Genomic DNA, 56608 nt, shown 5'->3' with positions numbered 1-56608 from the left:
TGCGGGCCCTGTCGGCGGCCGACGGGCTGAGCGACGAGCGGCTCGCCCGGCACGGCCAGTCGCTCGCGGTGCGCGCGCTGTACCCCTCGCTCCATCTCAACCTTGCCGCGGACTACGTCAAGCTGAGCCGCCCCGGGGAGGCGCGCGCCCATCTGGACCGGGCGCGCGCGTCCACGGACGCCCTGGGCGACGACGGGTACGGCGCCGGGGTGCGTGCCGCCATCGACCGGCTGGAGCACACCCTGCGGGCGGGGTGAGAGGGCGCCGCCGGACTCACTCGCCGGTGGCGCCGTCGAGGTGCTCGCGCAGCAGGTCCGCGTGGCCGTTGTGCCGCGCGTACTCCTCGATCATGTGGGTGAGGATCCAGCGCAGGCTGAAGCCCTCGGGGTGGCGGCCCCGGGACGCGCTGACGTCGTCGAGACCGTGCGCGGCCGAGACCTTGCGGGCCAGGGCGACCTCGGCGAGCCAGGTCTCGTGCGCCTGGGCCCAGGTGTCCCGGTCGGTGACACGGAAGTCCCCGTCCCGGTCCTGCTCGGAGGCGTAGAGGTCCGGCAGCTCCTGGCCCGCCATGATCTGGCGGAACCAGTAGCGTTCGACGCCGGTGAGATGGCGCACCAGGCCGAGGAGCGTGAGCTTCGAGGGTGCCAGCACCGCCCGTCGCAGCTGCTCGTCGTCCAGCCCCGCGCACTTCATGAGCAGCGTCTCGCGGTGGAAGTCCAGGAAGCCTTCCAGCATGTCCCGCTCGGCGGCCGTGGTGGACGGCTCGGTGCGTTCGTCGGTTGTCATGGCGGTCATCCTGCGGCACGGGGGAGCGGCGCTGCCACGGGTTATGCGAGGTCCACGGCCCGCGGGCCCAGCATCCCGCGCAGCAGCTCCGCGAAGCCGGTACGCAGCTCCTCCCGGCTGGGCACGGCCGCGTGGTACGAGCCGGCCGCACAGGAGAACATCAGCCCCTCGCACCAGGCGATCAGGGTCAGCGCGTGCCGCTCCGGCTCCGGCGATCCCGCCTCCGCCATCATCGCGACCAGCGGGCCGCGGAACCGGCCGCCGGTCCGGTCGTAGAACTCGCGCAGCTCCGGCCGCCGGGTGGCCTCCAGGGCCAGTTCGTAGCGGGCGACGAGGAGTCCGGAGTGCTCCGTCAGATAGCGGTGCAGGGCCAGCGCCAGGCCGTCGAGGAGCGTGCTCCCGCCCTGGTCCTCGCCTCCGAGGGCGGCCGGCGTCTCCGTCACGGTCAGGACGGCCGCCTCCCGCTCCGCCAGCCTGCGCACCGCCGCCTCCAGCAGGGCCTGGCGGGTGCGGGCGTGGTTGGAGGTCGAGCCCTGCGGCAGTCCCGCCGCCTCGTCGACGGCACGGTGGGTGAGCCCGCGCATCCCGCGCTCGGCGAGGAGCGCGAGCGCGGTGTCGGCGATCAGTTCTGCCCGAGGGGCGCCGGAAGGGGCGGTGCGTGCGGCCATCGGGCCAATCTACCGCCGTCACTACAGCTGTAGTAGCGTAGAGAGCGTAACTACAGGTGTAGTAACCGAGGAGGAGCAGCCATGCCTGCACCCCGTACCACCGCTCACGCAGTCGTCGTCGGCAGCGGGATCGGCGGCCTCACCGCGGCCGTCGCCCTGCGGCAGAGCGGCTGGCAGGTCACCGTCCTCGAGCGGGCAGGCTCGCTGGACCCGGTCGGCGCGGGCATCGGACTCGCCCCCAACTCCCAGCGCGCGCTCGACGTCATCGGCCTCGGCGACGAGATCCGCGCCCTGGCCGCATGGCAGGGCCCCGGCGGGATGCGCAACCCGTCCGGCCGCTGGCTGTCGCGCACCGACAGCACCGCCGCCGCCGAACGCTTCGGCGGGCCCCTGGTCCTCGTCCACCGCGCCACCCTGATCGAGCGCATCGCCCGCCGGCTGCCCGAGGGCGCCGTCCGGACCGGCTGCCCCGGCGAACTGGCGGACGCCGGAACCGCCGGCGGCCGCCCGGCCCGGGTCACCACACCAGACGGCGACATCGAGGCCGACCTCGTCATCGGCGCCGACGGCATCCACTCCGCCGTCCGCCGCGCCCTCTTCCCCCGCCACCCAGGACCGGCCTACGCGGGCTTCACCACCTGGCGCACGGTCGTCCCCGCGCCCGAGCGGCCCTTCGAACCCCACGAGACCTGGGGCGCCGGAGCGCTCTGGGGCACCCAGCCCCTCAAGGACGGCCGGATCTACGCCTACGCGGCGGCCGTGACGCCCGCGGGCGCGCACGGCGCCGGCGGTGAACAGGCCGAACTGCTGCGCCGGTTCGGCGACTGGCACGACCCGGTGCCCGGCGTCATCGCCGCCGCCGAGCCCGGCGGCGTACTGCGCAACGACGTCCACCACATGACCACGCCCCTCCCCGCCTTCCACCGCGGCCGCACCGCGCTGCTCGGCGACGCGGCGCACGCCATGGCCCCGACCCTCGGGCAGGGGGGCAACCAGGCCATCGAGGACGCGATCGTCCTCGCCCACCACGCGGCCGCAGGCCAGGACCTGGGCGCCGGGCTCGCCGCCTACAGCGCCGAACGGCTGCCGCGCACCATGGGGATCGTCCGCAAGTCCGCGCAGGTCGCCCGGCTGATGTCGCTGACCGGCAGGCCCGCCGTCGCCGTCCGCGACACCCTGATGTCGGCGGTCTCCCGGCTCGGCCCCGGCGTCGTGCTCCGGACCTTCGACGGCATCGCCGACTGGCGCCCGCCGCAGCGGACGTATGCTGCCGGAGCACAGGACGCGCACGCCGAGAACGGCGGGCACGAAGGACGACCGGCACGGCACTGACCCGGCCGGACATGTGAGGGGGCGCCGTGAAGATCGGCTGCATCGGTCTCGGCGACATCGCGCGCAAGGCCTACCTGCCGGTGCTCACCACCCTGCCCGGGGCCGAACTGCACCTGCAGACCCGGACGCCGGCCACCCTGGACCGTACGGCACAGACCCACCACATCCCCGCCGACCGGTGCCACGCCGACCTCGACTCCCTCCTCGCCCAGGGCCTCGACGCCGCGTTCGTCCACGCGCCGACCTCCGCCCACGCCGAGATCGTCACCCGGCTGCTCGACGCCGGCGTCGCCACCTACGTCGACAAGCCGCTCGCCTACGAACTGGCCGACTCCGAAAGGCTGGTGGCCCTCGCCGAGGAACGCGGCACCAGCCTCGCCGTCGGCTTCAACCGCAGGCTCGCCCCCGGCTACGCGCAGTGCGTCGAGCACCCGCGCGACCTGATCCTCATGCAGAAGAACCGCGTCGGCCTCCCCGAGGACCCCCGCACCCTGGTCCTCGACGACTTCATCCACGTCGTGGACACGCTGCGCTTCCTCGTCCCCGGGCCCGTCGAACACACCGACGTGCGGGCGCGGATGGTCGACGGGCTGATGCACCACGTCGTCCTCCAGCTGTCCGGCGACGGATTCACCGCCATCGGCACCATGAACCGGATGAGCGGCTCGGCCGAGGAGATCCTCGAGGTCTCCGGGCAGGACTCCAAGCGCGAGGTCCGCAACCTCGCGGAGATCGTCGACCACAAGGGCCAGCCGAGCGTCCGGCGGCGCGGCGACTGGGTGCCGGTGGCCCGCCAGCGTGGCATCGAGCAGGCGGTGCACAGCTTCCTCGACGCCGTGCGCGCCGGGAAACTCCTCAGCGCACAGGACGCGCTGAGGACTCACGAGCTGTGCGAGCGGGTGGTCCGGCTGGCCCTGGAGCAGCAGGCCGCCTGAGCGCCCGTACGCCGCCGGCGGCGCCCAGCGCCGCCAGCAGCGCCAGCGACGCGTACACCGGCCAGTCCCCGTAGCGGACGTACAGCGTCGTGCCGCTCGTCAGGGGCACGTCGTACACCGCCGCGGTGCTCGCGTCGGTGGGGAGCGTGGGGCCGATCTGCGCGCCGCCCGCCGCGTACACGGCGCTCACGCCGGTGAGCGTGGCGTGCACCATCGGCCGGCCGCTCTCCGCCGCCCGCAGCGCCGCCAGCGACGCGTGCTGCTCGGGGGCCCAGCTGCCCTGGAACGACGAGGTCGCCGACTGGACGACCAGCACCTGCGCGCCGTCCCGTGTCAGCCGCCTGCTCATGTCGGGGAACGCGGACTCGAAGCAGACCAGCGGCCCCAGCCGCACACCGCTGTCCGGCAGCCCCATCACCACGGGGGACTCCCCGCGCAGCCGGTCCTCGCCCGCCGCCCTGCCGACCGACGTGACCCAGCCCAGTACGGACCTGGCCGGGATGTACTCCCCGAAGGGGACGAGCCGCATCTTGTCGTACCGGTCCCCGGTCGGGCCGTCCGGACCGACGAGCACCGAACTCTTGTAGATCCCCGGCGGCCCCGACGCGTCCTCGCTGCGGGCGTCCACATTGACCAGGACCGGGGCCCCGACCTCACGGGACAGGGCGGCGAGCCGGTCGGCCAGGTCCGGCCGCCGGGGCAGGTCCGCCCCGACACTGCTCTCGCCCCAGACCACCAGGTCCGGATCGCTGCCCGCCAGCTCCTGGGTCAGCTCCTCGCCCCGGTCGAAGCGCCGCTCGGCACTCAGCATGCCGCCGATCACCCCCGGCTGGACCACGGCGATCCGCACCCGGTCCGACTCGCGCGGCACCGGCGCCCACACCCACGCCGACGTGACGGCCGTCGCACACACGACGGCCCCCGCCACCGCGGGCCTGCGGGCCGACCGGACCGCCACCAGCAGCACGACCACCGTGTTGACGGCCACCACCAGCAGGCTCACCAGCCAGACGCCGCCGACCGAGGCCAGTCGCAGCGCCGGCGGCACGTCCCACTGGCTCGCGCCCAGCAGCCCCCACGGACCGCCCAGACCCTCCCAGGAGCGGACCAGCTCGATCATCAGCCAGCCCGCGGGGACGGCGGCGACGGCCGCCGCCGCGCGGGCCGTCGACGGACCGCTGCCGAGCATCCGGTGCACCAGAGCGCCCCACGGCGCCCACAGCAGCCCGAACAGGGCCGCCAGCACCAGCAGGAAGACATGAAGACTCGGCAGCAGCCAGTGGTGCACCGCGATCACGAAACCGGCGCCGCCGAGCCAGCCCTCGACCGCCGCCCGGCGGGCCGTGGGCGCGCTGCGCAGCAGCAGCATCCACGGCACCAGCGCCAGATGGGCGAACCACCACAGCGACGGCTCCGGGAAGGCCAGTGCGGGCAGGGCTCCGGCGAGGAGCGCGGCGGCGCCGCGCGCCCCGGGCGAAGCGAGGACGGGGTCGTGCCGCCCGTCCCGCCGCTTCCTGCGCACCCGACCGCCGACCGGAATCCGCATACCGCGCCTCCTCGTCCGGCCTCGAGGGGCCCCGAGCCGTTCACCCAAGTGTGCGCGAAGATCGGCCCCGGCGGACAGTGCGCCTCCCGCGCCTCAGCCGCCTTCCGGGGCGCCTCCCGTCCCGGTACGCCGCCACTTCTCCTCGGTCACCACGGAGCGCAGCAGCCAGCCGTCCGCGGCCCGCGCCATGCCGAAGTGGTAGCGGCCGCCGGAGACGAAGTCCTCGCCCGACCCGGTCCGCATGGGATTGAGGTAGTCCGCCCGCACCTCGGCCCGCTCGCCCGGATACCCGTCCCGGTCGTCGATGGCCACCCGCCGGTTGACGATCAGGTGCTGGCGTACGGGGAAGTGCCGCATCGTCCGGGCGAGCCACTGGGCGACCTCGTCGGCCGGCCCCTCGATGCCCCCGGACGCGCGGTAGTCGGCCCGGCCGTCCGCCGTGAACAGTGCCCGGTAGGCGTCCCAGTCGCCGTCGTCGACGGCTGCGGCGTAGCCGGTGACCACGTCGTCGAGGGCGAGTCTGTCCATCACGGTCGCGAGATCCACGCGCTGTGTCATCGGGTCAGTGTCGGTGAGGCGGCCCGCCGGGCCAAGAGCCGTGCGGGACTGTGTCGGCCGGCCGGCGGCAACCCGCCGGAAAACCGCACCCGCCCGCGCCGGTGGCGCGGCGCTCCGGGGCGTACACCGGGCCTCAGCGCCGTACGGCCTTCAGGACCACGAACTTCGGGTCGCTCGCGACCACTTCGCAGTTGCCGAACAGCCGCTTCAGCCGCACGTGGTAACCGAGGTGGCGGTTGCCGACGACCCACAGCTCGCCGCCGGGAGACAGCGCACGGCGCGCGTCGGCGAACATCCGCCGGGCCGCCGTGTCCGTCGTCGCCCGGTGCGAGTGGAACGGCGGATTGTTCAGTACGAGGTCCACCGTTCCGTCGGGCAGAGCCGTGAGGCCGTCCCCGACTGGGAACTCGGCCGTGCCCGACGGCACGTTCTCCGCGAAGGTCGCCTCCGCCGAGGCCACCGCCGAGAAGGACTCGTCGGTGAACGTCACGGCCGCGGCCGGGTTCGCCAGCGCCACCGCCGTACCGACCACGCCGTTGCCGCAGCCCAGGTCCACGACGCGCTCGGCGCCCCGGCTCGGCGGCAGGTGGCGCAGGAAGAAGCGGGTGCCGATGTCGAGGCGCTCCGCGCAGAAGATGCCGGCGTGATTGGTCACCGTGCGGCCCGCGAGGACGCCGGTGTCGGACGGCAGGGCGTACCGCCGCGGCCAGGGGCTCGGGGTGCGGGGGAGGGCCGGGTCCGGCGTGCAGAAGATCAGCCGGGCCTTCTTCACCGCGAGGGACGTGCGGGTCGGCCCGATGATGCGCTCGAACAGCTTGAGCGTGGACGTGTGGATCTCCGTGACCATGCCCGCGCCGATGACGACGGTGTCCGCGTGCACGGCGGGCGCCAGGCGGTGCAGCTGGTCCTCCAGCAGCGCGAGGCTCTTCGGCACCCGGACCAGCAGCACGTCCACGCGCTCCGGCGGCTCCTGCCGGGCGGTGAGCAGCCGCACGGCGCCGGCGTCCACGTCGTTGCGGGCCAGATTGGCGCGGGTCGCCTGCTGTCCGAGGAACGAGTCGGAGATCTGGGTGACCGGCCCGCCCGTGTGCGCCGCGAGCGAGGTGACCAGCGCCCCCCACCGGTCGCCCACGACGGCCACCGTGCCCGACAGGTCGGTGGGCGGGGCGTCGTCGATGCCGTGCAGCTGCCGCAGCAGATACTCGTCGGCGGCGTCCCAGGCGCGAAGCGTGTCGCGCGGGTCCTCGGGGAAACGGGCGAGCTCGTGGGCGCCCCATGACGTGGTCAGACGGTTCATCGTGCGCCCAGGCTAACCGCTGCTAGGCGGCGGGCCGTACGTCCTCGTGCGCCGCGGCAGCCCACTCCACCACCAGTGCCTCGTACTCCGGGCGCCGGTCCTCGGGCAGTGCGCCGTCGGCCCACAGCTCTCGGATCCGGGTGTTCAGCTCGGACGCGGACATCAAGGTTTCGGGTTTGGACTCGCGGGGAAAGGGGGACATGCTTCCAAGGTTACGGCCTGGCATCGGCCCACGTCTGCACCGGCGACCGGCCGCCCAGCCGCCCGACGCGCCGGAGCGCGGACCGACGACCCCCACTCCCACCAGCGCGAACAGCGGGATTTCGGGCAGGATCCGGGCGGTTGACGACGGCCTGAAGCTCCTCCTGGGGCTTTTCGTAGTGATGCATTTCATGAACCACTCCACAGGTCGAAGAGGGCCCGGGCGGCCCGGACATCGGGGCGGACATTCTGGCGGCTTCAGGGGCTTCAGAGGCTTCGGCTTCAGAGGCTGAGGACCAGCTTTCCGCGCACCCGGCCCGCCCGGCTCAGCTGCTGTGCCTCGGCGGCCCTCGCCAGCGGGAGGACCGACTGGACCTCGACGTGCACGGCGCCGGAGTCGATGAGCCTGCCGATCCTGCGCAGCGCCGCACCGTCGGGAGCGACGACGATGCGGTGGGCCGTGACGCCGGGGACGCGGTGCGCCTCGTCCACCGGCTCCGGCAGCGTGATGAGCGTGCCGCCGGGCCGCAGGAGCCGCCACGAGGCGTGCTGCACCGGGCCGCCGACGGTGTCCAGGACGACGTCGAACGGTTCCCCGGCCGCCAGGTCCGCCGTCGCGCGGTCCACCGGCTCGTCGACACCCAGCCTGCGCAGGAACTCCAGATTGCGCGCCGAGGCGGTGGCCGTGACGTGTGCCCCGAGGTGCCGGGCGAGCTGCACGGCGAAGTGCCCCACCCCGCCCGCACCGGCGTGCACCAGAACGCGCATGCCGACCGTCACTTTCGCCGTCTCCAGCGCCTGCCAGGCGGTCAGGGCGGCCAGGGGCACGGCGGCGGCCGCCGCGTAGGAGAGGCTGGCCGGCTTGGGCGCCACAGCGGAGGCCGGCAGGACGCACAGCTCCTGGTAGGCGCCCCCGTACGGCAGCGGGAGCATGCCGTAGACGGCCTCACCGACCGCCGGGCCGCCCGGCACGGTGCCCCGCACCACGCCCGCGACGTCCCAGCCCATCCCCAGCGGAAAGGGCCGGTCGTTGCGTACCTCTCCTTCGCGGTGCTTCCAGTCGACCGGATTCACTCCCGCCGCCTTGACCTCCACCAGCACGTCTCCGTCCGCCGGAGCCGGTCCGGGCCGTTCCGTGAGTTCCAGCACGTTCTCGTCGCCGTACTGGGAGAAGACCACCGCGCGCATTTTCCCGCCGCCCTTGTCGTGTCACACGTCCGTGCACCGCCCGGCTCCTTCCGGACGCCGGGCGGCGGGGTGCGGATCCGCACCCGGGTCCACAGTCGCGGCGCGGTGGGCGCGGAGCCATTACTCCGCGAGTACCAGGCCGGCAGGGATGCGGGGACCGCACAGGCCGCAGGGGGGTACTGACAGGGACAGGCTGCCGGGCGCCGCCGCGGCCCATACTGGCGCTCATGAACCAAGCCAGCGAGCTCGGCGCCTTCCTCAAGGCACGTCGTTCCCGGGTGGCCCCCGGAGCGGCCGGTCTCCCCGTCGTCGGCCGGCGCCGGGTCGCGGGGCTGCGCCGGGAAGAGGTGGCCGACCTCGCGGGCGTCAGCGTCGTCTACTACACGCGGCTGGAGCAGGGCCGGGCCCGCAACCCGTCCGACGCCGTGCTGGATGCCCTGGCACGCGTGCTGCGGCTCGATCCGACCGAACGGACACACCTGTACGACCTCGCGCGCCGGGCGGTCCGCAGGGCGGCTCCGTTCCAGGCCGGTCCCGTCCAAGGCACCGCCGAGGACGGGGACTCCGGGGACGCCGGGGCCGTGCCGGGCATGGTCGTACGGGAGGACCTGCACCGTCTTCTCGCCGCCGTGGGGGCCGTCCCCGCGTACCTTCTGGGGCCTGCGATGGACGTCCTCGCCACCAACGCCCTGGCCCGTGCCCTCCTCGGTGGCCTCGGTGGCCCCGGCGGGGCATCGCCCGCGCCCTCGAACCTCGCGCATCACGTCTTCCTCGACGCCTCCGCCCGCGACCTGTATCCGCGGTGGGACGACGTGGCGCGGCAGACCGTGGGCTTTCTGCGCTTCTCGGCCGGCCGTCGCCCCGGTGACCCGCGACTGGGCCGGGTCGTCACGGAACTGAGCCGCAGCAGTCCGCAGTTCCGGGCACTGTGGGCGGCGCAGGAGGTGGGGGAGAAGTCGTACGGCACCAAGAGCTTCCGGCATCCGCTGGTCGGCGGTTTCGACCTGGCGTACGAGACCCTGTCGCTGCCCGGGGACGAGGGCCGGTCCCTGGTCGTCTTCACCGCGCCGGACCCGCGTGCGGACAGCGCGTTGCGGCTGCTCGGGAGTTGGACGGCGCCGCCCGCCGTCCCTCCGTCGGCCACCGGCCCGGCGTCCCCCGCGTCCCGGCCCGGTCACGTGCCGGGTTCCTGAAGGCGTCGTCAGCGGTTTCGGTGTCGCCGGCGGTCTCCCTGAGGGTCCTGGCCCTTACGCGGCGGGGGACCTGCCCTCTAGTCTCACTCCTACTTTCGAGTTACTCGTCAGTTAACAAGTCGTCGATGGGCGCACCAGGGCCCGGAGGTCAATGTGAGTTCCGCGCAGTCCCTTCTTGAAAGTCGTCCGGTTTCCGTGGCGCACCTGTTTCTCTCCAGAGTCGGGGCCACACCCGGCGGCGAGGCCTACCGCTACCCCGTGCCGGCCGGTGACGGTGCGTCCGGCGCCGAAGAGTGGCGCTCACTGACCTGGGCGCAGACCGCCGAGCGTGTCAGGGCGATCGCGGCCGGGCTGCTCGCCCTCGGGATGCGGCGCGAGGAGCGCGTGGCGATCTCCTCCTCCACCCGGGTCGAGTGGATCCTGGCCGACCTGGGCGTGATGTGCGCAGGGGCCGCCGCGACCGCCGTCTACCCCAGCACCAACGCCGACGAGACGGTGCACATCCTCTCCGACTCCGGCAGCCGGGCGATCTTCGTCGAGGACGCCGCACAGCTCGCCAAGGTGGTCGCCCACACGGACCGGCTGCCCGAACTCGGCCACGCGGTCGTCTTCGACCCCGGAGCGGACATCCCGCCGGTCGAGGGGCTCGAGGTACTGTCCCTCGCCGAGCTGGAGAAGCGCGGGACCGCGTACCTGGAAGAGCACCCGGACGCGATCGAGCAGGCGGTGCGGGCCATCGAGCCGGAGCACCTCGCCACCCTCATCTACACGTCCGGCACGACCGGCCCGCCCAAGGGCGTGCGCCTCGTGCACGACTGCTGGTCGTACCAGGGCGTCGCACAGGAGGTCAGCGGACTGCTGCGCCCCGACGATGTGCAGTTCCTGTGGCTGCCCCTGTCCCACGTCTTCGGCAAGGCCCTGATCTCCGGCCAGATCAGGACCGGCCATGTGATGGCCGTGGACGGGCGCGTCGACCGCATCGTCACCAACCTGCCCGCGGTCCGGCCCACCGTGATGGCGTCCGCGCCGCGGATCTTCGAGAAGGTCTACAACGGCATCGCCGGCAGAGCGAGAGCCGAGGGCGGCGCCAAGTACAAGATCTTCCTCTGGGCGGCGAAGGTCGCCCGCGACTACGCCAGGATCGGCCAGGAGAGCACCGTGGCGACCGGGAAACGCCGGGTGCCCCTGCCGCTCGCCGTTCAGCACGCCGTCGCCGACCGGCTGGTGTACGGCAAGATCCGTGCGGCCTTCGGCGGCAATCTGCGCGGCAGCGTCTCCGGCAGCGCCGCCCTCGCTCCGGACATCGGCTACTTCTTCTCCGGCGCCGGTGTGCACGTCTTCGAGGGCTACGGCCTGACGGAGACCAGCGCGGCCTGCACCGTCAATCCCGCCGAAGGCCACCGGATCGGCACGGTGGGCACGCCACTGCCCGGCACCGAGATCCGCATCGCCCAGGACGGCGAGGTCCTCTTGAGAGGCCCCGGCGTCATGCGCGGCTACCACAACCTTCCGGAGAAGACCGCCGAGGTCCTGGAGAGCGACGGCTGGTTCCGCACCGGCGACATCGGCGAGGTCGACAAGGACGGCTTCCTCCGGATCACCGACCGCAAGAAGGACGTGTTCAAGACCTCGGGCGGCAAGTACGTGGCGCCCACCGAGATCGAGGGCCGCTTCAAGGCGGTCTGCCCGTTCGTCAGCAACATCCTGGTCATCGGCGACGGCCGCAACTTCTGCACCGCCCTGATCGCCCTCGACGAGACCGTGATCATGCCCTGGGCGGCATCCCACGACCTCGGCGGCCGCAGCTACGCCGACGTCGTCTCCTCACCCCAGGTCCACGAGCTGATCGACGGCTTCGTCCAGCGCGTCAACGGCGACCTGCAGCGCTGGCAGACCATCAAGAAGTTCTCGGTGCTCCCGCGCGACCTCGACGTCGAACACGGCGAACTCACCCCGAGCCTCAAGGTCAAACGCCCCGTCGTGGAGCGCACGAACGCACAGGCCATCGAGGCGATGTACGAGGGATCCCGCGAAGCCTGACCTCCGGGTGCCCGGTGCGTACGACGGCCGGACCGGGCACTGGGCTCTCGTGGTGACGTCGACATCAGGACGCGGCTCGGCAGCGCTCCATGGACGGGGAGTGTCTTCGAAGCGGCACGGGCGTGGACGGCGGCTGTCGACCGACCTGGCAGGCGTTGGGGGCCGGGCATAGCCTGAAGATGTCTCGAGCTCTCCAAACGCTGGGAGAAGTCATGACATTCATGCAGGTCATCGACTGCAGGACGAGCAGGGCCGATGAGTTGAACAGGTTGATGGACACCTGGATCGAGTCGACGCAGGGCAAGCGGACAGCCACCCACTCGATCGTGGGGCGTGACCGTGCGGACTCGACTCATGTGGTCGAAATCGTGGAGTTCCCTTCCTACGAGGAGGCGATGAAGAACTCGCAGCTGCCGGAGACCGACCGGATCTTCCGGGAGATGGTGGCTCTGTGTGAGGGCGAGCCGTCCTTCACGGACCTCGACGTCATGCGGGACGAGCAGCTGAACAAGATTGTGGTCCGCAGCTTCTTCGAGAACGTGATCAACGCGAGGAACGTCGACGCCGCGGACGAAATGTGCACGGATGACTACCGGGAGCACGACCCGGCCCTGTCCTCGTACGATCTGGGGCTCGCGCAGGCCAAGGCCGAGAACAAGGAAACCATCGAGGCGTTCGAACCGGTGATCACCATCGAGAGCCTGGTGGCCGAGGGCGACACGGTGTGCGTACGGGCGACCTACACGGGACGTCACGTGGGTACGTACCAGGGCATGGAGGCCACCGGCCGGGAGATCTCGGGAACCGGCCACGCAACCTTCCGGTGCGAAGGCGGCAAGATCGCCGAGAGCTGGTGGAACCTCGACGACCTCGGCCTGCTGCAGCAGCTCGGTGCGATCGACGTCTGATCCACACCGGGATCCGCCTGGGTCCGCAGCACCGCCGGCCCTCTTCGCACCGAGAGCATCATGGCGCGAGAAGGGCGGCGGCGCGTCCGGCGGTCCGCGCTCGGCAGAGGTGCACCGAGACGGCATGCGCCGGCGGATCAGCCGGCCGACTCGCCCGCGTGCGGGCTCAGGACGCCCATGCCGATCAGGATGAAGAGCACGATGCCGAGGATGATCCGGTAGATCACGAACGGCATGAAGCTTCTCGTGGTGATGAACTTCATGAACCAGGCGATCACCGCGTAGCCCACGCCGAAGGCGACGAAGGTCGCGAAGATCGTCGGGCCCCACGACACGTGGCCCTCGCCGGCCTCCTTCAGTTCGAACAGGCCGGAGGCGAGCACGGCAGGGATCGCCAGGAGGAACGAGTAACGGGCCGCCGCCTCGCGGGTGTAGCCCATCAGCAGACCGCCGCTGATGGTCGCGCCGGAGCGGGACACTCCGGGGATCAGGGCCATCGCCTGGCAGACGCCGTAGATGAGGCCGTCCCGCACGCTCAGGTCCTTCAGCGTCTTGCGCTCCTTGACCACCCGGTGGCGGCCGCCCACCTCGTCCCGGGCGGCGAGCCGGTCCGCGATGCCCAGGACGATGCCCATGCCGATCAGGGTCGTGGCGATGAGCCGCAGATCACGGAACGGGCCCTCGATCTGGTCCTTGAGCGTGAGGCCCAGGACACCGATCGGCACCGAACCGATGATCACCAGCCAGCCCATCCTGGCGTCGGGGTCGCCGCGCATCGCCTTGTCGGTGAGCGAGCGGAACCAGGCCGACAGAATCCTGCCGATGTCCTTGCGGAAGTAGATGAGGACGGCCGTCTCCGTGCCGATCTGGGTGATCGCGGTGAACGCGGCGCCTGGGTCGTGCCAGCCGGCGAACGCGGCGGTGAGCCGCAGATGCGCGCTCGAGGAGATGGGGAGGAACTCCGTCAGCCCCTGGACGAGCCCGAGGATCAATGATTCGAACCAAGACATGAAAGCTATGCCACCCAAGGCTGGTCACGGTCTGTCAGGAGCACAAAGGCACGTGACCCACGAGTGACGACTCGCGTACGTCAGCGGGCCCGCGCCGGGTGGCAGCGTAGCGCCCTTGAGTGAAGCGCTTGCGTCAGGCCCTGCGCGGCGGGCCCGCCGGGCGGTGGTGGGCGGGCCCGGTCAGACGGCGGGGCCGTGGGCCGCGACCGGCTCGAGGGGGCCCCGGTCCGGGGCCGGGGCGGGGGACTCCCGCACGGGGTGGTGCCCGGCGCCGCGCATCCGGTGGCGCTTGGCCCAGGCGACCGTCGCGGCCGCCAGCCCCGTCACCACGATGAACCCCATCGCGATCAGGAACGCCGGCGACGTCGGCGACCCGGCCCGGCTGCCCGCGACCACGTACGCCGCCGTGTTCGGGATCGAGCCGAGGCCGGTGGCCAGGAGAAACGGCAGGCAGCCCATGCGGGAGACGGCCGCGCAGTAGTTGGCGGCGGCGAACGGTATGCCCGGGAACAGCCGTATCGCCAGCATGGAACGGAAACCGTGCCGGCTGAGCTGACCGTCGGCGGCCTCCAGCCACCGTCCCCGCAGCAGCGGGCGCAGCGCGTCCTGCCCGAGCACCCGGCCCAGGGTGAAGGCGATCCCGGCCCCCAGCACCGTGCCGGCGAGCGCCGCCACCAGCCCGGCCTGCGAGCCGAACAGCGCGCCCGCCGCCAGATTGAGGATCGGCCGCGGCACGAACGCGGCCGTGCACACCCCGTACCCCACGCCGTACAGCACCACGGCCGCCGGACCGCTCAACTGCGGCCAGCCCGCGGAGAGCAGTCTCTGCGGCTCGAAGAGCACGACCGTCACCGCGGCGGAGGCGAGCAGCACCGCGAGAAGGGACAGCCGGGACCAGGGCGAGAACAGGACCCTGGAGCAGCGGACGGCGAGGGCGGACGCCGGCCGGGGGACGAGGTCGAGCATCCGGGGAGACTAGCCGACACCGGTATGTGATCGCCGTAATGTGTGCCGTATGACGCACGCCGTACCGGACGCCGTACCGCGCAGCGATCTCGCCGACACCGTCATTGAACGGCTCGTCGCCGCGTATCCGGCCGCGGCGGACGAGGCCAGGGCCGCGCGGGCCGCCGCGTACATGAAGGGCGTCGCCCCGTTCCTCGGCATCCCCACGCCGGCACGCCGGGCCCTGTCCCGCACCGTCCTTGCCGGCACGCTCCGGCCCGACGAGGCGGACTGCACGGCCGTCGCGCTGCGCTGCTGGGCGCTGCCCGAGCGCGAGTACCACTACTTCGCCGCCGACTATCTGCGGCGCCACGTCGGCCGCTGCTCCTCCGGCTTTCTGCCCGTGGCGCATCGGCTGATCACCACCGTGCCGTGGTGGGACACCGTCGACATGCTCGCCGTGCACGTCGTCGGACCACTGGTGGCCGCCGATCCGGCGCTCGGACGCGTCATGGACGCATGGATCGACGACGGCGACACATGGGTCACCCGCACGGCGCTCCTGCACCAACTGCGCTACCGGGAGGCGACGGACAGCGCACGACTGTTCCGCTACTGCCTCCGCCGGGCAGACCACCCGGACTTCTTCATCCGCAAGGCCATCGGCTGGGCGCTGCGGGAGTACGCCAGGACGGACCCGGACGCGGTACGGGACTTCGTCGACGGCGCGCGGGAGCGGCTGTCGCCGCTCTCCGTGCGGGAGGCGCTCAAACATCTGTGACGGGGTATGCCCCGGACAACTGCCCGTCGCCCGAAAACCGTTCGACGCCGTACGGGGGCAGGGGCGATCATCGACGCATGTTCCGGTACGCCTTCTTCGCAGCGCCGTCCGCAGTCGCGGACGCGCCGAAGGCTGCCGCGTTTCCCGCGACCGAGGTTGTCGCAGTCGCCGTCGCCAAGGCCGTCGTCGCCAAGGCCGCCGTCAGTGCGGCCGGCGCCGCCGCGGCGCCCTTCGACGGCGCCCGAAGCTGACCCTTCCCGGATTGTCCGCGGACCCCGCAGGGGGAGGGTCGGCGGGCCCAGGGGTCCCGACACACTTCGAGTTCCGGGAAGGAACGACCTCGTCATGCCCAAGACGGCATACGTGCGGACCAAGCCGCACCTCAACATCGGCACCATGGGTCACGTCGACCACGGCAAGACCACCCTGACCGCCGCCATCACCAAGGTCCTCAGCGAGCGCGGGACCGGCGTCTTCGTGCCGTTCGACCGCATCGACCGGGCGCCGGAGGAGGCCAGTCGCGGCATCACCATCAACATCGCGCACGTCGAGTACGAGACCGACACCCGCCACTACGCCCACGTGGACATGCCGGGTCACGCCGACTACGTCAAGAACATGGTCACCGGCGCCGCGCAGCTCGACGGGGCGATCCTCGTCGTGTCCGCGCTCGACGGCGTCATGCCGCAGACCGCGGAGCACGTACTGCTCGCCCGCCAGGTCGGCGTCGACCACGTCGTCGTCGCCCTCAACAAGGCCGACGCGGGCGACGAAGAGCTGACCGACCTCGTGGAGCTCGAGGTCCGCGACCTCCTGACGGCGCACGGTTACGGCGGCGACGCCGTGCCCGTGGTGCGCGTCTCCGGGCTGCGGGCGCTCGAGGGCGACCCGCGCTGGACCGCCGCGATCGAGGCGCTGCTCGACGCCGTCGACACGTACGTGCCGATGCCGGTCAGGTACACCGACGCGCCGTTCCTGCTCCCGGTGGAGAACGTCCTCACCATCACCGGGCGCGGCACCGTCGTCACCGGAGCCGTCGAGCGGGGCACCGTGCGCGTCGGTGACCGGGTCCAGGTGCTCGGGGCGGACACCGAGACGGTGGTGACCGGTCTGGAGACCTTCGGCAGGCCGATGGAGTCCGCGGAGGCGGGGGACAACGTGGCGATGCTGCTGCGCGGCGTCCACCGCGACCAGGTCCGGCGCGGCCATGTGGTCGCCGCGCCCGGCAGCGTCGTGCCGAGCCGGCGCTTCACGGCGCGGGTCCATGTGCTCTCCGCCCGCGAGGGCGGCCGGGCCACACCGGTGTCCACCGGCTACCGGCCGCAGTTCCACATCCGCACCGCGGACGTCGTCGGCGACATCGACCTCGGGGAGGCGGGGGTGGCGCGGCCCGGCGACACGGTCTCCCTGACCGTCGAGCTCGGCCGGGACGTGCCCCTGGAGCCGGGGCTCGGCTTCGCGATCCGCGAGGGCGGCCGGACGGTGGGCGCGGGGACGGTGACGGCCGTGCTGTGACATCTGTGGACTGAGGGCTGCGGGGCTGAGGGGGCGCGGGGGGCGGGACAATGGGGCGGTGAACGAGCCCCTCCCCGTCCTGCGCGCCGTCGACGGCGGCACCGCCAAGCTCATGCCCGACGTGGACCGTGAGCGCGCCTGGCTGCTGACCGTCGACGGCGCTCCGCAGTCGTACGTCGACCTCGACGATCCGACGCACCTCGAATTCGAGTACGTGCGGCGGCTCGGCCATGTCGTCGACTGCGCCGCCGAGGAGGGAGCGCCGCTGTCCGTGCTCCACCTCGGGGGCGGCGCGCTCACCCTGCCCCGCTATGTCGCCGCGACGCGGCCCGGGTCGCGGCAGGACGTCGTCGAGGCCGACGCCGGGCTGGCCGCGCTCGTTGCGGAGCACCTGCCGCTGCCGGACGGCTCCGGCGTCACCGTGCACCGTGCCGACGCCCGGACGATGGTCGAGGCCGCGGCCCCGGACTCCGCGGACCTGATCGTCGCCGACGTCTTCGGCGGCTCACGCGTGCCCGCCCACCTCACCACGGTCGCGTACGCGCGGGCCGCCGAGCGGGTGCTGCGGCCGGACGGCCTCTACGCGGCGAACCTCGCGGACGGCGCGCCGTTCGCCTTCCTCCGCTCGCAACTGGCGACGTTCGCGGAGGTGTTCGCGGAACTGGCGCTGATCGCGGAACCGTCGGTGCTGCGGGGCCGCCGCTTCGGCAACGCGGTCCTGCTCGCGTCGCAGGCCCCGCTCGACACGACAGCGCTCGCGCGGCGGGCGGCGTCGGACGCGTTTCCGGCGCGGGTGGAGCGGGGGCGGGCGGTGGCGCGGCTCCGGGGCGACGCGGCGCCGGTCGACGACGCGGGGGCGACGGCGTCGCCGGAGCCGCCGGAGGGGGCGTTTACGGTGGGGTGACGGGGGCCTTGTCCCCTACCCGCCCCTTCCCGCTGTACCGATTTGCGGCTCCGCCGCGGGGGGCAAGCCCCGGACCCCGGACCGCCCTCCGGGCGGTGGGCCGGGCTTCGCCGGGCCCCGTACCGCGCTTCGCGCGGTGGCCTCAATCGCCGGCCGGGCTGGAGTTGCCCGGCCGGCGATTGAGGCGCGGGGTTCGGGGCAGCGCCCCGACGTGATCGGCACCGCCCCGTCGGGTCAGCCCGCGGAGCCCGCCAGGCGGACCGTGCTGAGGATCTTCTGGATCGTCTCGTCCGGCACCTCGTCCGGCACGCCCGTGTTGGAGTACAGCACCCAGCTTGCGAAGTCCCCCTTCGCGTTCTTGAAGCTGAACGCGACCGACTTACCGTCGGTCTCGCACTTGTTCTCCTTCTTGACGCCCTTCGCCGTGGCCGTGGCCAGGCTGCCCTTGAGGCCGGACTTCGTCGTGTAGTCCTTCGCCTCGGTGACCTTGACCGTGCCCTTCGGCTCGGTCTGGGCGTAGGCGGCCCAGGCCCAGTTGCCGGCCTCGTTGTAGGCGGCCTCCGCCGTGTTCTTGGCGCCCTTGCCGCCCTTGGTGCCGGTGCTGGCGAGGCCGTAGTCCTCTTCGCTGCCGTCCTTGTCGGCGTCGATGACGCACCACTTGCTCTTCAGGTGTGCCGGGGCGGACATGATGACGGCGGGAGACCCGTCGCCCTTCTTCTCGTCCTCGAAACCGGTGGCTGTTCCCGAGCTCAGGACCTCCCACTCCGCGGGGACGTCGAACTGCGTCCCGTGCTTGGGGTTGGTCACGACCTTCCAGCCGGCGACGGTCGGCTTGGACTCGCCGCCGCGCGGATTGTCCGTCGGCGCCGGAGCCGGGTCCTCCGCGGGCTCCGACTTCTCCGGCTCGGCCGGCTTCGAGGCCGCGGCGTCGCCGCCCTTGCCGGACGGCTTGTCGTCCTCGGGGAGCACGATGAAGCCGGTCACGGCCGCGGTCACGACCACGGCGGTGGCGGCGACGATCGCGACGATCGTCGTCTTCTTCTTCTCGTCCCCGGGCGGCTGCGGCGCCCCGGGCATTTGGCCGGGCACGGCGTACTGCGGCGCGGTCGGCTGCTGGTACGGGTTGGGCTGCTGGTACCCCTGCTGCTGGTATCCCGGCTGCTGATACGGATTCGGCTGCTGGTACCCCGGCTGCTGGTACGGGTTCTGGTCCTGCGGGTTCTGCTCGCCCCCGGGCGGCTGCTGTCCTGGCCACATGGCGAGTAACGATAGAGGTGCGGGTCCGGCACTGCTACGCCCGGCCCCCACCGGGCCGCTCGAAGGCCGCGGCGAAGGCCGTCGCCGAAGGGGTGGCCAAGGGATGGCCAAGCACTCCTACTCGTGGGTAACATCGCGCCATGAGCGCAGAGCAGATGTCCATCGGCGAGTTGCTTACCGCCACCGTTCCCATGGTCAGGACCCTCAAGCTGGAGTACCTGGAGACCACGCCCGAGCGGGCGGTGCTCCGGCTGCCCGACGACCCCGAGTACCACAACCACGTCGGCGGGCCCCACGCCGGAGCGATGTTCACGCTGGCCGAGTCCGCGAGCGGGGCCGTCGTCCTCGCCGCCTTCGGTGACCAGCTCGGCCGCGCCGTACCGCTGCCGGTCAAGGCGGAGACGAGCTACAAGAAGCTCGCCAAGGGAGTTCTCACCGCGACCGCGACGCTCGGCCGCCCCGTCGCGGACGTCGTGAAGGAACTGGACGCGGGCGAGCGCCCCGAGTTCCCCGTGACGGTCGCCATCCAGCGCGCCGACGGCGCCGTGACCGGCGAGATGCACATCGTCTGGACCCTGCGCCCCAACAGCTGAGCGGCGGCCGCAGAACCGAGCTGCCCCGGCACCTTCGAGGCGCCGGGGCGGCCGTTCGCGCACCGTGGCGTAGCCGGGCTCAGCCCTTGTGCGCGTCGCGGTGCTGCGCCGCCAGGTCCAGATAGACCGCCGCGTTGAGCTTGATGCCCTCCTGCTCCTCCTGCGTCAGCGCGCGCCGCACCTTTGCCGGCACGCCCGCGACCAGGGAGCCCGGCGGCACCTGCATGCCCTGCGGCACGAGCGCCTGCGCCGCGATCAGCGAGCCCGCGCCGATGTGCGCGCCGTTGAGGACGGTGGCGCCCATGCCGACGAGGACGTCGTCGTCGACGGTGCAGCCGTGGAGGATCGCGTTGTGGCCGACCGAGACGCGTTCGCCGACGGTCACGGGGAACCCCGGGTCGCTGTGGACCGTGCAGTTGTCCTGGATGTTGCTGCCGGCGCCGATCGCGATCGGCCCGCAGTCGGCGCGCAGCACCGTGTGGTACCAGACGCTCACGCCCGCGCCGAGCGTGACCTCGCCCATCACCACCGACGTCGGCGCGGTGAACGCCTCAGGGTCGACCTCGGGTTCCCTGCCGCCGACACCCGCAACCAAAGCCCGCTCCGTCATGCCCGCTCCCTGTCGAATTCACCGGTCCGTCGCGCCTGCCTGCACCGTATGCCCCCGCGCGGGGCGGTGACCGCCGGGGTGGCCCGGTGCGCGCCGCGGACGCGCCGCCCTGCGCCCCCTCGGCGTCTCTTCCTCCCCGGCGGTCCGTCAATAGCCTTGTGCACACCGCCCGTTGCTGAACGAGGGAGCTCCATGGCCATCGCACAGCACATCCCGGACATCCTGTCGCCCGAGTTCGCCGCCGACCCGTACCCCGCCTACCGGCTGATGCGTGAGCACGCCCCGCTGATGCGGCACGAGCCCACCGGCAGTTATCTGCTCTCCCGTTACGAGGACGTGGAGCGCGCCTTCAAGGGGGAGGAGGGGCTGTTCACCCGGGGGCCGACGTACCTGCCCGTGCGCTTCACCCCGGTCGGCGGCTGAGCGGTCCGGCTCCCGTACGGCCGCGGCTGGGGTGAAGGTCACAGCACGTCAGCGCCGTTGTGCTGGGCGCGGCCGACTACCGTGGGCGGGTGCCGAAGAGCAGGAACACCCCGTCGTCCGCGGCCGCGTGGCGCCGCCGGTTCCTCACGCGTGCCGTGCACCGCGGGTGGCAGTGGGTGCAGGACACGGGGGCCGTCACCGCCGAGCGCCCCGGGCGGCTGCGGTTCCGGCGGATCGGCAGCGGCACGCGACTGGCCTTCCCGCAGGGCACCGTCTTCGGCGAACCGTGGATCGAGCTCGGCGCCCACTGCATCATCGCCGAGCAGGTGACCCTCACCGCCGGCATGATGCCGGGCCTGGACCTCGGCTCCGACACCGTGCTGAGCCTCGGCGACGGTGTGGTCCTTGGGCGCGGCAGCCACGTCATCGCCGACACCCGCGTGTCCATCGGCTCCGACACGTACTGCGGCCCGTACGTCTACATCACCTCCACGAACCACAGTTACGACGATCCGCACGAACCCGTCGGCAAGCAGTGGCCGCGCACGGACCCGGTGGAGATCGGGCCCGGCTGCTGGCTGGGGACCGGCGCGGTGATCCTCCCGGGCGCCCGGCTGGGCCGCAACGTCGTGGTGGCGGCGGGCGCGGTCGTACGGGGAGAGGTGCCCGACCACGCGGTGGTGGCCGGCGCGCCCGCCCGGGTCGTACGGCGGTGGGACGAGAAGGACGGCTGGCAGCCGCCGCTGCGTACGCCCGCGCCGGTGCCGATCCCCGAAGGCGTCACTCCCGGACAGCTGCGCGCGCTCAAGGAGCTGGACGCGGAGCTGTCCGGGTCGGCCGACGACGCCAGGGCCGGCGTCGAGGAGCGCTGATCAGCCGGTCGCCAGCAGGGCCGTGCCCACCAGGGCCAGTCCGGCGCCCGCCGCCTGCACGCTGCGCAGTCGCTCCTTGAGGACGACGAGCGCCGCGAGGACGGTCACGACCGGGTAGAGGTTCGCCAGTACCGCGGCCACCGTGATCGGCCCGAGCTGCGCGGCGACCGAGTACGTGCCGTTCGCGGCGACGTCGGCGAGGCCGACGAAGGCGAGCGCCGGCAGCGAACACAGCACGGCGCGCGCGCCGCCGTCCTCGGGCAGCGCGCGGCCGCCGCGCCTCACCGACACGTACAGGGCGGCCCCGCCGACGGTCACGTTGGTGACGCGCTGGACGAACAGGGCGAGGAACAGCCCGGTGAGCGTGGTCGACGCCTCGGCGATCAGGGCCAGTACGGCGCCGAACCCGAACGCCGCGACCAGCGTCATCAGCACCGCCTGCCGCTGCACCGGCGCGCCCCGCAGCTCTGGGCCGCCCGCCAGGACGATGCCCGCCACGGCCACCGCGATGCCCGCGAACTGGACCATGCCGGGCCGCTCGCCCAGCAGTAGCCCGACGCCGACGGGCACGGCGACGCCCAGCGACGCGAGCGGCGACACGACGCCCATGGGGCCGAGGGCGAGCGCCTTGTAGAAGCAGAGCATCGCCACCGGTCCGACCGCTCCGGCCGCCACCGCGTACCAGAGCCGCGGTCCGGTCTCGGAGAAGCCGCCGGTCGCCACGACGATCACGCCGAGCACCACTACGGCGACGGTCTGGGAGGCGACGACCACAGTGAGCGCGGGCGTACGTCGCGTGAGCAGCCCGCCGCCGAAGTCGGCCAGGCCCCAGAGCAGGCTGGTGGCCAGGGCGAGGAGTGCGGTCATGCGGGGGCCTCGCAGTACAGTGTGGTGGACGATTCGGTGCACCACACCATAGTGCAGTTTATTGGACTCCGTCATCCAGAATATTGGACGGCGCCGGAATCTTGGACGGAATGTGTCGGACCTCGACCAGCTCACCCGGTCGCTCGCCCGGAACCTCAAGCACTGGCGCGGCGAACGCGGCTTCACCCTGGACGCCCTCGCCGCCCGCTCCGGCGTCAGCCGCGGCATGATCATCCAGATCGAGCAGGCGCGCACCAATCCGAGCGTGGGCACCACGGTGAAGCTCGCCGACGCCCTCGGCGTGAGCATCACCACGCTCCTCGACTACGAACAGGGCCCGCAGGTCCGGCTCGTCCCGCCGGAGCAGGCCGTCCGGATGTGGTCCACCTCCACCGGCAGCTCCACCACCCTCCTCGTCGGCAACGAGCGCGGCGGCCCGCTGGAGCTGTGGTCCTGGCGGCTGATGCCGGGCGACGAAAGTGCCTCCGACCCCCACCCGGACGGCACGACGGAGCTGCTGCACGTCACCGCCGGGGAGCTGACCCTCGTCGTCGACGGCCAGGCCCACCCCGTACCGGCCGGCACCTCCGCCACCTTCGAGGCGAACGCCCCGCACGCCTACCGCAACGACGGCGACGAGATCGTGGAAGTGATGATGGCGGTCTCCGTCCCGCCCGTCCGCTGAGACGCACCACCACTGAGGCGCCCGTCCGCAGAGACACATGACCGCCGAGACGCCCCTCCGCGGAGACACATGGCCGCTGAGACGCCCGACCGCCGCCGTGCGCTGCGGTGTTAGCGTGCGGCACATGCGCGCACCCATCGGGAACTTCGACGACGCCACCCCCGCACCCGACTGCCTCGAGCAGCTCGTCGCGCCCGTCGCCGCGGCCGTCCGCGCCTGGCACGGCGACGTCCCCGCCGATCAGCTCCTGCACGTCGACACCGACCCGGAGATCGCCGACACCGCCGTCTTCGTGGAGCACTACGGCCGCGAACTGCTCGAACAGTCCGCGAACTGCGTCATCGTGGCCGGCCGGCGCGGCGGGGAGACCACGCTCGCCGCATGTCTCGTCCTGTCCCACACCCGCGTCGACGTCAACGGCGCCGTGCGCAGGCAACTCGGCGCACGCAAGGCGTCGTTCGCCTCGATGGAGACCGCGACGGGTGAGAGCGGCATGGAGTACGGCGGCATCACGCCCATCGGCCTGCCCGCCGACTGGCCGCTGCTGGTCGACCCGGCCGTCGTCGACACCGAATGGGTGCTCGTCGGCAGCGGCCGGCGACGCGGCAAGCTGATCGTGCCGGGCAAGGCGTTCGCCGCCCTGCCCGGCGCGGTGGTGGTCGAGGGCCTCGGCGTCTGAGGCCGCCCGACCGCCCAGGGCGCGGCACCGCCGTGGAGCCGCCGCCCGTCGCGAAGGGCCTGCCCCAGCGTCAGCCCAGCCGCGGGATCTCGATCGCCGGGCACCGGTCCATCACCATGTCCAGACCCGCCGCCCGGGTGCGTTCGTACGCCGCCTCGTCGACCACGCCGAGCTGGAACCACACCGCCTTCGCGCCGACGGCCACGGCCTCGTCGGCCACCTGCCCGGCCAGCTCCGAGTTCACGAAGACGTCCACGACGTCCACCTCGAAGGGAATGTCGGCGAGGCTCGCGTACCCCTGCTCGCCGTGGACCGTCTCGGCCTTCGGATGGACCGGCACGACGCGCTTGCCGTAGCGCTGGAGCACCTCGGCGACGCCGTACGCCGCCCGCGCCCGGTTGTGGGACAGGCCGACGACCGCCCAGGTGTCACCGGTGGTCGTCAGAATCCTGCGGATCGTCTCTGCGTCTGCGTACATGCCAGGACAACGGGCCGAGGACCCGGAGGATTCCCCCGTGGAGTGTCCCGCTCCGGGCGGCGCATAGGGTGGCCGGATGCAGGAGCAGTACCGGACGGTCGCCGGCGAGGGCGTCCACGAGACCGAGATCAACCGATCGCGCTTCATCTGCGCGCTCGCCCCCGCCGCCACCGAGGAGGAGGCGCAGGCGTTCGTCGCCCGCATCCGCAAGGAGCACCCGGCCGCCACTCACAACTGCTTCGCGTACGTCGTCGGCGCCGACGCCGCCGTCCAGAAGGCGAGTGACGACGGGGAACCCGGCGGCACCGCCGGAGTGCCCATGCTGCAGATGCTGATGCGGCGCGAGATCCGGTACACCGTCGCCGTCGTCACCCGGTACTACGGCGGCGTCAAGCTCGGCGCCGGCGGGCTGATCAGGGCGTACGGGGGAGCGGTCGGCGAGGCGCTGGACGCGGTCGGCACCCTCACCCGCAGACGGTTCCGGCTCGCCACCGTCACCGTCGACCACCAGCGGGCCGGCAAGCTGGAGAACGATCTGCGGGCGACGGGCCGTCAGGTGCGCGAGGTCGCGTACGCGGACGCCGTACGGATCGGGATCGGGCTGCCGGACGCCGACGTCGACGCCTTCCGGGCCTGGCTGGCCGACGCCACCGCGGGCACGGCGGGGCTGGAACTGGGCGGCGAGGCGTACGGGGATGCGTGAAGCCGCCCGCATTGTCCGACCCCACCGATACGCTCACCGATCATGAGACTCCTGCACACGTCGGACTGGCACCTGGGGCGGTCGTTCCACCGGGTGAGCATGCTCGACGCCCAAGCCGCGTTCCTCGACCACCTGGTGGCGACGGTGCGCGAACGGGACGTGGACGCGGTGCTCGTCGCGGGAGACGTGTACGACCGGGCCGTGCCGCCGCTCGCCGCCGTCGCGCTGTTCGACGAGGCCCTGCACCGGCTCGCCGACGCAGGCGTGCCGACGGTGATGATCTCCGGCAACCACGACTCTGCGCGCCGGCTCGGCGTCGGCGCGGGCCTCATCGACCGGGCCGGCATCCACCTGCGCACCGACCCGGCCGGCTGCGGCACCCCCGTACTGCTCGCCGACGAACACGGCCCGGTCGCCTGCTACGGGCTGCCGTATCTCGAACCGGCCCTGGTCAGAGCGGAGTTCCAGGCGGAGCAGACGGCCCACGAGACGGTCCTCGCCGCGGCGATGGAGCGCGTACGGGCCGACCTCGCCGCACGTGAGCCCGGCACCCGGTCCGTCGTGCTCGCCCACGCCTTCGTCGTCGGCGGCGAGCCGAGCGACAGCGAAAGGGACATCACCGTCGGCGGTGTCGCCGCCGTGCCGTCCGGCGTCTTCCACGGCGTGGACTACGCGGCCCTCGGGCACCTGCACGGCTGCCAGACCATCACTGACCGGGTCAGATACTCGGGCTCCCCGCTGGCCTACTCGTTCTCCGAGACCGACCACCGCAAGACCATGTGGATCGTCGACCTCGACGCGGCCGGAGCCGTCACCGCCGAGCGGATCGACTGCCCGGTGCCACGCCCCCTCGCCCGGCTGCGCGGCACGCTGGAGGACCTGCTCGAGGACCCGGCGCTCGACCGTCACGAGCAGTCGTTCGTGGAGGCCACCCTCACCGACGCCGTGCGGCCGGCCGACCCGATGGCCCGGCTGTCCGCGCGCTTCCCGCACACCCTGCACCTCGTCTTCGACCCGGAACGGGCGGAGCAGGACACCACCGCCTCGTACGCACAGCGGCTGCGCGGGCGCACCGACCAGCAGATCGCCGAGGACTTCGTCGCCCACGTCCGCGGCGGCAACGGCCCCGACGACGGCGAGCGCGCCGTGCTGCGCGCCGCCTTCGAGGACGTACGCGTCGACGCCGGTGTGCGCGAGGTGGCCCGGTGAGACTGCACACGTTGACCGTCACCGCGTTCGGCCCGTTCGGCACCACCCAGGAAGTGGACTTCGACGCCCTCGCCAGCTCCGGCATCTTCCTGCTCCACGGGCCGACCGGCGCCGGTAAGACGTCCGTGCTCGACGCCGTCTGCTTCGCGCTGTACGGGGCGGTGCCCGGCGCGCGCCAGAGCCCCGGAGCGTCGCTGCGCAGCGACCACGCGCAGACCGGCACCCCCACCGAGGTCCGGCTCGAACTGGCCGTGGCGGGACGGCGGTTGGAGGTCACCCGCCGCCCGGAACAGCCCCGCCCCAAGAAGCGCGGCAAGGGCTTCGTCACCGAACGGGCACAGAGCACCCTGCGCGAGTACGACGCGGCGGCCGGCGACTGGCAGGCGCTCAGCAAGTCCCACCAGGAGATCGGCGAGGAGATCACCCAGCTCCTCGGGATGAGCCGCGAGCAGTTCTGCCAGGTCGTGCTGCTGCCCCAGGGCGACTTCGCGCGCTTCCTGCGGGCCGACGCGGAGGCCCGCGGCAGACTCCTTGGACGGCTCTTCGACACCCGCCGCTTCGCCGCAGTCGAGGACCGCCTCGCCGACCTGCGGCGCGCCGCCGAGCAGCAGGTGAAGACCGGGGACGAACGGCTGCTCGCCGTCGCCCACCGGATCGAGCAGGCCGCCGGCCCGGCGGCGGAGTGGCCGCGCCCCGAACAGCAGCCGGGAGACCCCGGACTCGCGGCCGCCGTCCTTGAATGGGCTGCGGTCGCCCGCACCGGAGCGCGCGAACGGCTCGGCATCGCCGAGCACCGGGCGGCCGCCGCGGAGAGCCGCCGCGCCACGGCACGGCGGGAGTTGGAGGAGGCACGGGAGCGGGACCGGCTCCAGCGGCGTCACGCGGACGCCCTCGTCCGCTCGGAGGCCCTGGAGGCGCGGCGGGCCGAGCAGGAGGCGCTGCGGACCCGGCTGGAACGGGCCCGTAAGGCCGCCCTCGTCGAACCGGCGCTGCGCGTGCGCGACGCCGCGGAGCGCGAGCACCGGGACGCGGCCGGGGAACGGGAACGGACCAGGGCGGGGCTCCCTCCGGAGCTCACCGATGCCGGAGCGGAGCAACTCACCGCGGCGGAACGGGCGCTGCGCGAGGAGTCCGGCGGCCTGGACGCCGCCCGCCGGGCCGAGACCCGCGCCGTCGGCATCACCCGCGAGCTCGCCGACCTGGACCGGCAGGCGCGGGCGGACGACGACATCCTCGAAGAGGCGACGGCCTGGCTGGCCCAGTGGGACGGCGTCCGGCGCGACCACCAGGAACGGATCACGGCCGCGCAGGAGGCCGCGACCCGCGCCGAACACCTCGCCGGCCGGCTCGAACCCGCCAGGGAGCGGCTGCGCGCCGCCCGCGAGCGCGACGAACTGGCCGCCCGCGCCGAGCGGGCGGCGCAGCGGCTGCGCACCCTGCACGAGCGGACCAACGAGGCCAAGGCGGCCTGGCTCGGCCTCAAGGAGCGCCGACTCCAGGGCATCGCCGCCGAGTTGGCCGCCGCGCTGGTCCCCGGCCGGGCCTGCGCGGTCTGCGGCTCCGAGGAACACCCGGCGCCCGCCCGCGCCGGCGCCGGTCATGTGGACCGCGCCGCGGAGGACGCCGCGTACGAGGAACACGCCCGCGCCGAACAGGCCAGGGCGGAGGCCGAGCGGGAGCTCGCCGTGCTCGACGAGTCCCGCGCGGCGGCGGCCGCGCGGGCCCGCGGAGCGGACCCGGCCACCGGGATCGCCGGCCCCGTCACCACCGCACACGCCGCCTCCGACGGGACCGTGCTTCGCGCGCAGAGCGCCGGCACCGCCACGGAACAGGCTGCCGGCGCCTTCCCCGGCCCCCGGACCGGGGCGGACCCCACCGTCGCCGGACTGCTCCAGGGCGTCGAGGACCTGGAGCGCGAGCACGCCGGCACCCGCGCCCTCGCGGCCGGCATCCACGGCGCCCGCGAGGCCCTGGCCCGCGCCGAGCGTGAGTACGAGGAGCGGATCGAGGCCCGGCAGGGGGCCGAGCGCCGCGGCGCCGCGCGCACCTCCCGGCGGGAGACGCTCGACCAGGAACTCGCCGCCCTCGAAGGCGACGTGAGCCGGGCCAGGGGCGGCGCCCGCAGCGTCGCCGAGCGCGCCGCGCTGCTCGAACGGCAGGTCGGCCTGCTGGCGGCCGCGGCGGACGCCGTACGCGCCGTCGACAGCACCGCCCTGCGGCTGAAGGAGGCCGACGACCGGCTCGCCGACGCCGCGTTCCGCGCCGGGTTCCCCACGCCCGAGGAGGCGGCCGCCGCGCTCCTGCCCGACACCGAACAGCGCGACCTCCAGCACCGCATCGACGCCTGGCAGGCGGAGGCGGCCGCCGTCGCCGACCGGCTCGCGGAGGACGACACCCGCGCCGCGGCCGGCCTTCCGCCCGCCGAACCGGAGACGGCCCGCGCCGTCCACGACGCAGCAGAGCGCGCCCTGCGCGACGCCGCGTCCGCGCTCGACGCGGCCCGCGCCCGCTGCGCCGAACTCGACCGGCTGTCCGGCCAGGCCGCACAGGAGACCCTCCGGCTCGGTCCGCTGCGTGAGGAGTACGAACGGTTCGCCGGACTCGCCGCCCTCACCGCCGGCACCTCCGCCGACAACGAACGAAAGATGCGGCTGGAGTCGTATGTGCTCGCGGCCCGGCTGGAACAGGTCGCGGCGGCCGCCACCGTACGGCTGCAGCGGATGTCCTCCGGCCGGTACACGCTCGTCCACTCCGACGCCCGCACCGGCGGCAAACGCGCCGGACTCGGGCTGCACGTCGTGGACGCCTGGACCGGCAGGGAACGCGACACGGCGACGCTGTCGGGCGGCGAGACGTTCTTCGCCTCGCTGGCCCTCGCGCTCGGACTCGCCGACGTGGTGACCGACGAGGCCGGCGGCGTACGGCTCGACACCCTCTTCATCGACGAGGGCTTCGGCAGCCTCGACGACCAGACCCTGGACGAGGTGCTCGACGTCCTCGACTCGCTGCGCGAACGGGACCGCAGCGTCGGCATCGTCAGCCACGTCGGCGATCTGCGCCGCCGCATCCCCGCGCAGTTGGAGGTCGTCAAGGACCGGGGCGGCTCCGCGGTGCGGCTGCGGGCGGGGGCGGGACTCAGCGACTGATCGGACGCTGCGGCAGGGGAGAGGAGTACACGACGCTCGTCGTCACGGAGCCGAGGGCGCCGATCCTGCCCGACACCTGCTCGAGGTGGCTCATCGAGCGGGTCGCCACCTTCAGTACGAAGCAGTCGTCGCCGGTGACATGGTGGGCCTCGAGTATCTCGGGCGTCGCGTCCAGCAGATCGTGGAACGGCTTGTAGTTGCCGTTCGGATAGCGCAGCCGTACGAACGCGAGGACCGGCAGCCCGAGCCGCTCCTGGTCCACGACGGCCGAGTACCCCTTGATGACGCCCGCCTCCTCCAGCCGCCGCACGCGCTCCGTGACGGCGCTCGCCGACATGGAGACGGCCTTGGCCAGCTCGGTGAAGCCGGCCCTGCCCCGGGTCTGCAGGACCTGGAGAATGCGCCAGTCGGTGGCGTCCGGTGAATAAGCGGTCATGCCCGACAGACAACAGGGGATTCCCCGGCAGATCAACCCATGTGCCGGGGACTCTCACTTCCGGGAGACGGTAACCGACCGTAGATTTCTGGACATGACCACGACGCAGAGTGACATCCCCGTGGCGCGGACCGCCAACCCCGTCCTGCGGGTTCCGCCCGCCACACCGGCCGCCGCGGCCGCCCACTTCGCCGCGAGCCTGGCCTTCCACGCCGACGTCTCCGACGTCGCCGCCGCGCTCGCCGCCGACGACGACCCCGGGTTCGTCGTCCTCGACTCCCGCTCCACCGAGTCCTGGGACCAGGGCCACGTCCCGGGCGCCGTGCACCTGCCGACCGCCCGCATCGCCGAACAGGCCGGGCAGCTCCTCGACCCGTCCGTACCGGTCGTCACCTACTGCTGGGGCCCCGGCTGCAACGGAGCGACCCGCGCCGCCCTCGCCCTCGCCCAACTGGGCTTCCAGGTCAAGGAGATGCTCGGCGGCTTCGAGTACTGGGCCCGGGAGGGCTTCGCGTACGACACCAGCCAGGGCCGCACCACCCGCGCCGCCGACCCGCTCACCGCACCGGCCGGCGCGGCGGCTTGCGGCTGCTGAGCGGGGCTGCGGGTCTCGCACTCGCGCCCACTCCCAGTATCGGCCGGGCGCTGGTTCTCAGGCCCTGGCAGGCTGTGCCCCTCCGTGAGAGGCACAGCCGCTCAGCGCGGCGACAGTCCACAGTTCAAGGCCGTCCTGGACGGCATCCGGGTCCCTCGCGTCGGGTCCGGTCGTCCTCCCGTCCGTCCGCTGCGGGTGCGTGGCGACTGGGCCTACTCGTCCCGCATGATCCGCTCGCCTCTGCGCCGGCGCGGGATCGGTGCGGTGTCCCGCAGCCCGCCGACCGCCGCCAATCGCAAACGCCCCGGCAGCCGCTGCGGCAGGCCACCTGCCTTCGACCGTGACGCCTACAACGGCCAGACAGCGCAACACGGACGAGCGCTGCGTCAAGAAGGTCAAGCAGTGGCGCGGCCTGGCCACCCGCTACGACAAGACCGCCACCATCCACCTCGCCGGACTCCACCTTGCCGCCATCTTCATCTGGTCAGCGAGATGATCCGAAAGAGGCGCCCAGCAGCGATGCGCCGTCGCGGCGATGCTCAGTCGTCGAACCACACGACGAGGCGCACGTTGTCGTCACCGCACTGTGCTGCGAGTGCCTCCATGGCTTTCCAGACGGGTTGCCACTCGCCGGTCTCGGTGACGGCGTCTCTCCGGCGGATGGTGACTGATCTGTAGAGCGTGTCCCCGACGAGCCACTCACTTCCTTCGGGCCACTCCCGGTCTTCGCCTCTTTTGAGACCGACAGCCTCGGCGAACGCAGGACTCCAGGCAGACTTGCCCGTCATCCTGAGCCCGTTCGGGGTCTGGCGGTACTGGTGAAGTCGGCTGTCAGGCTTCTCTGCAGGCTCGTCCCAGTCGACCGCCTTCACCTCGGCCCACGTGATCCATGTGGTGCTGCGAAAGCCATCCTCGCCGTACCACTCGGTCAGTTGCGCGAACCGCGCACTCACGCCAGCCGAGGCGTCGGCGGGCAGACCACGGCATGCAGCGAGGGGACGGAAGTTGGCGTAGTTGCGGACCCCGAAGAGGCAGCCGAACGCATCGTAGTTACGGATGTCATTGAGGGATCCGAGGCCGTGCGCGGTGTACCAGGCTGCCTCCCGACCGTCCCGCGACGCTCGATACTCGAGAAAGCCGCTCATGTCCGTACCCATGCCGGATATTCTGCCGATTCCGTCAACTGGTCTCGCCTGCCACGGATCGATGACCTGTGCATGAACCACACCCTGACCCCAGCTTGGTGCACACGGTCACGACCGGAGCCGACGGCATGTGATCCGAAGGAAACGGCCCGGTCATCACCACTGTTCACGGTCGAGCGGTCACGTGTCCTGGCCGCCCCTGTTGTTGACGGCTGCTTGCAGTTGCAGCCAGGTCGGATCTGTTGCGGTAGCGGTGGTCACCGTTGCCAGATCACCTGATTCCCAGATGCGGGCTCCGTCGGTTACGACGAGGTGCGTCTCCAGATCGCCGTCGACAGGAACCTCGGAGGTGGCATCCAAGAAGGCTGTGACAGCGGCCCTCGACGTATCGCCGTTCGTGGTACGGGTCTTTGCGGAGCCGGCGCGCACGGACAAGAGCACAAGGTCGCCTGTACCGCTCGCGATGACGATCTCGCCTGTCGCCGTGGCGTCCAGCCCGGACACCGGCGAGCCGGCCAGCACATCGTGCTCGACCGCGTGTTGAGTTTCGAAATCGACTTCGACGAGAGTCCCGGTTGGCGTTCCGACCCAGAGCACGCCAGGCTGGGCTCCGAACGCGATGTTGTGTCGCGACCAGGAGCGCATCTGGTCGAGCCACTCCTGCGGGTACGGGTATCCAGGGCTGGGCTCGCCGAGAGTTGTCGCCAGAACGCGGTGCAGCGAGGGAAACTCGAATACGTCCAGTGAGTTCTCGTAGGCGTTGCCTCGAATTGCAAGATGACGTCCGTCTGCGCTGAAGATCGGTGTCTCGTAGCCGTCGGCATCCATGATCAGCGCCCTGCGAAGCACTCGCATCGCAGCAGGCGCGGTTTCGTGCTCGACTCGCGCGAAGAGTCCGAGCGTCGCGCCTTGATCGCTGGCCAGCGTCGCCACCAACCCGCCGCCGGGATGCTCTGCGACCCCGGTGTCCCACCATGGGCCGGTACTGACGGTTCCCGAAGCGAGGCCGAGGATGTCAGAACTGCCCCACGCGCTGTCCTCATCGCCTGACGATGGCGATGCCCACAACGTCTGACCGTCCGGGCTGAATGCCAGACTGCGGTAGTCGGCAGCAGGTGGGAGACCCTCCACTTCAAAGAGCCCGGCAGGAGTCCACTGCACCACTCTTCCCTCGCCCGCCACTACGAGCAGCGGCTGGACCGGATGCCATGCCACAGCAGGTGTCCGCCTGGTCCGGTCCCAGCCGGTGGCATCGCCGTACCCATTCGACTCGGCGCCGACAGTGCCGAGTTCGTGCAGCCCTCCCGCCTTGCAGTCCCAGACGTGGACCACCGGACGTTCCGAGTCCAAGCCGGCGACCAGGGGAAGCCTCGGATGGCATCTCAACTGCTCAACTGCACGCCCACCACTGACTCGCACACGTGCCACGACCTCAACATTCACCCGAGCAGCGTAGTTCTCAGTGGCTCGTGCGGCGAGGTACTGACCAGTTTGTGGTCGCTCGCTCCGGCCGCCTCGCTCGACAGTTTCGGCTGCGGTCGCCCAACGCGTCGACGACTACGATCCAGCCGCGCGCCGTTACGAGAAGAGGGCCGGAAACCGGATGACAGTGGCCGGCGTGGCGATCATGATGGGCCGCCATGCCGAAGATTCCCTCACCGCCCGCCGAGTCGCTGCGACGCGACGTCCTCCCGCTGCGCGGCCGCACCGCCCTCGTCACCGGCGCCAGCCGCACCGGCGGCATCGGCTACGCGGTCGGCCGGCGCCTCGCCGCGTACGGCGCGAGCGTCTACCTCCACCACCATGTCCCGCACGACGACGCCCAGCCGTGGGGCGCCGGCCCCGGCGGGGCCGAAGCGGTCGCCGCGGTGTCCGTGAAGCCCTCGGCGACCCCGAGGCGGTCGTCTGCCACGGGCCCGCCGACCTGTCCGGCGCCGACGCCCCGGCCGAGCTGCTCGCCACGGCCGCCGACGCGCTCGGCGGGCGCGTCGACATCCTCGTCGCCAACCACGCCCTCAGCGGCTCCGACGGGCCGCTCGACGCGATCGACGCCGCGATGCTCGACGCGCACTGGGCGGTCGACGCGCGCTCGGTGATCCTGCTCGTCCAGGCGTACGCCCGGCTGCGCGCCACGCTGCCGGCGCGGACGCCGGGCGGCCGGGTCCTGATGATGACCTCCGGCCAGGACCTCGCGGGCGGGATGCCCGACGAGATCGCCTACGCCCTGGCCAAGGGCGCCCTGGCCTCCGCGACCCGTTCCCTTGCGACGTCCCTCGCCGACCTCGCCGTGACCGTCAACTGCGTCAACCCGGGCCCGGTCGACACGGGTTACCTCGACGGCGAGCCGTACGCCGAGATCGCGGCGATGTTCCCGGCCGGCCGATGGGGCATGCCGGACGACCCGGCCCGCCTGATCGCCTGGCTCGCGACGGACGAGGCGGAGTGGGTCACCGCCCAGGTCATCGACTCGGAGGGCGGCCTCCGCCGCTGACGCACGCGCTGCGGGCCGGGGGCGCTGCTCCCAGGCGCGTGCGCCTCTAACGCCGGCGGGTTGGATGTGCCCGGCGAGGCTGAAGTCGCCCGAGCCTGGCGGGGCCCGTGAGCGTAGCGGTGTTGTCGGGGCGCTGCCCCGAGCCCCGCGCCTCAAACGCCGGCGGGGCTGAAGTTGCCCAAGCCGGAGGGACCGGGAGTGCGACGGCCTCCTCGAGGCTCCGCCCGAGCCCGGTCCGCCCGCCCGCAGCGTGGTCACCGTCACCGGGGTCCGGGGCCTGCCCCGGTTGCGGGAAGGGGCGGGTAGGGGAACAAGCCCGCCGCAGGCGCCCCCCACGCCCGCAACGCGCCCCCACCCCCCGACGCCCCCGCAGGAACGCGTCAAAGACGCGACAGTTCCTCCACCAGGTCGTCCAGCCCCAGCGACCCCTGTGACAGCGCCGCCATGTGCCACGCCTTCGCGTCGAACGCGTCCCCGTGCGCCCGCCGCGCGTTCTCGCGGCCCAGGAGCCACGCCCGTTCGCCGAGCTTGTAGCCGATCGCCTGCGCTGGCATCGACAGGTAGCGGGTCAGTTCGCTCTCGACGAAGTCCGCCGGCCGGCCGCTGTGCATGCCGAAGAACTCCTGCGCCAGCGCCGGCGTCCACCGCTCGCCCGGGTGGAACGGCGACGACTCGGGGATCGACAGCTCCAGGTGCATGCCGATGTCGACGATCACCCGGCAGGCGCGCATCATCTGCGCGTCGAGGTAGCCGAGGCGCCGCTCCGCGTCGTGCAGGAAGCCCAGTTCGTCCATCAGGCGCTCCGCGTACAGCGCCCAGCCCTCCGCGTTGGCGCTGACCTGGCCGACCGACGCCTGGTAGCGGGAGAGCTGGTCGGCGACGTGGGTCCACTGCGCGATCTGCAGATGGTGGCCGGGCACCCCCTCGTGGTACCAGGTGGACACCAGGTCGTACACGGGGAAGCGCGTCTCGCCCATGGTCGGCAGCCAGGTGCGGCCGGGCCGCGAGAAGTCCTCCGACGGACCGGTGTAGTACGGCGCGGCGGCCCCGCCGGGCGGAGCGATGCGGGACTCCACCTTCCGTACCCGCTCGGCGAGTTCGAAATGCGTGCCGTCGAGCGCGTCGATCGCCTCGTCCATCAGCCGCTGGAGCCAGACCCGTACCTCGTCCACGCCCTCGATGTGCTCACCGTGCACGTCGAGGTGGGCCAGCGCCTCCCACGGGCCCGCACCCGGAAGGATCTTCTCCGCCTCCTTCTTCATCTCGGCGAGCAGCCGGTGGTACTCGGACCAGCCGTACGCGTACGCCTCGTCCAGGTCGAGGTCGGTGCCGTTGAAGTAGCGGGACCAGCGGGCGTAGCGCTCGCGGCCCACGGTGTCCGGCGCGTCCGCGACGGCGGGCGCGTACACGTCCCGCATCCAGTCGCGCAGCTCGGCCACGGAACGGGTCGCCTCGGCGGCCGCGACGTCCAGTTCGACCCGCAGCGACGCGGGCCCGTCGGCCGCGAAGTCGTCGAAGAAGCCGCGCCCGGTGCCGCCGCCGCTCCACTCCGTCAGCTGCTCGACGCAGGTGGCGGTGGGCCGCGGGCCGCCGAGGAGCTTCTTCTCGAGCCCGAGGGCCAGCGACTCCCGGTAGCCCTTCAGCGCCCGCGGCACGGCGCGCAGCCGCTCGGCGATCGCCGCCCAGTCCTCCTCGGTCTCCGCCGGGGTGACGGTGAAGACCTCGCGCACCGTGTGTGCGGGGGAGTGGATGTTGCTGACCGCGCGCAGGTTCTCCTCGGCGTCGTGGACGGCGAGTTCGGCGGTGAGCCGCTCCCGCAGCAGCCGCCCGCAGCGGCGCTCGGCGTCACTGTCGGCGCCCGGCAGCTTCTCCGCGTCGTCGAGCCTGGCCAGCGTCTCACGGGCGAGGCGGGCGACCGCGTTCCGTCCGGCGGGCGAGTAGTCGGGGAGGAGCCCGGAACTCTCCTTGATTCCCAGGTACGTACCGAGGACCGGATCGAGCTCGATGAGTGCGTCGACGTAGGTGTCGGCGACCTGGCGGGGCAGCGCGGTGCTGGAAGTCTCTGACATGCGCTCCATCCTCGTACGAACGGGCGTCCCGCGTCACCACCATTGGCCCCCGGTCGCCTGGCGACCGGGCGGCGTTGGCCGGTTCCTCAACTGTCGGCGGCCGCCGGTGGCAGCAGCGGCCCGCACTCCCACTGCTGGAAGATCAATCGGGTCTCCACACGGGCCACTTCGCGCTGTGACGTGAACTCGTCGATCACCAGCCGCTGCAGATCCGCCATGTCCGTGACCGCGACGTGCACCAGATAGTCGTCAGGCCCGGTGAGATGGAACAGCGCCAGCGATTCCGGCAGGGCGCGGATGCGTTCGACGAACGGTCCGATCAGTTCCCGCCGGTGCGGCCGTACCTGCACCGACAGCAGCGCCTGCAGCCCGCGGCCGAGCCGGGCGGGGTCGAGGGCGAGCCGGTGGCCGAGGATGACGCCGGAGCGGCGCAGCCTCGTGACCCGGTCCAGGCAGGTGGACGGGGCCACGCCGACCTCCGCCGCGAGGTCGCGGTAGGTGGTCCGGGCGTCGTTCTGGAGCAGGCGGAGAATCTGGAGATCTGTCGGGTCGAGTGCGACGGAATCGGCCATTTGCCGAACGTAGCACGGAGGCGAACCGCTACTTCCCGGTAGCTGTTCACAGTGCGGCCATGGAGAACGCAGCTTCGGCCACGCCCGCGACCCGGGCCCTGGCCACCGATGCCGTGCACGCCGGACGCGAGGACCTTGTCGAGCTCGGCGTGCACGCCCCGCCGCTCGACCTGTCGACCACCTACCCGTCGCACGACGCCGCTGGTGAGGCGGCGCGGATCGACGCGTTCGCCACCACCGGAGCGCGGCCGGACGGGCCGCCCGTCTACGCGCGGCTGGACAACCCGACCACCGCCCGCTTCGAGACGGCGCTCGCCCAGCTCGAGGGGACCGAGAGCGCCGTCGCCTTCGCCAGCGGCATGGCGGCCCTGACCGCCGTGCTGCTGGCGCGCGCCAGCATGGGTCTGCGGCACGTCGTCGCCGTCCGGCCGTTGTACGGCTGCAGCGACCATCTGCTGAACGCCGGACTGCTCGGCACCGAGGTCACCTGGACCGACCCGGCCGGCATCGCGGACGCCCTGCGGCCCGACACGGGTCTGGTCATGGTGGAGACCCCGGCCAACCCGACGCTCGCCGAGGTCGACCTGAAGGCCGTACGGCACGCCTGCGGCTCGGTGCCGCTGCTCGTCGACAACACCTTCGCCACCCCGGTGCTCCAGCGCCCCGCCGAGGAGGGCGCGCGGCTGGTCATGCACAGCGCGACCAAGTACCTCGGCGGCCACGGCGACGTCATGGGCGGCGTCGTCGCCTGCGACGAGGAGTTCGCCCGCACGCTGCGCCAGGTGCGCTTCGCGACCGGCGGCGTGCTCCACCCGATGGCCGGATACATGCTGCTGCGCGGGCTGTCCACGCTGCCGGTACGGGTCAGGGCCGCCTCCACCACCGCCGCCGACCTCGCCCGCAGGCTCGCCACCGACCCCCGCGTCTCCCGGGTCCACTACCCGAGCATCGGCGGCGCGATGATCTCCTTCGAGGTGTACGGGAACCCGCACGACGTGATCGCCGGCGTACGGCTCATCACGCCGGCGGTCAGCCTCGGCAGCGTCGACTCCCTGATCCAGCACCCGGCGTCCATCAGCCACCGCATCGTGGACGCGGACGACCGGCGCTCCGCCGGGGTCAGCGACCGTCTGCTGCGGATGTCGGTCGGGCTGGAGGACGTCGAGGACCTGTGGCGGGACCTGACGGAGGCCCTCAGCGCTCGGTCCGACCGGTCCGCGGCGTCCGACCGGTCCGCCCTGCCTGCTCAGCACGCTCGTGAAGAGAGCGCGGAGGGACGGCAGCCGCGTCCAGTCGGGCTGTGATCACCAGGGTCCCCTCCTCGATCTGGTAGTCCAGCGGCAGACCGAGGCCGCGCATGGCGGCGACCATCGCGGTGTTCGACGCCTGGGTGACGGCGTAGACGTGCTCGCAGCCGGCCTCGGCCGCCATCCCCACCAGGCGTTCGAGCATCATCGAGCCGATGCCCCGGCGCTGCCAGGCGTCCTCGACGAGCAGCGCGACCTCGGTCTCGTCCCCGTCCCACAGCAGATGGCCCAGGGCGACCAGCCGCCCCGAGGCCGTCTCCACCGCGAGGGTGCGGCCGAAGCGCGGGCTCAGCAGGTGGTTCAGATAGCGGTCCGCGTCCTGGACGGGGCCGTGGTAGCGCAGAGAGAGCGTCCGGCCGGAGCACCGCTCGTGCATGGCGAGCGCCGCGTCGACATCACCCTGGTCCGCGCGGCGCACGGTGATCTCGTTGCCCTCGGGGAGGGTGAGGACGTCCTGACTGCGCGGGACGCGCGGCCCGAGGCGCGCGTCCAGCTCGACCAGGGCACGCGCACGGGCGAACTCGGTGGGGGTGAACGGCAGATAGGCACGCTCGACGGTGATCGCGCCGCCGTTCGGGTCGCGCAGCCGCATCACGGTCTCCTCCAGGACCCCCTCGACCGGCGGCGTCTCGCCGGTGGGGCGGCCCGTCGGCGAGACGGCCGGACGGGAGCGGATGGTGCACCGGCCGAGCAACTGCCGCAGCGCCAGCGGCAGTTCCGCCGCGTCGAGCGCGGTACGGGTGGCCAGGCCCAGCACTCGCGTGGGGGTGTCCACGAGGTCGTGCGCGTCGGCCCGCTCGGTCCAGGTGCCGCTGCCGCCGGCCGCGGCGACCGCGCGCGCCAGCTCCTGCGCCTGGAGCGAGGCGGGTGCGCGCAGCAGGAACTCGTCCACCGTGCCGTCGGCCAGCGGGTGGGTCTGCAGCGTGAGGATGTCGACGTCGAGCCCGGCCAGCGCGCCGCACAGCGCGGCGAGGCTGCCGGGGGTGTCCTGGACGGTGGTGCGCATCCGCCACAGCGTGGTCTCACGGGGCTTGCCGGGTTCGGCGGCGCTGTCTGCCGTCGTCCCGGTGTCCGCCGTCGCCTCGGCCGGCGGTGCGTTGCTGTGGCGCCGTGCCCACCATGTGTGGAACGCGGCCGTCGCGGCGAGCGTCACGGCGGACGCCACGAGCAGGAACGGCCCGTCGGGCGTGTGCCCGATGAGTTTCGCGACGGTGTCGGCGACGGCTACGGCGGTGAACATGGCGGCCAGTTCGACGAGGTCCCGCCGCCAGTGGTGCGGACGGCGGGCGTTCTTCGCGGAAGTCACATCTGTCATGGCTTCACTGTGACCGACTGGTGTTGCGTGATCACGAACGCTTTGTGACTGATGGGTTAAGTGCCGATTTGGAGCGCTATCGGCCGGTGTTGACCGTTTCTGGCGCGGAGTGTTCGCTTCCATGGTGCAAGGCTGTCAGAGCACTCCGCGCGACACGGGCCCCGGCCGCCCCTACGGCCGGGACCGTTCCGTCACTGGCCGACGCGCCCCGGCTGAAGCGTCCGGCTGAACAGAACCGTTCCGCCCTCCGCGCGCAGCCGGACCGTCAACTCGCCGCTGCCGCCGTCGATGTCGACCTCGCCGAAGTACTGCGGCGACTCCATCGGCGACACGTTCGCCCGCTCCGGCGCCCGGACGAACACCCGGTCGGGTCCGAAGGTCGAATCGAGCGCGTTCGCCGGGAAACCGCCCGCCGCCAGCGGCCCGGACACGAACTCCCAGAACGGCGCGAAATCCTTGAACGCGGCCCGCTCCGGCGCGTAGTGCTGCGCCGCGGTGTAGTGCACATCCGCCGTCAGCCACACCGTGCCGGTGATCCGGCGGTGCTTGATGTACCGCAGCAGGTCCGCGATCTGCAGCTCACGCCCGAGCGGCGCCCCCGGGTCGCCCTGCGCCACGGCCTCGAAGTTCGCGGAGCCGTCCGGCACCACGAGACCGATCGGCATGTCGGAGGCAATCACCTTCCACACCGCCCGCGACCGGGCCAGCTCCCGCTTGAGCCACGCGAGCTGCTCGGCGCCGAGGATGCCCTGGGCGTCGTCGGCCTGCCGGTTCGGCGAGTTGGCGTTGCGGAACGTCCGCATGTCCAGGACGAACACGTCCAGCAGCGGCCCCTGGTGCACCACCCGGTGGATGCGGCCCTCGGCGCCGCGCCGCCCGGGGAGCGAGCCGATGGGGAAGTACTCGGAGAAGGCCTGCATCGAACGGCGCGCGAGCACGTCCACGTCCTTCTCCGCGTACCGCGCGTCCTCCAGGATCTGCCCCGGGTACCAGTTGTTGCGCACCTCGTGGTCGTCCCACTGCACGACGGTCGGCACCTGGGCGTTGAACCGGCGGACGTTCTCGTCCAACAGGTTGTAGCGGAAGGTGCCCCGGTACTCGTCCAGCGTCTCGGCGACCTTCGACTTCTCCTCCGTGACCAGGTTCCGCCACACCCGGCCGTCCGGCAGCGTCACGCTCGGTACGAGCGGGCCGTCCGCGTACACCGTGTCGCCGCTGCACAGGAAGAAGTCCGGGTCCAGCCGCCGCATCTCCTCGTACGCGCGGTAGCCGCCGATGTCCGGGTTGATGCCCCAGCCCTGTCCGGCGATGTCGCCCGACCACAGGAAGCGCACCCCCTGGCGCCGGTTGGCGGGCGCGGTACGGAACGTCCCGTACACCGGTTCCCCGGTACGCCGGTCGTCGTCCGGGTCCACGAGCGTGACCCGGTAGTGCACCTGCTCGCCGGCGGGCAGCCCGCGCAGCGCCGTCGTACCCGTGAAGTCCGAACCCGGCCCGAGCAGCGGACCGCGCCACCGGCGGGCCCGCCGGAACGACTCCGTCGCCGACGTCTCCACGACCATCCGGGCGGGCCGGTCGGAACGGACCCACACCAGCCCCGAATTGGCGGTGACGTCCCCGCTCTGCACGCCCCAGCCGGCCCGCGGCCGCCCCGACAGCGCGAACGCGGGCGCCGCCGCCAGGCCGACGCCGGGCAGCGCGAGCGCGGCGGACGCGGCGACCGTGCCGCGCAGGACGGAACGGCGGGCGGGGGAAGAACTCTGCGGTGTCTGTGACATCTGCGCCTCCAGGTGGCTCTGGCCGGTGTGCCGAGCCATGCCTAGCGGCAGGCCGAGTCCGACGGGCGAACGCCGGGTGAACTGTGTGGCGGGGCCGGCTGTGGAGTCGCCGCGAGTCGCAGCGGCCGCGCGGGGGAAGGTACCCGCCATGGACACTCCGAAGCCGGCGCCGAAGCCCATGCCGCCGTCCGCCGGCGCGACCCGGGTCGCCCTCGGGACGCTCGTCATCCTCCTGGTCCTCACCGTTCCTATTCAGTGAACAGGAGTGAGTCCTGGACCCACTCCTGGTTACTGCGGACGTCCCGAACGGTTTTGGGTGTCCTGGTCGCCCGCGTTCGCTCCGTGTCCGGTGGCACGCATCTGGTGCGTGGTCCGGGAATACGGGGGCGGGGTTCCTCACGCCCTGGGGTGTCCGGTGGGGCCTGGACGGTCCGATGCCCGCATCCATCGCTCTGGTGGGTGCGGGGCGGTGCCGTCCGACGCCGGACCGGGTGCCCTTGGGCGCGTCTGCCGATCGCGATGCTCGCGGCATCGTGACGGCTGGTCTTACGGGTGGTACTGGTGAGGGGTTTCTGCCAGTGCTGGGCGCCCCACTTGGAGGTGTAGGCGGGGTCGACGGCGATGATCGTGATGCCGGTGGCGTCGGCCATGGAGGTCAGTCGGGCGCGGAGTTTGCCGGTGGGCATGCCGGAGATGATCTGCCGGAACCTTCGCCTGCGGCCGTGCTTCTCCCTGGTTTTCTCGGCCTGGAAGTCGAGGTCTTCGACCGCGACGGCTTTGACGCCGCAGGATCGGGCCCAGTGCAGGAGGCGGGTGAGGGCGTGCCGTACTTGGGCGTCGCGGTGCTCGGCGGTGCCGGTCAGGGTGTAGAAGAAACGGCGGGGTTCACCGCATGGGTTGCCGTGGGTGTCCAGGCGCCAGGCGGCGAGGTGGTCGGCGTTCATGTCGACCCCGATCACACCCTGCGCAAGGGCGGCTTCCAGGGGCACGGCTGGGGCGGCCGGGATCTGCCAGGACGCGGTCAGGTACCAGCGGTCGCGTTCGGTGTCGTGGTGGATGCGGTAGGCCACGGCCCGATGCGCTGCCACCCGGTCCGCCCACTCGGCACCCCGGTGCGCGAACCGCACCCGCCCGGCGAGGACGTACCGGCCATGCGGAGCGTTGGCCAGATGGGCGAGCGGGGCGGGGAGTCTGATGCTGACCTCACCGTCGGGGCTGATCCGGATAGTCTCGTTCCCGAACCGCTTCCCGCTTTCCCCGTCCGCCTGCAGGAACCAGCGTGCCGCCTCCCAGTGCTCGCGCCACCGGCTCTCGGTGAGCTGGGCGGCGGGCAGGTGATGTCGCACGCGGGCCAGGCGCTTGCCGCCCCGCACCACCCGCACGGTCCCGGCTTCCCAGGCGGCCCGCTCCCGCGCCAGCCGGTCCTCCAGCACATGCAGGCGGCGTGATTTGGCGTGCCACTCCCGCCGACTGCGGTAACCCGCCGGAGCCTTCCTCGTGCCCTTCTGCCCGACCGGCAGTGACAGCCGGTGCCGCACCGTCCGCACCCCCGCCTCCAACGAATGTATGTGGGCGAGGGCGTTGCGGCGGGCCAGTGCCCACTGATCGTGGGTGGCTTTGGTGACCGCGCCCGCCCACCGGGCCGACGACACCGGCGTCAGCTCCCGCTTACGCACCGCCCACGCCTGCGAGTCGTGGGCCAGCCCGTCACGACAACGCGCCTTCAGATCACGACCGGCGAGCGCGCCGAGATGCGCGCCCACCTGGCGCAGCACTTCCACATCGCCGGCGGTGAGCTGCTTGAACCGGGTACGAATTGCCACCCCCGACGGGCCCAGCGCGACGAACGGCGCCGCCAACTCCCGCAGACCACCCATCCCTCGCACCCCCTGATCTACCGTGCCGACCTGCCCGCTCCGCCCAACGACGACCACCCGCCACAGGTCACGCATTCCACAGACAGACTTCTGTTCCCACCCTGGACAGGGCCACCGACCCCACCCCAGTAGCCGCCCTGTTCACCCCAGAGCACACACGTACGTAGTCGTGGGCCAGCAGTTCCCACCCCCGGGGCGGCATCCCGCTGTGGTGGCTGTACCTGTTGATCGCCGCGGCTACAAGGGCGGTCGCCTACGCCGGGCTGCGCACGGCACTCGCCCGCCGCGGGCGGCCGTGACACGCGGCCTCACCGCTGTGCCGCCCGGTCGCGGGCCCGCTGTCAGCCCTCGGGCGTACCCGCCGCGGACGGCTCGGGCTCGAAGTCCCAGGAACCGCGCTTGAACAGGGGCCGGAAGTCGGGGTGGTCCTCCCAGTGCCGCGCGAGACCCACCAACTGGTCCCAGTGGTGCGCCAGCGTCTGATCGATGACACGCCCCAACTCCGCGTCGGCCGTGGCACGCTGCTCGCAGATCCCCTTCACGGCCGCCGCACTCGACACGGCGCCGCGCAACGCCCGCAGGGCACGCGAGGTGTCGTCCATCCCGAAGCCGTGATCACTGCCGGTCTCCGGGTCGAAGAGCGGCCGCAGCCGGTCCTCGAGGAACGAGGCGATCTCCGAGAAGTGCTGCTGATCCATCACGGCTCCCTTTCCGCCCCGCCGCCGTCGGACCGGCGAGCGGGGTCCTTCACTCTTCTTCCGCGCAGGCCGCCGCTGTCTGACGCCGCGGCGTAAGGTCATTCTCCATGCCGCGGGGCGCGGGTCGGCTGCGGCTGCCCCGGCGCAGATTCGCGAAGGGCGGCCTGCTGTGGACGAGGACGAACTCGTCGATCAGTTCGGCCTCGACGTGCGCCGGATCCAAGCCAGGAGTGGGGCGCCAGGCGACCAGTAGCGATGAGGAGTCCTCGAGCTGCCAGATGAAGCGACCTCCCCAGTGACCGGAGGAGCCGGTTCCTGACCTGGCGTACTGCCGCAACCTGCCTCTCAGACCATGTCTCGCCTTGGCTCCAGTGGCGGACTTGCCGATATAGACGGTGGGAGCTCCTTCGACCCACTCGAGAGCCAGCCGCTCGGGCGGGACGGACGGGTCGCGCTGCTTGCGCCGTCCCGCAGGACTGGTCGCCAGGAAGCGGGGCGGGCTGACGGATGGCCGCAGCACCACGTAGACGCCACCCTCGTCAGGCACATCGGTACCAGGCAGCACCCCGAACGGGATGAAGCCCCGGAACCCCCGGGCTTCGAGGCCGCGCGGCGTCAGCCCTGTGTCATCACGCATCGTTGCACCTCCACAGATGACGGGCTCTCGGCAGAGAGAGTCTCTACCGAGAGCCCGACTGGGAGTTCGGATACGACCCTCAGCTGTCCGTCCTGCCGCCCGTGGACCACTCGTTGGCGAAGTGCTCCATCTGCTTGAGCACCAGGGCGATGGCCTCCGGTGCCTGGTCCGGCGGGTAGTTGCGGCGGGCCAGGAGGCGCTTGATTGCGCTGCGGAGACGGGCGCGGACCGCCTCGCGGGCGATCCAGTCCGGCTTGAGCTTGCTGCGGACTTCCGCGACCAGCTCGCGGGCGATGCCGGCCAGCACCTCGTCGCCCATCACCGAGCGCGCCGTGCCGTGGTCGGCCACCGCGTCGTAGAAGGCGAGTTCGCGCCAGTCCAGCGGCGGCTCGAACTTCTCGCCGCGGCGGGCGTCGTCCATGACCTCCTTCGCCATCTCGACGAGCTTGGCGATGAGCTCCGCGCTCGTGTACTGCTGCCGCATGTACCGGACCATCAGGTCCTGCAGCCGCTCCGAGAACGTGGTGCGCCGGACGATGTTGTGCCGTGTCACCTCGCGCATCTTCCGCTCGATCAGCCGCCGCAAGGCCTCCGCCGCCAGGTGCGGGGTCTCGCTGTTCTGCAACTGCGCGACGAGCGCGTCGTTGAGGTGCGTCAGGTCGGCGGTCTCCAGGCCGGCCTCGGCGAACAGGTCCGTCACGCCGCCGGTCTCGACGACCGAGGAGGTGAGCTGCGAGAGGTACAGCTCGACGTCGCGGGCGACGGGCAGACCGCGCGCCTCGCGGTCCATCGCGTCGTACTTCGCCATGTAGGCGCGGACCTCGACGAAGAACTGGATGTCCCGCCGCCAGGAGGGATGGTCCGGGAAGCGTTCGCCGATGTTCGCGGCGCTTCCGGAGAGCGCGTAGAACCGCTCCAGGCGGTGGGCGTGCTCGCGGAAGCGCCGGCCGAGCGTCTGGCGGGGGTCGTCGAGCTTGTCCGGGGCGTTGCCCGCGGTGCGCGGGTCGCGCAGGTAGTTGGCCGCCTTGATCGCGGCGTCGATGAACGCCGTCTTGGACGGCATGTCCAGGCGGGCCCGCCAGTTGAAGCCGCGCAGGATATCGGCGAGGACGTCGTACTCGTTCCGCAGTTCGTCCAGCGCCCGGTCGAGGTCCTGGCCGAGGGTGCGGTCCTCCTGGTCGGCCTCGGTGTACTCGGCGATCGCCCGCTGGAGGTTCTCGGTCAGCGGCGCGTAGCCAACGAGGAGACCATCCTCCTTGGCGCGGAAGCGGCGGTTGACGCGGGCCAGGGCCTGCATCAGGTTGGCGCCCTTCAGCGGCCGGTCCAGGTACATGGTGTGCACCGGCGGGGCGTCGAAGCCGGTCAGCAGCATGTTGTTGACGATGAGCAGCTCCAGCTCGTCGTCGGGATCCTTCGCCCGGTTGATGACCGCCTTGCGGCGGCTGTCGCTCAGCGCGTGGGCGAGCAGGTGGTCCGGGTCTTTGCGCGAGTTCGACGAGAAGACGATCTTCATCGCGCCCTTGTCGATCTCGTCGCTGTGCAACTCGGGCCGCAGCTCGCGCAGGGCGTCGTAGACACGGACGCAGATCTCGCGGGTCGCGCAGACGACCATCGCCTTGCCGGCCGCGCCGCCCTTCTCGGAGACGCCGACGAACGGCTGCATCCGCTCGCGACGCCCCTCCCAGTGCGCGACCAGGTCCGCGGCGAGATCCCGTATGCGGGCGGGCGCGCCGTACATCGCGTTCATCGTGGCGACGGCCTGCTCGACGCGGCGGCGCTCGGTGTCGTCGAGGCCGTCGGTGATGCGGTCGGCCTCCTCGTCGATCTTCGTCGGGTCGACGTCCTTGTCCAGTACGAGCTGGATGACGCGGCTCTCGTGGTAGACCTTCACGGTCGCGCCGTCGTCGGCGGCGCGCTTGAGGTCGTAGACGTCGATGTAGTCGCCGAACACCTCGCGGGTGTTGCGGTCGGCCTCGGAGATCGGCGTGCCGGTGAAGGCGAGGAGCGTGGCGTGCGGGAGCGCGTCGCGCAGGTGGCGGGCGTAGCCGTCGAGGGAGTCGTAGTGGCTGCGGTGCGCCTCGTCGACGACGACCACGATGTTGCGCCGGTCGGAGAGCAGCGGGTGGTCCGCGCCGGATTCCTTCTCCTCCTTGGTACGGCCGAACTTCTGCAGCGTGGTGAAGAGGATGCCGCCGACCCGCTTGGCGGCGAGCTCCTCGCGCAGTTCCGCCCGGGTGAGGACCTGCTTCGGCGCCTCGGGGAGGATCTCGCTCTCGAGGAACGTCGAGTACAGCTGGTCGTCGAGGTCCGTGCGGTCGGTGATGACGACGACCGTCGGGTTCAGCAGGGCAGGGTCCTTCATCACCATGGTGGTGGTGAGGACCATCTCCTCGGACTTGCCCGAGCCCTGGGTGTGCCAGACGACGCCGGCCTTCCCGTCGCTCGCCGACGCCTCGCGTACGGCCTCGGCGGCGCGGCCTACCGCGTGGAACTGGTGGGGCTTGGCGATGCGCTTCATCCGCTTCGAGGGGACGAAGTTGATGAAGGACTTGATGAAAGAGAGGAAGCGCCGCTGGGTGAAGAGGCCGTGCACGGCCAGGTTCTGGCCCGAGTCCCATATCCCCTCGGCGTCGAGCGGGTCGACGCGGTTGCCGAACTCGTCCGTGTTCCATGGAGCGAAGTGCTCGTACGGGGTGAAGGGCGTGCCGTACTTCGCCGTGATGCCGTCGGAGAGTAAAACGACCGAGTTGTAGCGGAAGGCGGTCGGGAACTCGTTGATGTAGCGCGCGATCTGCGAGTGCGCCGTCTGGAGCGTGGCGTCCTCGTCGCCCGCGCGCTTCAGCTCCAGGACGGCGAGCGGGAGGCCGTTGACGTAGAGGACGACGTCGAAGCGGCGGTTCCTCTCGCCGTCGATGACGGTGACCTGGTTGACGGCGCGGTAGACGTTCGCGTCGGGGTCGTCCAGGTCGACGAGGCGGACGGTCGGGTTGTGCTCGGCGCCGAAGGCATCGGTGTACGTGACGGACCGGATGCCAGCGGTCAGGCACCCGTGGGCGGTGCGGTTCTCCTCGTACGTGTCCTGCGACGCTGGGGTCGCCGCGGCGGCGACGGCATCACGGACGGCGTCCGGCGGCAGGTCGGGGTTGAGCCGCTCGACCGCCTCGCGGAGGTCCGGGTAAAGGATCAGGTCGTCCCACGACTTGCGGTGGCCGGAGCCGGGGGCGAACTCGTTGCCGGGGGTGTGCTGCCAGGCGAGTTCGCCCAGCTCATCGAGGGCGAGGAGCTCCCAGTCGGACTCGTGGGGGCGGTGGTTCCGTCTGTCGTCGTCGGGGGGCGTCATACGTGGTCCTCGACAATCTTCTCGGCGTCCTTGACGCGAAGTCGGCCGGACATGAGCTGAGGGAGGAGGGTGTCGCGGAGGGCGGCGAGGGCGCGGTTCTCCTCTTCGCGGCCGCGCTGCAGCTGAAAGAGACCGCGTGCTTCAGCAGTGAAATCCTGCATGAAGTCCGAGGCAGGAATCCGCAGCGGTAGTGACTGCGCCCTTTCTCGGTTGAGGCCTGGGACGGCGGAGTCAGAGTTCATGTGCTCCAACCCCAGCCCTCTAAGGGCAAAGTACATGTACTCCAAGGAGGTCTTGCTGTTCTTGCAGGAAACGTAAAACGTGGTGTCAATGGGGAAGAAATCAACCTCCGACCAGTAGATGGCCCCCACGGTTCCCTTGCGACCGATGATGATTCCAGGACCCTTGACCAAGAATTCATTATGGGTGCCACTGATGCCGCCGCTACCGAATACAGGCACGCTGCCAGCGATGCGCCGCGCGGCAGGTAGGGACTTTCCGTACTTAAGGTCGACCACGTCTCCAATGGTCCCCTCTTCATTTGTCGAGCTGGAGAGGAGCTGAAACTTTGCCCCACCCAACTCCATCGCCGTGGCCGCGATGCGCTCGTTAACGACAATCTTGTCATCCAACGCGCTGAGGACCGAGGCGATCGCGCCCTGCTCGGCTACCCCGGGAAGAATGACCGGCAGTGATCGAATGGTAGGAAGGTTGAGGCGCTCAGCTACGGAGCCGTCCCGGTGCCCGTGGACGTGCGCTGCCATTGCGGGGGAGTTTAGCCAGAACCGCAGGAAGCGAAAGTCGACCTTCGCTGGATTCGGCCTGATGAGGACCATTCTTTGGCCGAGGCAGACTTGTACATCATTCGGAACCTCGGCGGCGATGCCGAAGTATGTCCCTTCGCGACTATATAGAAGATCACCGCGCTGCGGCTCGGCTCGCCTGATTCGATCTTGATATGTTTCGAGAGAGACGTGAGCCGCCTTGTCCGTCCTGAAGATTCCGGTGATGATGTCTTGAGTTTTGGCCACAAAGGGACCCTCGGTGGTCAACTTGGGAGTTGAATGCGGACAGTCGAAGACGCCGGAGCAAACTGAGTCCAGGTGCGCCCATCTCCAGCCTTCCGGAACTTTGGCCATGCCGATGGGAATTCGCTGGATCTCTTGAAAGGAGCTGGGCTCAGTTGCCATTACGAACTCCCATGAACTGGCGGCGAACCGTCTTCTCCAGCTCCGCCGACTTATCGAACAGCTCGTGAAGCTCCTTGGTCAGCGAGGCGATGCGCGTCGCGACCACCTCAAGGCTCTCCTCCTGCGCCTCAACGGACCCCACATAGCGACCCGGCGTCAGCACGTACCCGTGCTCGCGCACCGTCTCCAGGTCGGCCGAGATGCAGAACCCGGGTTCATCCATGTACGTCAGCCCCTCCTCGCGGGCCGACGCTGTACCTCGCCACGCGTGGTACTTCGCAGCAATCTTCGTGAGGTCTGCTTTCGTCAGGAAGCGCTCGGTTCGGTCAGCCATCTCGCCCATGTTCCGCGCGTCGATGAAGAGGATTTCGCCGCGCCGGTCCTCCAGGCGCTTCGTGCCCTGCGGGGTCTTGTCCTTGGCCAGGAACCACAGGCAGGCCGGGATCTGGGTCGTGCGGAAGAGCTGGGATGGAAGTGCGACCATGCAGGCCACCAGATCCGCCTCCACCATCGCCTGGCGGATGTCACCTTCGCCACTTGTCTGGGAGCTCATGGAACCGTTGGCCAGGACGATGCCGGCCGTGCCCCGCTCGCCGAGCTTGGAGACCATGTGCTGGAGCCACGCGTAGTTGGCGTTGTTCCTCGGCGGCACCCCGAACTTCCACCGCGCGTCGCCCTCATCCCGCGCCCAGTCCTTGATGTTGAACGGCGGGTTGGCCATAACGAAGTCGGCCTTGAGGTCGGCGTGCTTGTCGTCGGCGAAGGTGTCGCCCCAACGAGCCGCCAGGTTGCCGTCAATGCCATGGATGGCCAGGTTCATCTTGGCCAGACGCCAGGTGCGCTCATTGAGCTCCTGCCCGTAGACCGCGATGTCGGCCTTGTGGCCGCGCCCCCGGTGCGCCTCGATGAACTTGCTCGCCTGGACGAACATGCCTCCCGAGCCGCACGCCGGGTCGTAGACCCGCCCCTCGTACGGCTCCAGGATCTCCACGATCAGTTGGACGACGGACCGAGGCGTGTAGAACTCGCCACCCCGCTTGCCCTCCGCGCGCGCGAAGTTGCCGAGGAAGTACTCGTACACCTCGCCCAGTACGTCCTGCGCCGGCTTGCCTTCGCTGCCGCCGAAGCGGGCGTCGCTGATGAGGTCGACGAGCTCGGCCAGGCGCTTCTGGTCGACATTGTCGCGGTTGAAGATCTTCGGGAGGACACCGGTCAGCGAGGCGTTCTCCCGCATGACCGCGTCCATGGCATCGTCGAGGAGCTTGCCGACGCTCTGGCTCTTGGCGTTCGCCGCGATCCATGACCACCGAGCGGTCTCCGGGACCCAGAAGACGTGCGCCCCGGTGTACTCGTCACGGTCCTCGAGGAAGTCGTCCATCCGCTCCTCGGTGATGCCGTCGTCGGCCAGCTCCGCGGCCAGCTCACCGCGGCGCTCGTCGAAGGCGTCGGAGACGTACTTCAGGAAGATCAGGCCGAGGACGAACTCCTTGTACTGCGCGGCGTCGATGGAGCCGCGCAGCTTGTCCGCGGCCTTCCACAGGATCGCCTGGATCTCCTTGGCGGTGGAGGCGCTGAACAGCTCCGCCTGGTCGGTGGCCTTCTTCTTGCCGGGAGGCATGGGGTGAGCCGTCTCCTTCAGTCGTCGTGGTTCTCGGTCACGGGCAGGTCTTGGATGGTCAAGGTGCCGTCGGCGATGCCGGCGGCCGTGATGCGGACCAGGTCGTCGAGCGCGGCGGACTGCTCCCGTAGCAGCGCCGCCCGGCTCTCGATCTCGGCGAGCGCGGCGTCGTACCGTTCCGCCTCCGCCCGCCCAAGGTCCGGGATGTCCAGATCCTCGATGCTGCGCGGCGCACGTACGGCCCCGACGGTGCGCGCGTACTCGGTGGCCGCCGCCCGTAGCAGCGCCGCCAGCACCCGTGGTCGGACCGGCGGATCGGCGTCGGGGTGGACGCGCAGTATGCGGGCCGGGGCCACGACCACCGACAGGCCGCCGGTGTCGACGTGGACGCCGAAGCGCGGGCTGGCGGTGACGACGACGTCGCCGGGCTCGGTGAACTGGGCGTGCTCGTATGCCGTGAGGAGTAAACCGCGGTCGATCCGGCGGCTGCCGAGCCGCGCGGTGCCGAGGATCTCCTCCGGGCCGAGCACCGGGTAGTGGCCATCGGCCGTGAGGTGTTCGGGCGCGATGCGGTGGCCGGGACGGCGGCGCAGGCGGCGTGCATCGAGGAGCCGGCGGACCGTGGTGCGCCGCACCGGTTGGTCCTCGGGACGCGCCACGGCCTGAATGTTCATCGCCGCGCGCAGGTCGGCCTGGAGGACGGCCTGCTTCTGGAGGTCCGTCAGGCGCTGCTCGAGGTCGCTGATGCGGGCCGGGCGTTCGAGGACGGAGCGGGCGTAGCGGGCCTCGGCGGGCCGCCGGCTCGGAGCGAAGGCGCTGCCGGGCCGGTCGTCGAGCTCCTTCACCGGGACGATCACGGCGTTGCGGAACTCATGCCGGCGGTCGCCGCGCCAGCCGGACGAGCGCCAGATGGCGAAGTCCTCGGCGAGCGCGTCGAGTACCGGCTCGGTCAGCGGTCGTGCGGAGAGGTCGGCGAGCATGATCCGGCCGGTGAGCTCTTCCTGCGGAGTACGGGCCAGGACCCACAGGGCGGTGCGGTAGCCGGGCCGGTAAGGGAACGCCCCCTCCGGCAGGCTGATCGAGGCCTTCAGCAAGCCCTCGTGGAGGAAGGAGCGGCGCAGCCGGTCGGCCTCCCCGTGCCGGGGCAGCGGGCCTACGAGGACGTCTGCCGGTCCCAGGACCACGGCCGTGGAACCGGCGCCGAGGTAGTCGGTGAGCGCCTGGACCTGTTCCAGGGCGGCCGCCGGGCTGCGGCTCTCCGCAGCCTCGTACGGGAGGATGCCGACCAGCAGGTCCGGGTACCCCCACTCGTCGACGGAGGCCTCCAGGTCCGCGCCCTCCATGACGTCGAGGTGGAATTCGTACACCCCCCGCACGAGCATCCGGCGGCGTACGAGCCGGACGCGGGCCGGATCCGGGTCGGCGGCGAGGTACGTGTGGCCGGAGTCCTCGGCGGCCCGGTCATGCAGAGCGGCGAGGAGGTCGCCGGTGCGGGCGTGCGGGGTGGCGACGATGGACTCCTCGGCGAGGGCGTCCACGCCGGAGAGGGCGGCCAGTGCCCGGACCAGTACCGGGGTGGGTTCGTCGGCGGCCAGCTCGTGGGACCCCAGCCGGCGGCGGGCCTCGAGGACCCAGTCGAAGGCCTCGGCCGGGGTGTAGGCGGCCTCGGTCAGCTCGTCCGCGAGGGCGGCAAGCGCAGGGCCCCCACCGTCCGCGTCGGGTACGGCGCGCAGCTCGGCCAGCAGGAACTGGTCCTCGGCATCCAGGTCGGCGGCCCTGGCCAGGAGGGCGTTCCAGTCCTGGCCGGCGACGGGAGAGTCGTACTGCTGGCGCAGGCAGAGCAACGCCGTCAGCGCACCCACGAGGGCGGACGCCGGGAGAGCAGGGGCCCGCCAGGCGGCGAGCGTGTGCAGGGCGACCTCCGCGCGCAGGCGGCGCGGGTCGGCGTTGCCGCGGCCTGTCGTCGTAAGCCAGTCGACGACGGCGCGGGCGTCGAAGAGGGGGCGGCCGTCCTCGTGGGCGACAGGCGCCGGGAAGTCCGGGTGCCGGCGGCTCCAGGTGGTGGGGACGGGCCGCTTCACCTGGGCGAGGGAGGCAATTTCGGCGTATGTGATCCGCCAGGCCGACATCTCGGGCACGATGGGCGATGTTGCTTCGCGCGCAGTGGTCACAGCCCCGTCCCCCTCTTGATCGAACCCTTCTTGTCCTGCGTGCGGCCGGGGCGGACCCCCCCTGGGTTTCCGGCTTCGCAGCAGGTCGTCAGAACCTTACAGCGATGACGGATGCCTGTACTGAGTCGGGCTGATAACAGGGGTTATCACGGCTCTCCTCATTCGAACCGATCCGGAGAGTGCAGCTTGGGAAGCGTCCATCGCCCCCGTCCGCTGCAGACGCTTCGTGAATCAGGAGGAACTCTCGTGGGGCGTCGCTCTCCGCTCTCCCCTCGCACATGCGCCCCGCCGCCCATCCGCGTCCGCTGCGGGGTGCAGATGGGCCGTCGGCGCCCTCGACGACTACCGGCGCAGGCGGCGGTGAGAGGTGCCGGCGTCGGCACGCCCCCAATCACGGCGGCCTGCCCGTCAACCTTGGAAAAGGAATCCCTCACCATGTCCGAGCCCGAGCAGCCACCCCCGGCCACCTCCGAAAGTCCCGCACCCGAAGCCGAAGTGGCACCCGAACCGCGACCTGCCGAGCCGATACCCGCCACGCCGGACCACGTGCTCACCGTCCAGCCCGCGCCCCGGCCGGGGCCCCGCTGGGCGCGGCTGTCGCGCAGCACAGTCCTGCTCCTCGGCGTGGGTATCGGTGCCGCGGTGGTCGGGGCCGGCTGGCTGACCACCTTGCTGCTCGGGAGCGGAACGGACGAGGCCGCCGACGTCGCGGCAGCTCCCAGCGTCCTTGCGGAGGAGACGACGGCCGGGCCCGAGCCGTTCATGACGGACGGCTCGATCACGCTCCCCTCGGTCGGTGCGGGGCTCGACAACGACGCCCTGTGCTCCGGTACGGGCGGCTACTCAGACATCGACCTCGGCACTCAGGTCAACATCACCGATGCGACCGGGACTCTGGTCGCTCACGGCTCTCTCGGCCCGGGGGAGAAGACCGAAGCCGGGTGCCAGTTCTCGTTCACGATTAACGACATCACCCCGGGATCGAAGTTCTACACGGTCGAGGTGTCCCATCGCGGCGGCCTCACGCAGACCGAGGACGAACTGCGCATGGGTGGCCTCGCGTTCACTCTTGGCGACTGACCGGCCGTTCTGCTGTGCGGCCACGTCCGGACGGCACGCCGGCCGAGCCGCTGGACGCCGACGCTCCCGAACTCTTCGCCGGGCGAAAGTCGTAGCGCCCCGCTGGATGCCCAGGTTGCGATTGTGCAATCATCAACCCTTCCGGTGAGCCACACACTTCATCCACCGTGCCTTCACGGATCGGCCACATTCTCCCGGCGCACTCGCACACAAGGCAGCCCATGACCGACGCACCCTCCCCGCAGCCCGAACCCGAGGCCGCCACCGTGCCCGTGCCCGGGCAGGAGCCTGCGGAGCCCGCCGCAGTGCCCGTTGTTCCGCCCATGCCAACGGCCGCCCCCACCGTGGGAAACCCGGACCGTGCGCGCACCCTGCGCCATGTCCTCGGCGGGGCCGCCGCCGGAGCCGCGCTCGTCGGCGCCATCTGGGCCATCACCGCCAACGTCTCCGCCGGTGCCGACACGTTCACGCTCGAGGGCACGTTCACCCTCACGGACGGCGTCGGCTCGGTCGGCGACAACTGCCGAGGCACCGGCGGATACGACGACATCGGCAGCGGCACCTCCGTCACCGTGTACGACGCGGCAGGCACCACCATCGCCACCGGCTCCCTCGGCTCCTCGGAGTACGAGTCGGTCGGCGAAGGCGGGATCCTCGAAATGTGCACGTTCCAGGTGTCCGTCCCGGATGTGCCGAAGGGCAGCCGCTTCTACTCGGTGGAGATCTCCCACCGGGGCCGTCTCCAACTGACTGCCGACGAGGCGCAGAACGCCGGCTTCTCCGGTTCCCTCGGCTGAACCCCGCAGCCCTTGCCCCTTCCCTCCGCTCTGCCGTTGAGGAGTCCTTCGCATGTCTCAGCCCTACCCCGGCCCCCACCACCAGCCTCCGCAGCCCGGCTACGGAGACCCGCAGCAACAACCGGCCGCACCTGCATTCGCCCAGCAGCCGCAGTGGACGCAGCAGGCGCAGCCCGGCCCCTACGGACACGGCCCCGCCCCGTACCAGCCCCCGCCGCCCCCGAAGAAGGGCATGCCAGCCTGGGCCATCGTCCTCATCACCCTCGGCAGCATCTTCGTCTTCATCATCTTCATCGGGGCCCTGGCGAGCGGCGGCGACTCGAGCAGCGAGACGAAGAAGCCCACTACTGTGGAGGCGCCGAAGAAGGAGCCGCTGAAGCAGGACGACGGCAAGGCGGACGCCAAGCCCGCCGACAAGCCGGCAGAGAAGCCCGCCGAACCGGCGCCGGTGCAGATCACCGCCAAGAAGACCGCGTTCAAGCCGAGCATCCTCCACGACGGCGGAGACTTCACCAGCGTCCAGGTCACCATCACCAACAACAGCGACGAGAAGATCGACGTCAACCCGCTGTACTTCTCCATCACCGACACCGACGGCTCCAAGCACAACGCCGAACTCGGTGAGGACGAGAACCAGATGGACGTCATGGACCTGGCCCCGGGCGAGAAGACCACCGGCGTCATCACCGGCAAGGGCGCCTTCGCCCCGAAGTACGTCACATACACCGACGGCCTGTTCGGCGAGGGCGTCCGCGGCAACGTGTCCTGAGCCGGTTCCCGAGCCCCCGTGCCTACCCCATTGAGGCGGCCGGTCGAACGTGAGACCCAGCTGGAACCTCACAATTCAAGGAGTTCAAGACATGGCAACTGATGCTTTCGACGAACCGGATCCGGCAGCAGCCGAACCTGGGCAGAAAGTCCTCCAACTCCTGGACAGGGCGCTCAACGTCCAGAGCCCACTGGTGCGCAAGAACATAGCCCGGGCCCGCCAGCGGAACACGGAAGCGACGCCGGCAGAGGTGATCCGTGGTCTGGAGCGGATGTACGTCAGCGCCTTGACCGGAACGGGCGCTGCAGTCGGAGGAGCGGCAGCCGCTCCCGGCGTCGGCACGGGAGTCGCACTGGCACTGTCGGCAGGCGAAGCTCTCTCGTCTCTCGAGCTGAGTACCCTCTTCGCTCTCTCGATCGCGGAGGTCCACGGAGTCCCCATCGATGAGATCGAGCGCCGTCGAACGATCGTGATGGGAATCATGCTCGGCGGTAGCGGCTCCGCCACCATCGGCAAGGTCGCCGAGCGCACGGGGCAGCACTGGGGACGCCAGGTCGTCGCCAAGGTGCCTGTTGAGACGTTGCGTCAGATCAACAAGATCCTTGGGAAGAACTTCGTTACGAAGTACGGGACCAAGCAGGGAATCATCGTTCTCGGCCGAGTGGCACCGTTCGGAATCGGCGCCGCGATTGGTGGTGGCGCCAACGCCCTCGTCGCCACTATGGCTGTGAGAGCCGGTCGTCGCGCATTCGGCCCGCCCCCGACGTCGTGGTCATCGCCGGCGGACAGCACACCACCCACGTCCGAGAAATCGGACGGCTGACCCTCCAAGTCTGTCGTCTCGCACGAGGTGGCGGTTGCCGTGGGCTGCCCATCCGGGCCTCAGGGCGAGCCAACACGGAACGTCCCTCTGAGAAAGCCGACGGGGTGGCCGAGACCGGCAGGACACAGCAACCGAGACATCAGCGCAAACAAGGAGGTACTCGTGGACGGCGGAAAGCCCCACCGCACGTGTTTGAAGTGCCGCAACTCGATCGAGGTCGACCAGGACGGCCGCGTAGTCGCCCATGACAGGCCGGTAAGTCGTTTCCCCTGCCTTGCCTCCGGCCAGCTTGCCGCACTCGTGTCCGTCAAGTGGGGGCCCGGACCTCGCCATAGCCGGCAGATTGTGGGCGGAGGCAAGGGGCGCGGGCGTGAACGTCGAAAGAAGACCGAGTACCTCAAGCCCCCTGAGTGGTTACCGAATTATCAGGGTGAGTACCTTCCGGCAATCGGCTTGCCCGCCAGTGGGTGGCTCAGTGAGCCTTTTCAGCGTTGCCTCTCCAGGGTGAGGACCGCGGCGGCGATGTCCGTCATGCGGTTCGGGCTGCAGCGGCTCCGGCGGAAGATCCGCC

At 71.5% G+C, this 56608-nt stretch carries 51 protein-coding genes and 3 pseudogenes (1 of these 54 cut by a window edge); 26 read left to right on the top strand and 28 right to left on the bottom strand.

Annotation, left to right across the window (positions count from 1 at the left end; all coding sequences use genetic code 11):
- Positions 1-257 carry the 3' portion of a hypothetical protein gene (locus ACWD01_RS29695; RefSeq protein ID WP_451166010.1) on the top strand. Its footprint begins 217 nt before the window's first position, so 257 of the gene's 474 nt are visible here — the last part of the coding sequence; its start codon lies off the left edge, out of view; it ends in the stop codon at positions 255-257.
- Between the two features lie 16 nt (positions 258-273).
- Here ACWD01_RS29695 and ACWD01_RS29690 read toward each other — a convergent pair whose 3' ends face one another.
- Both ACWD01_RS29690 and ACWD01_RS29685 read right to left on the bottom strand, forming a co-directional pair.
- Positions 274-795, bottom strand: a complete 522-nt coding sequence (locus tag ACWD01_RS29690) for a DinB family protein (protein ID WP_451166008.1) — start codon at positions 793-795, stop codon at positions 274-276.
- A 32-nt stretch (positions 796-827) separates the two neighbouring features.
- Positions 828-1454, bottom strand: a complete 627-nt coding sequence (locus ACWD01_RS29685; protein WP_451166007.1) for a TetR/AcrR family transcriptional regulator — start codon at positions 1452-1454, stop codon at positions 828-830.
- A gap of 81 nt (positions 1455-1535) precedes the next feature.
- Here ACWD01_RS29685 and ACWD01_RS29680 point away from each other — a divergent pair, with 81 nt between their 5' ends.
- A complete protein-coding gene (locus ACWD01_RS29680) occupies positions 1536-2786 on the top strand; it encodes an FAD-dependent monooxygenase (RefSeq protein WP_451166005.1) in 1251 nt (416 codons plus the stop codon).
- 26 nt (positions 2787-2812) lie between these two features.
- On the top strand, positions 2813-3721 hold the full coding sequence (locus tag ACWD01_RS29675; RefSeq protein WP_451166003.1) for a Gfo/Idh/MocA family protein: 909 nt from the start codon (positions 2813-2815) through the stop codon (positions 3719-3721).
- Here the strand turns inward: ACWD01_RS29675 and lnt are convergent.
- The 5 genes from lnt to ACWD01_RS29650 form a co-directional block, all read right to left on the bottom strand.
- Complete coding sequence (gene lnt, locus ACWD01_RS29670) at positions 3642-5267, bottom strand: apolipoprotein N-acyltransferase (protein WP_451166001.1); 1626 nt, start codon at positions 5265-5267, stop codon at positions 3642-3644. The two genes, ACWD01_RS29675 and lnt, sit on opposite strands and share 80 nt — an antisense overlap.
- Before the next feature lie 93 nt (positions 5268-5360).
- Positions 5361-5825, bottom strand: coding sequence for a nuclear transport factor 2 family protein (locus ACWD01_RS29665; protein ID WP_451165999.1), 465 nt, complete (start codon positions 5823-5825; stop codon positions 5361-5363).
- Between the two features lie 133 nt (positions 5826-5958).
- Positions 5959-7122 carry a methyltransferase gene (locus ACWD01_RS29660; protein WP_451165997.1) on the bottom strand — a complete coding sequence of 388 codons (1164 nt, stop codon included), beginning with the start codon at positions 7120-7122 and terminating at the stop codon, positions 5959-5961.
- A gap of 22 nt (positions 7123-7144) precedes the next feature.
- A complete protein-coding gene (locus ACWD01_RS29655) occupies positions 7145-7324 on the bottom strand; it encodes a hypothetical protein (protein ID WP_356896909.1) in 180 nt (59 codons plus the stop codon).
- Positions 7325-7605: 281 nt separating this feature from the next.
- Positions 7606-8511 (bottom strand): NADP-dependent oxidoreductase, encoded by a 906-nt coding sequence (locus tag ACWD01_RS29650; protein ID WP_451165995.1) that lies wholly within the window; start codon positions 8509-8511, stop codon positions 7606-7608.
- Between the two features lie 227 nt (positions 8512-8738).
- Between ACWD01_RS29650 and ACWD01_RS29645 the strand changes: the two genes are divergently transcribed.
- The 3 genes from ACWD01_RS29645 (at position 8739) to ACWD01_RS29635 (ending at position 12652) form a co-directional block, all read left to right on the top strand.
- A complete protein-coding gene (locus ACWD01_RS29645) occupies positions 8739-9704 on the top strand; it encodes a helix-turn-helix transcriptional regulator (RefSeq protein WP_451165993.1) in 966 nt (321 codons plus the stop codon).
- Between the two features lie 153 nt (positions 9705-9857).
- Positions 9858-11744 (top strand): AMP-dependent synthetase/ligase, encoded by a 1887-nt coding sequence (locus tag ACWD01_RS29640; RefSeq protein ID WP_451165991.1) that lies wholly within the window; start codon positions 9858-9860, stop codon positions 11742-11744.
- Between the two features lie 212 nt (positions 11745-11956).
- Complete coding sequence (locus ACWD01_RS29635) at positions 11957-12652, top strand: ester cyclase (RefSeq protein WP_451165989.1); 696 nt, start codon at positions 11957-11959, stop codon at positions 12650-12652.
- 137 nt (positions 12653-12789) lie between these two features.
- On the opposite strand, the gene ACWD01_RS29630 is transcribed toward ACWD01_RS29635, so the two are convergent.
- Together ACWD01_RS29630 and ACWD01_RS29625 are read right to left on the bottom strand one after the other, a co-directional pair.
- Positions 12790-13662 carry an undecaprenyl-diphosphate phosphatase gene (locus ACWD01_RS29630; RefSeq protein WP_451165988.1) on the bottom strand — a complete coding sequence of 291 codons (873 nt, stop codon included), beginning with the start codon at positions 13660-13662 and terminating at the stop codon, positions 12790-12792.
- Between the two features lie 180 nt (positions 13663-13842).
- Positions 13843-14628, bottom strand: coding sequence for a TVP38/TMEM64 family protein (locus ACWD01_RS29625; RefSeq protein ID WP_451165986.1), 786 nt, complete (start codon positions 14626-14628; stop codon positions 13843-13845).
- Between the two features lie 49 nt (positions 14629-14677).
- On the opposite strand from ACWD01_RS29625, the gene ACWD01_RS29620 reads away from it, so the two are divergent.
- The 4 genes from ACWD01_RS29620 (at position 14678) to ACWD01_RS29605 (ending at position 17807) form a co-directional block, all read left to right on the top strand.
- On the top strand, positions 14678-15388 hold the full coding sequence (locus tag ACWD01_RS29620) for a DNA alkylation repair protein (protein WP_451165984.1): 711 nt from the start codon (positions 14678-14680) through the stop codon (positions 15386-15388).
- Between the two features lie 77 nt (positions 15389-15465).
- Complete coding sequence (locus ACWD01_RS29615) at positions 15466-15639, top strand: hypothetical protein (protein ID WP_451165982.1); 174 nt, start codon at positions 15466-15468, stop codon at positions 15637-15639.
- A 94-nt stretch (positions 15640-15733) separates the two neighbouring features.
- Positions 15734-16903: an elongation factor Tu gene (gene tuf / locus ACWD01_RS29610; RefSeq protein ID WP_451165980.1), complete on the top strand. Its 1170-nt coding sequence runs from the start codon at positions 15734-15736 to the stop codon at positions 16901-16903.
- 58 nt (positions 16904-16961) lie between these two features.
- Positions 16962-17807 carry a spermidine synthase gene (locus ACWD01_RS29605; RefSeq protein ID WP_451165978.1) on the top strand — a complete coding sequence of 282 codons (846 nt, stop codon included), beginning with the start codon at positions 16962-16964 and terminating at the stop codon, positions 17805-17807.
- A 234-nt stretch (positions 17808-18041) separates the two neighbouring features.
- Here the strand turns inward: ACWD01_RS29605 and ACWD01_RS29600 are convergent, their stop codons facing one another.
- Positions 18042-19064, bottom strand: a complete 1023-nt coding sequence (locus ACWD01_RS29600; protein WP_451165977.1) for a hypothetical protein — start codon at positions 19062-19064, stop codon at positions 18042-18044.
- 140 nt (positions 19065-19204) lie between these two features.
- On the opposite strand from ACWD01_RS29600, the gene ACWD01_RS29595 reads away from it, so the two are divergent.
- Entirely contained in the window at positions 19205-19657 is a 453-nt protein-coding gene (locus tag ACWD01_RS29595; RefSeq protein ID WP_356896889.1) for a DUF4442 domain-containing protein, read from the top strand.
- A gap of 79 nt (positions 19658-19736) precedes the next feature.
- On the opposite strand, the gene ACWD01_RS29590 is transcribed toward ACWD01_RS29595, so the two are convergent.
- Positions 19737-20267, bottom strand: coding sequence for a gamma carbonic anhydrase family protein (locus ACWD01_RS29590; RefSeq protein ID WP_451165975.1), 531 nt, complete (start codon positions 20265-20267; stop codon positions 19737-19739).
- A gap of 192 nt (positions 20268-20459) precedes the next feature.
- Between ACWD01_RS29590 and ACWD01_RS29585 the strand changes: the two are divergent.
- Together ACWD01_RS29585 and ACWD01_RS29580 are read left to right on the top strand one after the other, a co-directional pair.
- Positions 20460-20642 (top strand): annotated as a pseudogene (locus ACWD01_RS29585) (cytochrome P450); the annotation flags it as partial.
- A 137-nt stretch (positions 20643-20779) separates the two neighbouring features.
- The gene (locus ACWD01_RS29580; protein WP_451165973.1) at positions 20780-21562 is read left to right on the top strand and encodes an acyltransferase; all 783 of its coding nucleotides are present in this window, start codon (positions 20780-20782) and stop codon (positions 21560-21562) included.
- Here the strand turns inward: ACWD01_RS29580 and ACWD01_RS29575 are convergent, their stop codons facing one another.
- Positions 21563-22429, bottom strand: coding sequence for an EamA family transporter (locus tag ACWD01_RS29575; RefSeq protein WP_451165971.1), 867 nt, complete (start codon positions 22427-22429; stop codon positions 21563-21565).
- A gap of 112 nt (positions 22430-22541) precedes the next feature.
- Here ACWD01_RS29575 and ACWD01_RS29570 point away from each other — a divergent pair, with 112 nt between their 5' ends.
- Together ACWD01_RS29570 and ACWD01_RS29565 are read left to right on the top strand one after the other, a co-directional pair.
- Entirely contained in the window at positions 22542-23114 is a 573-nt protein-coding gene (locus ACWD01_RS29570; RefSeq protein ID WP_451165969.1) for a helix-turn-helix domain-containing protein, read from the top strand.
- 124 nt (positions 23115-23238) lie between these two features.
- Entirely contained in the window at positions 23239-23793 is a 555-nt protein-coding gene (locus tag ACWD01_RS29565) for a YbaK/EbsC family protein (RefSeq protein WP_451165968.1), read from the top strand.
- A gap of 70 nt (positions 23794-23863) precedes the next feature.
- On the opposite strand, the gene ACWD01_RS29560 is transcribed toward ACWD01_RS29565, so the two are convergent.
- Complete coding sequence (locus ACWD01_RS29560; protein WP_356896879.1) at positions 23864-24271, bottom strand: CoA-binding protein; 408 nt, start codon at positions 24269-24271, stop codon at positions 23864-23866.
- Positions 24272-24347: 76 nt separating this feature from the next.
- Between ACWD01_RS29560 and ACWD01_RS29555 the strand changes: the two genes are divergently transcribed.
- From ACWD01_RS29555 to ACWD01_RS29545, 3 genes are read left to right on the top strand one after another with little or no spacing between them, the layout of a single operon-like run.
- The gene (locus ACWD01_RS29555) at positions 24348-24974 is read left to right on the top strand and encodes a YigZ family protein (protein WP_451165966.1); all 627 of its coding nucleotides are present in this window, start codon (positions 24348-24350) and stop codon (positions 24972-24974) included.
- Positions 24975-25016: 42 nt separating this feature from the next.
- Positions 25017-26183: an exonuclease SbcCD subunit D gene (locus ACWD01_RS29550; protein WP_451165964.1), complete on the top strand. Its 1167-nt coding sequence runs from the start codon at positions 25017-25019 to the stop codon at positions 26181-26183.
- Positions 26180-29329 (top strand): AAA family ATPase, encoded by a 3150-nt coding sequence (locus tag ACWD01_RS29545; protein WP_451165962.1) that lies wholly within the window; start codon positions 26180-26182, stop codon positions 29327-29329. The genes ACWD01_RS29550 and ACWD01_RS29545 overlap by 4 nt, the downstream gene beginning before the upstream one ends.
- Here ACWD01_RS29545 and ACWD01_RS29540 read toward each other — a convergent pair.
- Positions 29319-29765, bottom strand: coding sequence for an Lrp/AsnC family transcriptional regulator (locus ACWD01_RS29540; protein ID WP_451165960.1), 447 nt, complete (start codon positions 29763-29765; stop codon positions 29319-29321). The genes ACWD01_RS29545 and ACWD01_RS29540 overlap by 11 nt on opposite strands.
- Before the next feature lie 94 nt (positions 29766-29859).
- On the opposite strand from ACWD01_RS29540, the gene ACWD01_RS29535 reads away from it, so the two are divergent.
- Together ACWD01_RS29535 and ACWD01_RS29530 are read left to right on the top strand one after the other, a co-directional pair.
- Positions 29860-30360 (top strand): rhodanese-like domain-containing protein, encoded by a 501-nt coding sequence (locus ACWD01_RS29535; RefSeq protein WP_451165959.1) that lies wholly within the window; start codon positions 29860-29862, stop codon positions 30358-30360.
- A gap of 340 nt (positions 30361-30700) precedes the next feature.
- Entirely contained in the window at positions 30701-30856 is a 156-nt protein-coding gene (locus tag ACWD01_RS29530; RefSeq protein WP_451165957.1) for a hypothetical protein, read from the top strand.
- Positions 30857-30899: 43 nt separating this feature from the next.
- Here the strand turns inward: ACWD01_RS29530 and ACWD01_RS29525 are convergent, their stop codons facing one another.
- A complete protein-coding gene (locus tag ACWD01_RS29525) occupies positions 30900-31517 on the bottom strand; it encodes a hypothetical protein (RefSeq protein WP_451165955.1) in 618 nt (205 codons plus the stop codon).
- Positions 31518-31685: 168 nt separating this feature from the next.
- A complete protein-coding gene (locus ACWD01_RS29520) occupies positions 31686-32837 on the bottom strand; it encodes a hypothetical protein (RefSeq protein WP_451165954.1) in 1152 nt (383 codons plus the stop codon).
- A 308-nt stretch (positions 32838-33145) separates the two neighbouring features.
- On the opposite strand from ACWD01_RS29520, the pseudogene ACWD01_RS29515 reads away from it, so the two are divergent.
- Positions 33146-33996: pseudogene (locus ACWD01_RS29515) on the top strand (SDR family oxidoreductase).
- A gap of 380 nt (positions 33997-34376) precedes the next feature.
- On the opposite strand, the gene ACWD01_RS29510 reads toward ACWD01_RS29515, so the two are convergent.
- Both ACWD01_RS29510 and ACWD01_RS29505 read right to left on the bottom strand, forming a co-directional pair.
- Positions 34377-36065 (bottom strand): DUF885 domain-containing protein, encoded by a 1689-nt coding sequence (locus ACWD01_RS29510; RefSeq protein ID WP_451165953.1) that lies wholly within the window; start codon positions 36063-36065, stop codon positions 34377-34379.
- Positions 36066-36151: 86 nt separating this feature from the next.
- Positions 36152-36637 (bottom strand): Lrp/AsnC family transcriptional regulator, encoded by a 486-nt coding sequence (locus tag ACWD01_RS29505; protein WP_451165951.1) that lies wholly within the window; start codon positions 36635-36637, stop codon positions 36152-36154.
- A 59-nt stretch (positions 36638-36696) separates the two neighbouring features.
- Here ACWD01_RS29505 and ACWD01_RS29500 point away from each other — a divergent pair, with 59 nt between their 5' ends.
- Positions 36697-37941, top strand: coding sequence for a trans-sulfuration enzyme family protein (locus tag ACWD01_RS29500; protein ID WP_451165950.1), 1245 nt, complete (start codon positions 36697-36699; stop codon positions 37939-37941).
- Here the strand turns inward: ACWD01_RS29500 and ACWD01_RS29495 are convergent.
- The 9 genes from ACWD01_RS29495 to ACWD01_RS29455 all read right to left on the bottom strand — a co-directional run bounded on the left by ACWD01_RS29495 (position 37832) and on the right by ACWD01_RS29455 (position 52568).
- Positions 37832-39259 carry a GNAT family N-acetyltransferase gene (locus tag ACWD01_RS29495; RefSeq protein ID WP_451165948.1) on the bottom strand — a complete coding sequence of 476 codons (1428 nt, stop codon included), beginning with the start codon at positions 39257-39259 and terminating at the stop codon, positions 37832-37834. The genes ACWD01_RS29500 and ACWD01_RS29495 overlap by 110 nt on opposite strands.
- A gap of 191 nt (positions 39260-39450) precedes the next feature.
- On the bottom strand, positions 39451-41037 hold the full coding sequence (locus ACWD01_RS29490; RefSeq protein WP_451165946.1) for an alkaline phosphatase D family protein: 1587 nt from the start codon (positions 41035-41037) through the stop codon (positions 39451-39453).
- Between the two features lie 248 nt (positions 41038-41285).
- Complete coding sequence (locus ACWD01_RS29485) at positions 41286-42914, bottom strand: IS200/IS605 family accessory protein TnpB-related protein (protein ID WP_451165945.1); 1629 nt, start codon at positions 42912-42914, stop codon at positions 41286-41288.
- Positions 42915-43255: 341 nt separating this feature from the next.
- Complete coding sequence (locus ACWD01_RS29480) at positions 43256-43612, bottom strand: hypothetical protein (protein WP_451165944.1); 357 nt, start codon at positions 43610-43612, stop codon at positions 43256-43258.
- Between the two features lie 49 nt (positions 43613-43661).
- Positions 43662-44249 (bottom strand): hypothetical protein, encoded by a 588-nt coding sequence (locus tag ACWD01_RS29475; protein ID WP_451165943.1) that lies wholly within the window; start codon positions 44247-44249, stop codon positions 43662-43664.
- Positions 44250-44328: 79 nt separating this feature from the next.
- Positions 44329-47589, bottom strand: a complete 3261-nt coding sequence (locus ACWD01_RS29470; RefSeq protein ID WP_451165941.1) for a type I restriction endonuclease subunit R — start codon at positions 47587-47589, stop codon at positions 44329-44331.
- Entirely contained in the window at positions 47586-48779 is a 1194-nt protein-coding gene (locus ACWD01_RS29465; RefSeq protein WP_451165939.1) for a restriction endonuclease subunit S, read from the bottom strand. Before ACWD01_RS29465 ends, ACWD01_RS29470 begins: the two co-directional genes overlap by 4 nt.
- On the bottom strand, positions 48769-50397 hold the full coding sequence (locus tag ACWD01_RS29460) for a class I SAM-dependent DNA methyltransferase (protein ID WP_451165937.1): 1629 nt from the start codon (positions 50395-50397) through the stop codon (positions 48769-48771). The genes ACWD01_RS29465 and ACWD01_RS29460 overlap by 11 nt, the downstream gene beginning before the upstream one ends.
- Before the next feature lie 17 nt (positions 50398-50414).
- Positions 50415-52568, bottom strand: coding sequence for a hypothetical protein (locus ACWD01_RS29455; RefSeq protein ID WP_451165935.1), 2154 nt, complete (start codon positions 52566-52568; stop codon positions 50415-50417).
- Between the two features lie 435 nt (positions 52569-53003).
- Between ACWD01_RS29455 and ACWD01_RS29450 the strand changes: the two genes are divergently transcribed.
- The 4 genes from ACWD01_RS29450 to ACWD01_RS29435 all read left to right on the top strand — a co-directional run bounded on the left by ACWD01_RS29450 (position 53004) and on the right by ACWD01_RS29435 (position 56037).
- Positions 53004-53648: a hypothetical protein gene (locus ACWD01_RS29450; RefSeq protein WP_451165933.1), complete on the top strand. Its 645-nt coding sequence runs from the start codon at positions 53004-53006 to the stop codon at positions 53646-53648.
- A gap of 221 nt (positions 53649-53869) precedes the next feature.
- Positions 53870-54445 (top strand): hypothetical protein, encoded by a 576-nt coding sequence (locus tag ACWD01_RS29445; RefSeq protein WP_451165931.1) that lies wholly within the window; start codon positions 53870-53872, stop codon positions 54443-54445.
- Between the two features lie 52 nt (positions 54446-54497).
- Entirely contained in the window at positions 54498-55214 is a 717-nt protein-coding gene (locus ACWD01_RS29440; RefSeq protein ID WP_451165929.1) for a DUF4352 domain-containing protein, read from the top strand.
- Positions 55215-55305: 91 nt separating this feature from the next.
- Complete coding sequence (locus ACWD01_RS29435; RefSeq protein ID WP_451165927.1) at positions 55306-56037, top strand: hypothetical protein; 732 nt, start codon at positions 55306-55308, stop codon at positions 56035-56037.
- 485 nt (positions 56038-56522) lie between these two features.
- Here ACWD01_RS29435 and ACWD01_RS29430 read toward each other — a convergent pair.
- A pseudogene (locus tag ACWD01_RS29430) lies at positions 56523-56608 on the bottom strand (IS5/IS1182 family transposase); the annotation flags it as partial.

The organism is Streptomyces sp. NPDC002835, from assembly GCF_053591995.1.
The sequence above is the reverse complement of the archived record's forward strand: the minus strand, read 5'-3'. Positions and strand labels throughout refer to the sequence as shown.

Coding starts and splice junctions, on each gene's coding strand:
- ACWD01_RS29645 (WP_451165993.1), top strand. CDS start 8,739: ATGAACCAAGCCAGCGAGCTCGGCGCCTTCCTCAAGGCACGTCGTTCC.
- ACWD01_RS29470 (WP_451165941.1), bottom strand. CDS start 47,589: ATGACGCCCCCCGACGACGACAGACGGAACCACCGCCCCCACGAGTCC.
- ACWD01_RS29505 (WP_451165951.1), bottom strand. CDS start 36,637: ATGGCCGATTCCGTCGCACTCGACCCGACAGATCTCCAGATTCTCCGC.
- ACWD01_RS29495 (WP_451165948.1), bottom strand. CDS start 39,259: ATGACAGATGTGACTTCCGCGAAGAACGCCCGCCGTCCGCACCACTGG.
- tuf (WP_451165980.1), top strand. CDS start 15,734: ATGCCCAAGACGGCATACGTGCGGACCAAGCCGCACCTCAACATCGGC.
- ACWD01_RS29440 (WP_451165929.1), top strand. CDS start 54,498: ATGTCTCAGCCCTACCCCGGCCCCCACCACCAGCCTCCGCAGCCCGGC.
- ACWD01_RS29600 (WP_451165977.1), bottom strand. CDS start 19,064: ATGTGGCCAGGACAGCAGCCGCCCGGGGGCGAGCAGAACCCGCAGGAC.
- ACWD01_RS29450 (WP_451165933.1), top strand. CDS start 53,004: ATGTCCGAGCCCGAGCAGCCACCCCCGGCCACCTCCGAAAGTCCCGCA.
- ACWD01_RS29500 (WP_451165950.1), top strand. CDS start 36,697: ATGGAGAACGCAGCTTCGGCCACGCCCGCGACCCGGGCCCTGGCCACC.
- ACWD01_RS29445 (WP_451165931.1), top strand. CDS start 53,870: ATGACCGACGCACCCTCCCCGCAGCCCGAACCCGAGGCCGCCACCGTG.
- ACWD01_RS29685 (WP_451166007.1), bottom strand. CDS start 1,454: ATGGCCGCACGCACCGCCCCTTCCGGCGCCCCTCGGGCAGAACTGATC.
- ACWD01_RS29465 (WP_451165939.1), bottom strand. CDS start 48,779: ATGGCAACTGAGCCCAGCTCCTTTCAAGAGATCCAGCGAATTCCCATC.
- ACWD01_RS29535 (WP_451165959.1), top strand. CDS start 29,860: ATGACCACGACGCAGAGTGACATCCCCGTGGCGCGGACCGCCAACCCC.
- ACWD01_RS29485 (WP_451165945.1), bottom strand. CDS start 42,914: ATGGGTGGTCTGCGGGAGTTGGCGGCGCCGTTCGTCGCGCTGGGCCCG.
- ACWD01_RS29490 (WP_451165946.1), bottom strand. CDS start 41,037: ATGTCACAGACACCGCAGAGTTCTTCCCCCGCCCGCCGTTCCGTCCTG.
- ACWD01_RS29550 (WP_451165964.1), top strand. CDS start 25,017: ATGAGACTCCTGCACACGTCGGACTGGCACCTGGGGCGGTCGTTCCAC.
- ACWD01_RS29560 (WP_356896879.1), bottom strand. CDS start 24,271: ATGTACGCAGACGCAGAGACGATCCGCAGGATTCTGACGACCACCGGT.
- ACWD01_RS29480 (WP_451165944.1), bottom strand. CDS start 43,612: ATGGATCAGCAGCACTTCTCGGAGATCGCCTCGTTCCTCGAGGACCGG.
- ACWD01_RS29590 (WP_451165975.1), bottom strand. CDS start 20,267: ATGACGGAGCGGGCTTTGGTTGCGGGTGTCGGCGGCAGGGAACCCGAG.
- ACWD01_RS29595 (WP_356896889.1), top strand. CDS start 19,205: ATGAGCGCAGAGCAGATGTCCATCGGCGAGTTGCTTACCGCCACCGTT.
- ACWD01_RS29655 (WP_356896909.1), bottom strand. CDS start 7,324: ATGTCCCCCTTTCCCCGCGAGTCCAAACCCGAAACCTTGATGTCCGCG.
- ACWD01_RS29460 (WP_451165937.1), bottom strand. CDS start 50,397: ATGCCTCCCGGCAAGAAGAAGGCCACCGACCAGGCGGAGCTGTTCAGC.
- ACWD01_RS29620 (WP_451165984.1), top strand. CDS start 14,678: ATGACGCACGCCGTACCGGACGCCGTACCGCGCAGCGATCTCGCCGAC.
- ACWD01_RS29665 (WP_451165999.1), bottom strand. CDS start 5,825: ATGACACAGCGCGTGGATCTCGCGACCGTGATGGACAGACTCGCCCTC.
- ACWD01_RS29635 (WP_451165989.1), top strand. CDS start 11,957: ATGACATTCATGCAGGTCATCGACTGCAGGACGAGCAGGGCCGATGAG.
- ACWD01_RS29565 (WP_451165968.1), top strand. CDS start 23,239: ATGCGCGCACCCATCGGGAACTTCGACGACGCCACCCCCGCACCCGAC.
- lnt (WP_451166001.1), bottom strand. CDS start 5,267: ATGCGGATTCCGGTCGGCGGTCGGGTGCGCAGGAAGCGGCGGGACGGG.
- ACWD01_RS29575 (WP_451165971.1), bottom strand. CDS start 22,429: ATGACCGCACTCCTCGCCCTGGCCACCAGCCTGCTCTGGGGCCTGGCC.
- ACWD01_RS29650 (WP_451165995.1), bottom strand. CDS start 8,511: ATGCGCGCGGTGGTCTTCTCCCAGTACGGCGACGAGAACGTGCTGGAA.
- ACWD01_RS29630 (WP_451165988.1), bottom strand. CDS start 13,662: ATGTCTTGGTTCGAATCATTGATCCTCGGGCTCGTCCAGGGGCTGACG.
- ACWD01_RS29435 (WP_451165927.1), top strand. CDS start 55,306: ATGGCAACTGATGCTTTCGACGAACCGGATCCGGCAGCAGCCGAACCT.
- ACWD01_RS29475 (WP_451165943.1), bottom strand. CDS start 44,249: ATGCGTGATGACACAGGGCTGACGCCGCGCGGCCTCGAAGCCCGGGGG.
- ACWD01_RS29625 (WP_451165986.1), bottom strand. CDS start 14,628: ATGCTCGACCTCGTCCCCCGGCCGGCGTCCGCCCTCGCCGTCCGCTGC.
- ACWD01_RS29510 (WP_451165953.1), bottom strand. CDS start 36,065: ATGTCAGAGACTTCCAGCACCGCGCTGCCCCGCCAGGTCGCCGACACC.
- ACWD01_RS29680 (WP_451166005.1), top strand. CDS start 1,536: ATGCCTGCACCCCGTACCACCGCTCACGCAGTCGTCGTCGGCAGCGGG.
- ACWD01_RS29615 (WP_451165982.1), top strand. CDS start 15,466: ATGTTCCGGTACGCCTTCTTCGCAGCGCCGTCCGCAGTCGCGGACGCG.
- ACWD01_RS29525 (WP_451165955.1), bottom strand. CDS start 31,517: ATGGGTACGGACATGAGCGGCTTTCTCGAGTATCGAGCGTCGCGGGAC.
- ACWD01_RS29555 (WP_451165966.1), top strand. CDS start 24,348: ATGCAGGAGCAGTACCGGACGGTCGCCGGCGAGGGCGTCCACGAGACC.
- ACWD01_RS29690 (WP_451166008.1), bottom strand. CDS start 795: ATGACCGCCATGACAACCGACGAACGCACCGAGCCGTCCACCACGGCC.
- ACWD01_RS29660 (WP_451165997.1), bottom strand. CDS start 7,122: ATGAACCGTCTGACCACGTCATGGGGCGCCCACGAGCTCGCCCGTTTC.
- ACWD01_RS29540 (WP_451165960.1), bottom strand. CDS start 29,765: ATGACCGCTTATTCACCGGACGCCACCGACTGGCGCATTCTCCAGGTC.